At 60.6% G+C, this 57,671-nt stretch carries 55 protein-coding genes (2 of these 55 only partly in view); 52 read left to right on the top strand and 3 right to left on the bottom strand.

The window, feature by feature from the left end; genetic code table 11:
- The 3 genes from BM382_RS23345 to phhA all read right to left on the bottom strand — a co-directional run.
- A protein-coding gene (locus tag BM382_RS23345; RefSeq protein ID WP_072444231.1) for an amino acid aminotransferase crosses the window boundary here: on the bottom strand, positions 1-248 show its start. Its footprint begins 943 nt before the window's first position; only the first 248 of its 1,191 coding nucleotides appear in the window; the start codon lies at positions 246-248; the stop codon falls past the left edge of the window.
- Positions 248-604, bottom strand: a complete 357-nt coding sequence (locus tag BM382_RS23350; protein ID WP_007930096.1) for a 4a-hydroxytetrahydrobiopterin dehydratase — start codon at positions 602-604, stop codon at positions 248-250. The genes BM382_RS23345 and BM382_RS23350 overlap by 1 nt, the downstream gene beginning before the upstream one ends.
- A 70-nt stretch (positions 605-674) precedes the next feature.
- Positions 675-1,466, bottom strand: a complete 792-nt coding sequence (gene phhA, locus BM382_RS23355; RefSeq protein WP_011059947.1) for a phenylalanine 4-monooxygenase — start codon at positions 1,464-1,466, stop codon at positions 675-677.
- A gap of 307 nt (positions 1,467-1,773) precedes the next feature.
- Between phhA and BM382_RS23360 the strand changes: the two genes are divergently transcribed.
- The 52 genes from BM382_RS23360 to BM382_RS23615 form a co-directional block, all read left to right on the top strand.
- Complete coding sequence (locus BM382_RS23360) at positions 1,774-3,342, top strand: sigma-54-dependent phenylalanine hydroxylase transcriptional regulator PhhR (protein ID WP_047284476.1); 1,569 nt, start codon at positions 1,774-1,776, stop codon at positions 3,340-3,342.
- A 205-nt stretch (positions 3,343-3,547) separates the two neighbouring features.
- Positions 3,548-4,288, top strand: a complete 741-nt coding sequence (gene flgF, locus BM382_RS23365) for a flagellar basal-body rod protein FlgF (RefSeq protein WP_015634616.1) — start codon at positions 3,548-3,550, stop codon at positions 4,286-4,288.
- Between the two features lie 45 nt (positions 4,289-4,333).
- Positions 4,334-5,119: a flagellar basal-body rod protein FlgG gene (flgG, locus tag BM382_RS23370; protein WP_011059950.1), complete on the top strand. Its 786-nt coding sequence runs from the start codon at positions 4,334-4,336 to the stop codon at positions 5,117-5,119.
- Positions 5,120-5,180: 61 nt separating this feature from the next.
- Positions 5,181-5,876, top strand: coding sequence for a flagellar basal body L-ring protein FlgH (gene flgH, locus BM382_RS23375; protein WP_011059951.1), 696 nt, complete (start codon positions 5,181-5,183; stop codon positions 5,874-5,876).
- Positions 5,877-5,891: 15 nt separating this feature from the next.
- On the top strand, positions 5,892-7,001 hold the full coding sequence (locus BM382_RS23380) for a flagellar basal body P-ring protein FlgI (RefSeq protein ID WP_011059952.1): 1,110 nt from the start codon (positions 5,892-5,894) through the stop codon (positions 6,999-7,001).
- 10 nt (positions 7,002-7,011) lie between these two features.
- Positions 7,012-8,274 (top strand): flagellar assembly peptidoglycan hydrolase FlgJ, encoded by a 1,263-nt coding sequence (gene flgJ / locus BM382_RS23385; RefSeq protein WP_011059953.1) that lies wholly within the window; start codon positions 7,012-7,014, stop codon positions 8,272-8,274.
- 10 nt (positions 8,275-8,284) lie between these two features.
- Positions 8,285-10,336, top strand: a complete 2,052-nt coding sequence (gene flgK / locus BM382_RS23390) for a flagellar hook-associated protein FlgK (protein ID WP_011059954.1) — start codon at positions 8,285-8,287, stop codon at positions 10,334-10,336.
- Between the two features lie 13 nt (positions 10,337-10,349).
- Complete coding sequence (locus BM382_RS23395; RefSeq protein WP_011059955.1) at positions 10,350-11,918, top strand: flagellar hook-associated protein 3; 1,569 nt, start codon at positions 10,350-10,352, stop codon at positions 11,916-11,918.
- Between the two features lie 121 nt (positions 11,919-12,039).
- On the top strand, positions 12,040-15,609 hold the full coding sequence (locus BM382_RS23400; RefSeq protein WP_072444229.1) for a glycosyltransferase: 3,570 nt from the start codon (positions 12,040-12,042) through the stop codon (positions 15,607-15,609).
- Positions 15,610-16,025: 416 nt separating this feature from the next.
- The gene (locus BM382_RS23405) at positions 16,026-18,962 is read left to right on the top strand and encodes a TIGR00180 family glycosyltransferase (protein ID WP_072444227.1); all 2,937 of its coding nucleotides are present in this window, start codon (positions 16,026-16,028) and stop codon (positions 18,960-18,962) included.
- A gap of 96 nt (positions 18,963-19,058) precedes the next feature.
- Positions 19,059-20,228: a UDP-4-amino-4,6-dideoxy-N-acetyl-beta-L-altrosamine transaminase gene (pseC, locus tag BM382_RS23410; protein WP_011059958.1), complete on the top strand. Its 1,170-nt coding sequence runs from the start codon at positions 19,059-19,061 to the stop codon at positions 20,226-20,228.
- Positions 20,229-20,325: 97 nt separating this feature from the next.
- Positions 20,326-21,033 carry a pseudaminic acid cytidylyltransferase gene (gene pseF / locus BM382_RS23415; protein ID WP_011059959.1) on the top strand — a complete coding sequence of 236 codons (708 nt, stop codon included), beginning with the start codon at positions 20,326-20,328 and terminating at the stop codon, positions 21,031-21,033.
- The gene (pseG, locus tag BM382_RS23420; protein WP_019095433.1) at positions 21,030-22,535 is read left to right on the top strand and encodes a UDP-2,4-diacetamido-2,4,6-trideoxy-beta-L-altropyranose hydrolase; all 1,506 of its coding nucleotides are present in this window, start codon (positions 21,030-21,032) and stop codon (positions 22,533-22,535) included. The genes pseF and pseG overlap by 4 nt, the downstream gene beginning before the upstream one ends.
- On the top strand, positions 22,528-23,580 hold the full coding sequence (gene pseI, locus BM382_RS23425; protein ID WP_072444225.1) for a pseudaminic acid synthase: 1,053 nt from the start codon (positions 22,528-22,530) through the stop codon (positions 23,578-23,580). The genes pseG and pseI overlap by 8 nt, the downstream gene beginning before the upstream one ends.
- Before the next feature lie 231 nt (positions 23,581-23,811).
- A complete protein-coding gene (locus BM382_RS23430; protein WP_011059962.1) occupies positions 23,812-24,738 on the top strand; it encodes a ketoacyl-ACP synthase III in 927 nt (308 codons plus the stop codon).
- Positions 24,739-24,820: 82 nt separating this feature from the next.
- On the top strand, positions 24,821-26,110 hold the full coding sequence (locus tag BM382_RS23435; protein WP_072444223.1) for a motility associated factor glycosyltransferase family protein: 1,290 nt from the start codon (positions 24,821-24,823) through the stop codon (positions 26,108-26,110).
- The gene (locus BM382_RS23440; RefSeq protein ID WP_072444221.1) at positions 26,107-26,376 is read left to right on the top strand and encodes a hypothetical protein; all 270 of its coding nucleotides are present in this window, start codon (positions 26,107-26,109) and stop codon (positions 26,374-26,376) included. The genes BM382_RS23435 and BM382_RS23440 overlap by 4 nt, the downstream gene beginning before the upstream one ends.
- A gap of 236 nt (positions 26,377-26,612) precedes the next feature.
- Positions 26,613-27,464, top strand: a complete 852-nt coding sequence (locus BM382_RS23445; protein WP_011059965.1) for a flagellin domain-containing protein — start codon at positions 26,613-26,615, stop codon at positions 27,462-27,464.
- A gap of 73 nt (positions 27,465-27,537) precedes the next feature.
- Positions 27,538-27,909, top strand: a complete 372-nt coding sequence (locus BM382_RS23450) for a flagellar protein FlaG (protein ID WP_011059966.1) — start codon at positions 27,538-27,540, stop codon at positions 27,907-27,909.
- Between the two features lie 82 nt (positions 27,910-27,991).
- Positions 27,992-29,446: a flagellar filament capping protein FliD gene (gene fliD / locus BM382_RS23455; RefSeq protein WP_011059967.1), complete on the top strand. Its 1,455-nt coding sequence runs from the start codon at positions 27,992-27,994 to the stop codon at positions 29,444-29,446.
- Between the two features lie 128 nt (positions 29,447-29,574).
- Entirely contained in the window at positions 29,575-29,970 is a 396-nt protein-coding gene (gene fliS / locus BM382_RS23460) for a flagellar export chaperone FliS (protein WP_011059968.1), read from the top strand.
- Positions 29,971-29,981: 11 nt separating this feature from the next.
- A complete protein-coding gene (locus BM382_RS23465) occupies positions 29,982-30,278 on the top strand; it encodes a flagellar protein FliT (protein WP_011059969.1) in 297 nt (98 codons plus the stop codon).
- A 171-nt stretch (positions 30,279-30,449) separates the two neighbouring features.
- The gene (locus tag BM382_RS23470) at positions 30,450-31,925 is read left to right on the top strand and encodes a sigma-54 dependent transcriptional regulator (RefSeq protein ID WP_011059970.1); all 1,476 of its coding nucleotides are present in this window, start codon (positions 30,450-30,452) and stop codon (positions 31,923-31,925) included.
- 128 nt (positions 31,926-32,053) lie between these two features.
- Positions 32,054-33,247 carry a sensor histidine kinase gene (locus BM382_RS23475; protein ID WP_161467054.1) on the top strand — a complete coding sequence of 398 codons (1,194 nt, stop codon included), beginning with the start codon at positions 32,054-32,056 and terminating at the stop codon, positions 33,245-33,247.
- Between the two features lie 5 nt (positions 33,248-33,252).
- A complete protein-coding gene (locus tag BM382_RS23480; RefSeq protein ID WP_053156938.1) occupies positions 33,253-34,659 on the top strand; it encodes a sigma-54-dependent transcriptional regulator in 1,407 nt (468 codons plus the stop codon).
- Positions 34,660-34,787: 128 nt separating this feature from the next.
- The gene (gene fliE, locus BM382_RS23485) at positions 34,788-35,114 is read left to right on the top strand and encodes a flagellar hook-basal body complex protein FliE (RefSeq protein ID WP_011059973.1); all 327 of its coding nucleotides are present in this window, start codon (positions 34,788-34,790) and stop codon (positions 35,112-35,114) included.
- Positions 35,115-35,129: 15 nt separating this feature from the next.
- The gene (fliF, locus tag BM382_RS23490; protein ID WP_011059974.1) at positions 35,130-36,917 is read left to right on the top strand and encodes a flagellar basal-body MS-ring/collar protein FliF; all 1,788 of its coding nucleotides are present in this window, start codon (positions 35,130-35,132) and stop codon (positions 36,915-36,917) included.
- The gene (gene fliG / locus BM382_RS23495; protein WP_011059975.1) at positions 36,910-37,929 is read left to right on the top strand and encodes a flagellar motor switch protein FliG; all 1,020 of its coding nucleotides are present in this window, start codon (positions 36,910-36,912) and stop codon (positions 37,927-37,929) included. The genes fliF and fliG overlap by 8 nt, the downstream gene beginning before the upstream one ends.
- A 9-nt stretch (positions 37,930-37,938) precedes the next feature.
- Positions 37,939-38,781 (top strand): flagellar assembly protein FliH, encoded by an 843-nt coding sequence (gene fliH, locus BM382_RS23500; protein ID WP_011059976.1) that lies wholly within the window; start codon positions 37,939-37,941, stop codon positions 38,779-38,781.
- Positions 38,771-40,129 carry a flagellar protein export ATPase FliI gene (fliI, locus tag BM382_RS23505; RefSeq protein WP_011059977.1) on the top strand — a complete coding sequence of 453 codons (1,359 nt, stop codon included), beginning with the start codon at positions 38,771-38,773 and terminating at the stop codon, positions 40,127-40,129. Before fliH ends, fliI begins: the two co-directional genes overlap by 11 nt.
- A 6-nt stretch (positions 40,130-40,135) precedes the next feature.
- Positions 40,136-40,585 (top strand): flagellar export protein FliJ, encoded by a 450-nt coding sequence (gene fliJ / locus BM382_RS23510; RefSeq protein ID WP_011059978.1) that lies wholly within the window; start codon positions 40,136-40,138, stop codon positions 40,583-40,585.
- A gap of 87 nt (positions 40,586-40,672) precedes the next feature.
- The gene (locus tag BM382_RS23515; protein ID WP_011059979.1) at positions 40,673-40,978 is read left to right on the top strand and encodes an STAS domain-containing protein; all 306 of its coding nucleotides are present in this window, start codon (positions 40,673-40,675) and stop codon (positions 40,976-40,978) included.
- Positions 40,979-40,983: 5 nt separating this feature from the next.
- Positions 40,984-42,690, top strand: coding sequence for a fused response regulator/phosphatase (locus BM382_RS23520; RefSeq protein ID WP_041774109.1), 1,707 nt, complete (start codon positions 40,984-40,986; stop codon positions 42,688-42,690).
- Positions 42,691-42,720: 30 nt separating this feature from the next.
- A complete protein-coding gene (locus BM382_RS23525; RefSeq protein ID WP_011059981.1) occupies positions 42,721-43,065 on the top strand; it encodes an Hpt domain-containing protein in 345 nt (114 codons plus the stop codon).
- A gap of 98 nt (positions 43,066-43,163) precedes the next feature.
- A complete protein-coding gene (locus BM382_RS23530) occupies positions 43,164-44,567 on the top strand; it encodes a flagellar hook-length control protein FliK (RefSeq protein ID WP_072444219.1) in 1,404 nt (467 codons plus the stop codon).
- A gap of 190 nt (positions 44,568-44,757) precedes the next feature.
- Positions 44,758-45,258 (top strand): flagellar basal body-associated protein FliL, encoded by a 501-nt coding sequence (fliL, locus tag BM382_RS23535; RefSeq protein WP_011059983.1) that lies wholly within the window; start codon positions 44,758-44,760, stop codon positions 45,256-45,258.
- Positions 45,259-45,267: 9 nt separating this feature from the next.
- Complete coding sequence (fliM, locus tag BM382_RS23540) at positions 45,268-46,236, top strand: flagellar motor switch protein FliM (protein ID WP_011059984.1); 969 nt, start codon at positions 45,268-45,270, stop codon at positions 46,234-46,236.
- A 55-nt stretch (positions 46,237-46,291) separates the two neighbouring features.
- Positions 46,292-46,753 carry a flagellar motor switch protein FliN gene (fliN, locus tag BM382_RS23545; protein ID WP_011059985.1) on the top strand — a complete coding sequence of 154 codons (462 nt, stop codon included), beginning with the start codon at positions 46,292-46,294 and terminating at the stop codon, positions 46,751-46,753.
- Positions 46,754-47,197: a flagellar biosynthetic protein FliO gene (fliO, locus tag BM382_RS23550; protein ID WP_011059986.1), complete on the top strand. Its 444-nt coding sequence runs from the start codon at positions 46,754-46,756 to the stop codon at positions 47,195-47,197. It begins immediately after the preceding gene.
- The gene (gene fliP / locus BM382_RS23555) at positions 47,197-47,946 is read left to right on the top strand and encodes a flagellar type III secretion system pore protein FliP (protein ID WP_011059987.1); all 750 of its coding nucleotides are present in this window, start codon (positions 47,197-47,199) and stop codon (positions 47,944-47,946) included. Before fliO ends, fliP begins: the two co-directional genes overlap by 1 nt.
- Before the next feature lie 24 nt (positions 47,947-47,970).
- Positions 47,971-48,240, top strand: coding sequence for a flagellar biosynthesis protein FliQ (gene fliQ / locus BM382_RS23560; RefSeq protein ID WP_011059988.1), 270 nt, complete (start codon positions 47,971-47,973; stop codon positions 48,238-48,240).
- 4 nt (positions 48,241-48,244) lie between these two features.
- A complete protein-coding gene (gene fliR, locus BM382_RS23565; protein ID WP_011059989.1) occupies positions 48,245-49,027 on the top strand; it encodes a flagellar biosynthetic protein FliR in 783 nt (260 codons plus the stop codon).
- 3 nt (positions 49,028-49,030) lie between these two features.
- Positions 49,031-50,167 carry a flagellar biosynthesis protein FlhB gene (gene flhB, locus BM382_RS23570; protein WP_011059990.1) on the top strand — a complete coding sequence of 379 codons (1,137 nt, stop codon included), beginning with the start codon at positions 49,031-49,033 and terminating at the stop codon, positions 50,165-50,167.
- A gap of 154 nt (positions 50,168-50,321) precedes the next feature.
- Complete coding sequence (locus tag BM382_RS23575) at positions 50,322-51,443, top strand: DegT/DnrJ/EryC1/StrS family aminotransferase (protein WP_011059991.1); 1,122 nt, start codon at positions 50,322-50,324, stop codon at positions 51,441-51,443.
- Positions 51,444-51,525: 82 nt separating this feature from the next.
- Entirely contained in the window at positions 51,526-51,747 is a 222-nt protein-coding gene (locus tag BM382_RS23580) for an acyl carrier protein (RefSeq protein WP_011059992.1), read from the top strand.
- 5 nt (positions 51,748-51,752) lie between these two features.
- Positions 51,753-52,793 carry a ketoacyl-ACP synthase III gene (locus tag BM382_RS23585; RefSeq protein ID WP_011059993.1) on the top strand — a complete coding sequence of 347 codons (1,041 nt, stop codon included), beginning with the start codon at positions 51,753-51,755 and terminating at the stop codon, positions 52,791-52,793.
- Between the two features lie 56 nt (positions 52,794-52,849).
- Complete coding sequence (locus BM382_RS23590) at positions 52,850-53,614, top strand: SDR family NAD(P)-dependent oxidoreductase (protein ID WP_041774561.1); 765 nt, start codon at positions 52,850-52,852, stop codon at positions 53,612-53,614.
- A gap of 16 nt (positions 53,615-53,630) precedes the next feature.
- Positions 53,631-54,269: an acetyltransferase gene (locus BM382_RS23595; RefSeq protein WP_011059995.1), complete on the top strand. Its 639-nt coding sequence runs from the start codon at positions 53,631-53,633 to the stop codon at positions 54,267-54,269.
- A 48-nt stretch (positions 54,270-54,317) separates the two neighbouring features.
- The gene (locus tag BM382_RS23600) at positions 54,318-55,445 is read left to right on the top strand and encodes an aromatic ring-hydroxylating oxygenase subunit alpha (RefSeq protein ID WP_026020248.1); all 1,128 of its coding nucleotides are present in this window, start codon (positions 54,318-54,320) and stop codon (positions 55,443-55,445) included.
- Complete coding sequence (locus tag BM382_RS23605) at positions 55,442-56,062, top strand: LbetaH domain-containing protein (protein WP_011059997.1); 621 nt, start codon at positions 55,442-55,444, stop codon at positions 56,060-56,062. Before BM382_RS23600 ends, BM382_RS23605 begins: the two co-directional genes overlap by 4 nt.
- Before the next feature lie 58 nt (positions 56,063-56,120).
- Positions 56,121-57,356 (top strand): FkbM family methyltransferase, encoded by a 1,236-nt coding sequence (locus tag BM382_RS23610; protein WP_011059998.1) that lies wholly within the window; start codon positions 56,121-56,123, stop codon positions 57,354-57,356.
- A gap of 37 nt (positions 57,357-57,393) precedes the next feature.
- A protein-coding gene (locus BM382_RS23615; protein ID WP_345769785.1) for a glycosyltransferase crosses the window boundary here: on the top strand, positions 57,394-57,671 show its 5' end (the start). 3,304 nt of this gene lie beyond the right edge of the window; the window shows 278 of its 3,582 coding nt (coding positions 1-278); its start codon is at positions 57,394-57,396; its stop codon lies beyond the right edge, outside the window.

A 57,671-nucleotide genomic window follows, 5' to 3' on the forward strand; every position in this document is an offset into this window, starting at 1 on the left:
ACCAGTTCATTGATCACCTTGCCGAAGGCCGCGTCGCCATGGCCGCCGATGTAGATCTTGGTGTCCTGGCTGTCCACCAGGCGCTGTTCGGCCAGCTTCACCGAGCGCGGGATCGGCGTCAGGCCCTGGGAGTCCTTGTAGACCCCCACGCCGAGGTCGAACTTGCGCGGGTTGGGATCGTTGGCGTAGGCCCCCATCAGGCCGAGAATCGGGTCGCCGGGAACCCGGCCGATGGCGTCGAAGTGCATTACTTGCGTCCTTCTGCGGTCTTGGCCACTTCATCGGTGCGGGCTGCCATGATGAAGTCGTTGCGGTGCAGGCCCTTGATCGAGTGGCTCCACCAGGTCACGGTGACCTTGCCCCACTCGGTGAGCAGGCCCGGGTGGTGGCCTTCGGCCTCGGAGATCTCGCCCATGGCGTTGGTGAAAGCCAGGGCAAATTTGAAGTTCTTGAACAGGAAGACTTTTTCCAGCTGCATCACGCCATCGCGAACTTCGATGTTCCAGTCAGGGATCTGCTTGATCAGTACCGGCAGTTCTTCGTCGCTGACTTGAGGAGCATCGGCACGGCAGGCTTCGCAATGGGCTTGGTTCAGAGCGGTCATGGTGGGTTCCCAGGATTCAATTCTTGTTGGAAGTTACTATCTTTCGCAGCGGCTCGCGAGTGCGGGCCGCTCAGGCCGCCTTGGGTTTTGGCGGAAACTTGGGGGCGTGCAGGCCCAGCTGCATGCCTTGGTGGACCAGGGCCATGATGTCTTCGTGGGCCAGGTCGAACAGGCGCTTGAGGTTGGGCAGGGTGAAATAGATCGGCTGCAGGATGTCGATGCGATACGGCGTGCGCATGGCTTCCAGCGGGTCGAAGGCCTGGTGTTCCGGCTCTTCGGACAGGCTGTACACGGTCTCCTTGGGCGAGGACAGGATGCCGCCGCCATAGATGCGCCGCCCGGCCGGGGTGTCCACCAGGCCGAACTCGATGGTCATCCAGTACAGGCGCGCCAGGTACACCCGCTCTTCCTTGGTGGCTTGCAGGCCGAGCTTGCCGTAGGTGTGGGTGAATTCGGCGAACCAGGGGTTGGTCAGCAGCGGGCAGTGGCCAAAGATCTCGTGGAAGATGTCCGGCTCTTGCAGGTAGTCGAGTTCTTCGCGGGTGCGAATGAAGGTCGCCACGGGAAAGCGCTTGCTGGCCAGCAGTTCGAAGAAAGTCTGGAAGGGGATCAGCGCTGGTACCCGGGCCACTTGCCAGCCGGTGGTTTCACCCAGGACCTTGTTGATTTCGCCCAGTTGCGGAATACGGTCGTGGGGCAATCCGAGCTTGTCGATGCCGTCCAGGTACTCCTGGCACGCACGACCCTCGATCACTTTCAACTGGCGTGTGATCAGGGTGTTCCACACCGCGTGCTCTTCGGGTGGATAGTCGATAAAACCTTGCGCGTCGGGCTCGCGGGCCACGTACTGCGTCTGCTTCATGCTGCTCTCCTGCCAGGGGATGCGTTCTTGTTATGTGTGACCCCAGTGATACCCGAGGGTGCGACGCTTTGCAGCAGGTGGCCGGTGCGGGTGGAGGGCTGTTGTGCATCAATTTGTAAAGTAAACGTTACGAATCTGGCGGAGTCTCCACCCTGTGGTGGGTTTTCAGGTTTGAAAAAGCCGTTTGCTGTCACATAATCTTGACGATTATCTGCGCCATCCTGCAGAAAGTTTGTAAAACCCGATGCCATAAGCGTCGGTTTTCGGCGCTTATGCCTTTCACTGTCAGTCCCAGGGCCTTCCTTCTATGCGTATCAAAGTTCACTGCCAGAATCGCATCGGCATCCTGCGCGACATTCTCAACCTGCTGGTGGAGTACGGGATCAACGTGGCCCGCGGCGAGGTGGGGGGCGAGCATGGCAATGCCATCTATCTGCACTGCCCGAACCTGATCAACCTGCAATTCCAGGCGCTGCGCCCCAAGTTCGAGTCCATCGCCGGGGTGTTTGGCGTCAAGCGAGTCGGGTTGATGCCCAGCGAGCGCCGGCACATGGAGCTCAATGCGCTGTTGGGGGCTCTGGAGTTCCCGGTGCTGTCCATCGACATGGGCGGCTCCATCGTGGCGGCGAACCGGGCCGCAGCGCAGTTGCTCGGGGTGCGGGTGGACGAGGTGCCGGGCATTCCCCTGTCGCGCTACGCCGAAGACTTCGACCTGCCGGAACTGGTGCGGGCCAACCAGTCGCGGATCAACGGGTTGCGGGTCAAGGTCAGGGGCGATGTGTTCTTGGCGGACATCGCGCCGCTGCAATCGGAACATGACGACAGCGAAGCCATGGCCGGCGCGGTATTGACCTTGCACCGGGCGGATCGCGTTGGCGAGCGCATCTACAACGTGCGCAAGCAGGAGCTGCGGGGCTTCGACAGCATCTTCCAGAGTTCGAAGGTCATGGCGGCGGTGGTGCGTGAGGCTCGGCGCATGGCGCCGCTGGATGCGCCGCTGCTGATCGAGGGCGAGACCGGGACCGGCAAGGAGCTGCTGGCCCGTGCCTGTCACCTGGCCAGCCCGCGCGGGCAGTCGCCGCTGATGGCCCTGAACTGCGCCGGGTTGCCGGAGTCCATGGCCGAGACCGAGCTGTTCGGCTACGGCCCCGGCGCCTTCGAGGGGGCTCGGGCAGAGGGCAAGCTGGGGCTGCTGGAGCTGACCGCCGGTGGCACCCTGTTTCTCGACGGGGTAGGGGAGATGAGCCCGCGCTTGCAGGTCAAGCTGCTGCGCTTCCTGCAGGATGGCTGCTTCCGCCGGGTCGGCAGCGATGAAGAGGTGTACCTGGATGTGCGGGTGATCTGCGCGACCCAGGTGGATCTTTCCGAGTTGTGCGCCAGGGGCGAGTTCCGTCAGGACCTCTATCACCGGTTGAATGTGCTGTCCCTGCACATTCCGCCATTGCGCGAATGCCTCGACGGCCTGACCCCCCTGGTGGAGCACTTTCTCGACCAGGCCAGCCGGCAGATCGGTTGCCCGTTGCCGCGTCTGGCGCCGGCGGCCATGGAACGCCTCAGTCACTACCACTGGCCGGGCAATGTGCGGCAACTGGAGAACGTGCTGTTTCAGGCGGTTTCCCTGTGCGATGGCGGTACGGTCAAGACCGAGCACATCCGGCTGCCGGACTATGGTGCGCGCCAGCCGCTTGGCGATTTCTCCCTGGAGGGTGGCCTGGAACAGATTGTCGGGCGCTTTGAAAAGGCCGTGCTCGAGAGTCTGTACGCCGAGCACCCCAGCAGCCGTCAGCTGGGCAAGCGGCTGGGGGTTTCCCACACCACCATCGCCAACAAGCTGCGCGAATACGAGGTCGGCAAGAATGCCGGCGACAATCCCTAGGCTTGTATCCGGGCCGTTACTTGCCGGTAGCGGCATAAGACCGCCGTTTTTCCGTCTTCTGTCAGCGCTGTTTTTTCCTCTGTAATCAGGCAAAGCCTTGCCCCGCCTGGGGATCACCACTGCGTGAAAAAGTTGGTGCGCTTATTGCTTATGGCTTCGCAGTACAGCGGTGGGCGGCAAACGTCCGGCAGACAGAGGAAAGACTGTGGACAAGTACCTTTATGTGGCAATGACCGGCGCCAGCCAGAATGCACTGGCGCAAAAGGCTCATGCCAACAATCTGGCGAACATCTCTACCAATGGTTTTCAGCGCGACCTGGAGCAGGCCCGTGCGATGCCGGTATTTGGTGACAGCTTTCCGGCGCGCGCCTTTGCCATGAGCGAGCGCCCGGCAACGGATTTCAGTGCCGGCTCGATGGTGGAGACCGGTCGTGACCTGGACGTGGCCGTCAGCGGCAACGGCTGGATCGCCGTGCAGAGCCCCGACGGCAGCGAAAGCTATGTGCGTACCGGCAGTTTGAATGTCGACGCCCTGGGTGTGCTGCGCGCCGGCAACGGTATGCCGGTGATGGGCAATGGCGGCCCGATCGCCGTGCCACCCGAGCAGAAGATCGAAGTTGGCCAGGACGGCACCATCAGTATCCGTGCCATGGGCGAGGGCCCGCGAGTCATGGCCGAGGTCGACCGCATCAAGCTGGTCAACCCGGACATCAAGAACCTCACCAAAGGCCTGGACGGCTCGATCAAGACCAAGGACGGCCAGCCGGCACCCGCCGATGCCAATGTCCAGGTGGTCTCGGGCTTCCTGGAGTCGAGCAACGTCAACGCCGTTGAAGAGATGACCGCGGTGCTGGCCTTGTCCCGGCAGTTCGAATTGCACGTGAAGATGATGAACAGCGCCAAAGAAGACGACCAGGCCATGGCTCGGGTCTTGCAGATCAGCTAATTACCAGTATCTAGCGCCGTAAAACAGGCGCGAGAGGAGAAATCAATGCTTCCGGCTCTATGGGTTGCCAAAACCGGTCTGTCCGCCCAGGACACCAACCTGACCGTCATTTCCAACAACCTGGCGAACGTCTCGACCACGGGCTTCAAACGTGATCGCGCCGAGTTCCAGGACCTGCTGTACCAGATCAAGCGTCAGCCGGGGGCCCAGTCCACCCAGGACAGCGAGCTGCCAACCGGCCTGCAGGTCGGTACCGGTGTGCGCATTGTCGGCACCCAGAAGAACTTCACCGCCGGCAGCCTGCAGACCACCGAGCAGCCTCTGGACCTGGCCATCAACGGCCGCGGTTTCTTCCAGATCCTGCAGCCCGATGGCACCACGGCCTACACCCGTGACGGTACTTTCCACCTGAACTCCGACGGCCAGATCGTCACCGCCAGCGGTTTTGCCCTGGAGCCTGCGGTTGTCGTGCCCAACGATGCGCAGACCTTCACCGTAGGCCAGGACGGCACCGTGTCCATCACCATTGCCGGCAACCCGGCGTCCCAGGTGATCGGCAACCTGCAAACCGCCGACTTCATCAACCCGGCAGGCCTGCAGGCCCAGGGCAACAACCTGTTCCTGGAAACCGCCGCCAGTGGTGCGCCGCAGATCGGTACCCCGGGCCTCAACGGTTTCGGCACCACGCTGCAGAACACCCTGGAAGCCTCCAACGTCAGCACCGTTGAGGAGATGGTCAACATGATCACCACTCAGCGCGCTTACGAGATGAACTCCAAGGTGATCTCCACCGCGGACCAGATGCTCTCGTTCATTACGCAGAAGCTGTAATCAAGTCTTGAGGTCGCCACGGGTCTGAAGTGGCGCACCGGCAACATCGTGAGGAAGGGTCATGAATCGGTTTATTTGTGTTCTAGCGCTGAGTGGGAGTGCCGTGCTCGCGGGCTGTGTCGCCCCGCCGCCCAAGCCCAATGACCCTTACTACGCGCCGGTGCTGCCGCGTACGCCGCTGCCTTCCGCGTCCAACAACGGTTCGATCTACCAGGCCGGCTTCGAGCAGAACCTTTACAGCGACCGCAAGGCGTTCCGGGTCGGTGACATCATCACCATTACCCTGAACGAGCGGACCAACGCCAGCAAGGGTGCCAACTCGGCGCTGACCAAGACCAGTTCCAACAGCATTGGCCTGACCTCGCTGTTCGGTGCCGTGCCCAACACCAACAACCCGCTGGGCGACGGCGACCTGACCCTGAATGCCGGCTACAGCGGCAATCGCGCCACCAAGGGCGACAGCAAGGCGGCCCAGAGCAATAGCCTGACCGGTTCGATCACCGTGACCGTGGCCGACGTACTGCCCAACGGCATCATCGCGGTGCGTGGCGAGAAGTGGATGACCCTCAACACCGGCGATGAGCTGGTGCGGATTGCAGGCCTGGTACGGGCGGACGACATCGCCACCGACAACACCGTGTCCTCGACCCGGGTCGCGGATGCACGCATCACCTATTCGGGCACCGGCTCGTTTGCCGATGCCAACCAGCCTGGCTGGTTCGACCGTTTCTTCCTCAGCCCGCTGTTCCCTTTCTAGGTGATGAAAAGACTCATGCTCAATTTCAAGCACCTGATGGCGGCGGCGTTGTTGCTGTCCACTTCCCTTGGCGTCCAGGCCGAGCGGTTGAAGGACATCGCCAGCATTTCCGGCGTGCGTTCCAACCAATTGATCGGCTATGGCCTGGTGGTCGGGCTTAACGGTACCGGCGACCAGACTACCCAGACGCCTTTCACCTTGCAGACCTTCAACAACATGCTGTCGCAGTTCGGCATCAAGGTGCCGGCCGGCTCCGGCAACGTGCAGTTGAAGAACGTCGCGGCGGTGTCGGTGAGTGCCGATCTGCCGGCGTTCGCCAAGCCGGGCCAGCAGGTGGATATCACCGTGTCCTCCATTGGTAACTCCAAGAGCCTGCGTGGCGGCACCTTGCTGCTGACGCCGCTCAAGGGTATCGACGGCAACGTCTACGCCATCGCCCAGGGCAACCTGGTGGTGGGTGGTTTCGATGCCGAAGGACGCGACGGTTCGAAGATCACCGTCAACGTACCGTCGGCCGGGCGGATTCCTGGTGGAGCCTCGGTCGAGCGTGCCGTGCCCAGTGGTTTCAACCAGGGCAACAGCCTGACCCTGAACCTCAACCGGTCGGATTTCACCACCGCCAAGCGCATCGTCGACAAGATCAACGACATGCTCGGCCCAGGCGTGGCTCAAGCCATCGACGGTGGCTCGATCCGGGTGACTGCACCCCTGGACCCAAGCCAGCGTGTGGACTACCTGTCGATCCTGGAGAACCTGGAGATCGATCCGGGGCAGGCGGTGGCGAAGGTCATCATCAACTCCCGTACCGGCACCATCGTCATTGGCCAGAACGTCAAGGTCTCGCCGGCGGCGGTGACCCACGGCAGCCTGACCGTGACCATTACCGAAGACCCGATCGTCAGCCAGCCCGGCCCTCTGTCCAATGGCCAGACCGCGGTGGTGCCCCGCTCGCGGGTCAATGCTCAGCAGGAAGCCAAGCCGATGTTCAAGTTCGGCCCGGGCACCACTCTGGATGAGATCGTCCGGGCGGTGAACCAGGTGGGCGCGGCGCCAGGCGACTTGATGGCCATCCTTGAAGCCTTGAAACAGGCCGGCGCCTTGCAGGCCGACCTGATCGTGATTTGAGGTGAGCGCCATGGATATTCGTAAGAGCGGACTGATTGGCAGCGGCGATTCCGGGTCTTACTCCGACCTCAACCGCCTGCAGCAACTGAAGGTCGGCGACAAGGACGGCGAAGCCAACGTGCGCAAAGTGGCGCAGGAGTTCGAGTCGCTGTTTCTCAATGAAATGCTCAAGTCCATGCGCAAGGCCACTGACGTCATAGGCCAGGACAACCCGCTCAATACCCCGGCCGCCAAGCAGTACCAGGACATGTATGACCAGCAGTTGGCGGTGTCCCTGTCTCGCGAGGGTGGCGGTATCGGCCTGGCCAATGTGCTGATGCGCCAGATGATGAAGAACAAGCCGGCTCATCCGAATGCGGCCACCACGACTTTGCCGGCCGCGGCGCCGGTGGCGACTCCGACGCCGATCGCTGCCGGTACCACGGCCCAGGATGGTCCGTTGAGCCGGGTCAACGGCCAGCGCCCGATGTGGGCTTCGCGGGCCCACGATCCTTTGCGCACGAGCGTGGCGCATAACGACATGGTGCTGCTCAACCAGCGGCGTCTGTCCCTGCCCAGCAAGCTCACCGATCGCCTGTTGACCGGCATCGTGCCGTCGGCCGGTGCCGTCGAGGGCGGCGCACAGAACGCCGCGCCGACCCGCAACAGCCCGGCCGCCGATGCCGTGCTGCGGGGCGAGTGGCGGGTCAATCAGGGCTACGCCGCGTCCCAGGGCAAGATGCGGGTCTATGGCCGGGCCATGGCCCAGCCGCCGCTGGCACCGGCCAAGCGTGCCTTCAGTTCCGCCGACGACTTCGTCGCCACCATGCTGCCGATGGCGCAGCAGGCGGCCCAGCGTATCGGGATCGATCCGCGCTACCTGGTGGCCCAGGCCGCCCTGGAAACCGGCTGGGGCAAATCGGTGATGCGCCAGCAGGATGGCAGCAGCAGCCACAACCTGTTCGGCATCAAGGCCGGCAGCAGTTGGCAGGGTGCACAGGCCCGGGCGATCACCAGCGAGTTCCGCAACGGGCAGATGGTCAAGGAGACGGCGGCGTTCCGTTCCTACGATTCCTATCAGGACAGCTTCCACGATCTGGTGACCTTGTTGCAGAGCAACAATCGCTATCAAGAAGTGCTGAAGGTGGCCGATAAACCAGAACAGTTTGTTCGCGAGTTGCAAAAAGCCGGGTATGCAACGGACCCGGATTACGCAAGCAAGATTTCGCAGATAGCCAAGCAGATGAAGAATTACCAGAACTACGCTGCGGCTGGCGTTTCCACGAATTTATAAGGTCTGAATCATGAGTTTGCTCAATATCGGGATGTCGGGGCTGGCCGCCAGCCAAACGTCGTTGATGACCACGGGTAACAACATTGCCAACGCCGACACCGCCGGGTACTCGCGTCAGCAGACCGTGCAGGGCACCAAGGCCTCCAGCCAGAATGGCAACGTCTTCATCGGCACCGGCACCACCCTGGCGGACGTGCGCCGGGTCTATAACAGCTTCCTCGATGCCCAGTTGCGCACCGCCACCTCGCTCAACAGCGATGCCGCGGCGTTCCAGGGGCAGATCAGTCCGATCGACCAATTGCTGTCGGACAGCGGCACCGGCATGACCGGCGCCCTGACCAAGTTCTTCGCCTCGGTGCAGAACCTCAACGCCAAGCCTACCGACGAGGCTTCCCGGCAGTTGCTGCTCAGCGACACCCAGGCCCTGAGCAACCGTTTCAACTCGGTATCCAGCCAGCTCAACCAGCAGAACACCAATATCAACGGCAACCTGGCGAACATGGCGGACCAGGTCAACAAGCTGGCCAACACCGTGGCCCAGCTCAACCAGAAGATTTCCGAGCTGTCGACCAACGGCAACGGCATGCCCAACGATCTGCTCGATGCGCGTAATGAAACCGTGCGCCAGCTTTCGACCTTCATCGGCGTGCAGGTCTCGGAGCGTGGCTCCAGCGTCGACCTGTACCTGGGCAGCGGCCAGCCGCTGGTCATGGGTAACTCGGCCAATACCCTGGAAGTGGTGCAGGGCAAGAACGACCCGAGCCGCTCCGCGCTGCAGTTGAACCGGGGCTCGAGCAGCATCGACATCACCAACCTCACCACCGGTGGCGAGATCGGCGGCCTGCTGCGCTACCGCAGCGAAGTGCTGGATCCGGCGATGAACGAGCTGGGCCGCGTAGCCCTCGTGGTCGCCGACCAGATGAACAGCCTGATGGCTCAAGGCATCGACAAGAACGGTGATTTCGGCGGCAACCTGTTCAACGACATCAACAGTGCCCGGATGATCAGCCAGCGCAGCATTGGCAGTGCCACCAACAGCGCAGGCTCGGGCAACTTCGATGTCACCATCAAGGACACCGGCAAGCTGAGCACCAGCGACTACACCGTGACCTTCAGCAGTGCCACCGACTACAGCGTCAAGCGTTCCGATGGCACCGACATGGGCAGCTTCAGCACCACCACCAGCCCGGCACCGGTGATCGATGGCTTCTCGCTGAAACTCAATGGTACGGTCGGTGCCGGTGACAGCTTCAAGATCACTCCGACCCGCAATGCCGCTACCACCATCCAGACCGAAATGACCGACCCCAAGCGCCTGGCCCTCGCGGCTCCGCTGAAGGCCGAGCTGGCTGCCGGGCTCAAGAGCTCCCTGAGCATTTCCGCGCAGCCTTCCTTGAGCGTGCCGATCGACAACTACGACGCCGCAGCCAAGCTTGAGATGCAGACCGCAATCAAGAATTCGGGCCCGGTCAAAGTGGTGTTCAATGCGCCGGCAGGCGGCAGCCAGAGCTACGACTATTTCGATGCCAAGGGCAACAAGATGGGCAGCGGCTCCATCGTTCCCGGGCAGACCAACACCCTCAACCTGCAGATCAACATGCTGGATGCCAGCGGTGCGCCGATCACCGACGGCGGCACGCCACCGGTGACCAAGACGTTCGGCGTGCAGATGACCGTGGCCGGCGCTCCCGCCGCCGGCGACAGCATGAACATCTCGGTGAACGGCGCCGGCTCTTCGGACAACCGCAACGGCCTGGCGCTGGCCGGTTTGCAGAGCAAGCAGACAGTCGATACAGGTTCTGCCAGCAAAGGCATCACCCTGGTGGATGCCTACGGCAAGCTGATCGAGAACGTCGGCGCCAAGGCCAGTCAGGGCAGCCTCGACAGCGCCGCTACCGGCACCATCCTGGCTAACGCCAAGGGCGCCCGGGACTCGCTGTCCGGGGTCAACCTGGATGATGAGACCGGCAACCTGGTCAAGTTCCAGCAGTACTACACAGCGTCGTCGCAGATCATCAAGGCTGCGCAGGAAACCTTCAGCACGCTGATCAACAGCCTTTAAGGAGTCGTAGCCCATGCGCATTTCCACCTCCCAGTTTTACGAGTCCTCGGCTACCAACTACCAGAAGAACTTTTCCAAAGTGGTCCAGAGCAGCGAAGAGGCCAGCAGCCTGGTTCGCGTCAAGACCGCTGCCGACGATCCGGTAGGTGCCGCGCGCCTGCTGCAGCTGGGCCAACAGGCTTCGTTGCTGGACCAGTACAAGACCAACACCAACTCGATCAAGGCCTCCCTGGGCCAGACCGAATCGGTGATGACCAGCATCAACAACGTGCTGGCCCGCGCCAAGGAACTGGCCTCCGGTGCCGGCAACGCCGGTTACACCGACGCCGACCGCCAGGCCAATGCTTCGGAACTGGGGCAGATCGAAGAGCAGTTGCTGAGCCTGATGAACTCCCAGGACGAAAACGGCAAGTACATCTTCGGTGGCTCCAAGGATGACGTTCCGCCGTTCAGCCGCAACTCCGATGGCACCTACAGCTACAACGGTGACCAGAGCAGCCTGCAACTGCCGGTCGGCGACACCATGATGATGGCCGCCAACAGCACCGGTTGGGACGTGTTCCAGCAGGCACTGAACACCAGCCGCAGCCAGGTCACCATGACCGCGCCAGCCGTGGATGACGGGCGGATTTCCCTGTCCAACGGCCAGGTGGCCAACAACGGTGCCTACAACAGCCAATTCCGCAGCGGCGAGCCTTACACCGTGTCCTTCGTGTCCGGCACCCAGCTGAAGATCGTCGACGGCAGTGGCAACGATGTGACGGCCGAGGCCAGCAAAGGCGGTGTTTTCGGCACTGCGCCGAACCAGACCGTGAGCTTCCGTGGGGTCGACCTGAGCCTGAACGTCAACCTCAAGTCCGGTGACGACGCCAACGCCGTGCTGCCGGGGCATACCTTCACCCTGGGCTCCAAGCCGGACACCTTCAACGTGGCGCGCTCTCCGGGCAACCCGAGCATGACTCAGGTCTCGAACACCAGCATTACCGATCCGGTGGCCTACAACTCCACCTTCCCCAGTGGTTCGGCGATCCTCAAGTTCACCAGCGCTACCAATTTCGATCTGTACGCTGCGCCACTGACCGCTGATAGCAAGCCGGTGTCCTCGGGCGTGGTCGGGCCGGGCAACGTCGCCACCGCGGCGGGCGTGAGCTTCACCCTGACCGGCGCGCCTTCTCCGGCGGCCAACGATCAGTTCAGTGTGTCGGTCAACACCCACGAGACCCAGAACATACTGGATACCGTGAGCCAGCTGAAAAACGCCTTGAACACGCCAACCGCCGGCAACACCCTGGCGACCCAGAAGCAACTGGCCGACCTCGCCTCGGGGATGGCCAACCTGGCCAGTGGCATCGACCAGCTGTCCATCGGTATCAGTTCGGTGGGTGGTCGTGGTTCGGCCCTGGACACCCAGACCGAAATCAACGAAAGCCTGGCAGCTGCCAACACCAAGACCCGCTCGGCCATCAGCGACTCCGATCCGGCCGAAGTGATGACCCGCCTGACCCTGCAACAGACCATGCTGCAAGCCTCGCAGCTGGCCTTCAGCAAGATTGCCCAACTGGGTCTGTTCAACAAGGTCTGAGTGCGTGGCGTTCGGGCTGGCGCCCGGACGCCGCGATCTTCGAGCAGCCAGCCGTCTTTTTTAAGCGGTCTTGCAGCCCTGGCATCACTGGCCAGGGCTCGCCGCTCGAGAGTTTCCCGCCGTGAGCCAAGCCCCTCTAGTCAGCATCGTCATTCCCGCCTTCAACCCACGCTTCTTCAGCCAGGCTCTGGAAAGTGCCTTGGCGCAGACCTATCAGCCACTGGAGATCGTTGTTTGCGACGACAGTCCCGGCGATGAAATCCAGCAGGTTGTACAAGGGCTGAGCGAACCCGCGCACCCGGTGCGTTACTTGCGCAACCCGCAACCTTTGGGGTTGCAGAAAAATCTGTTGCGCTGCGTGAAAGAGGCCCGGGGCGAGCTGATCAAGGTGCTTTGCGACGATGACCGGCTGTTTGCGCCGAGCATCGCCCTGCAGGCGCAAGTGCTGATCGAGCACCCTGAGGTCAATCTGGTGTTCGCACTACGGGTGTTCAACGACGAAGGCAACTCCATTCTTCCGCCGCGGATTGAAAACTGCCGCTTTGCGCCGCTCGACGTGCTGCTCAAAGGCGATGACATGCTGGCGATCTTCGAGGGCACGCGGAAAAACTTCCTCGGCAACTTCAGTGCGGCACTGATGCGTCGAGCCGACGTGCTGGAGGTACTGCCAGCCCTGATCCACAAGGGCGCCGGTTTTGTCGCCTTGCTGGACCTGGCGCTGTTCATCTGCCTGATGCGCCGCGGCAATCTGGCGGCCCTGTCCACCGTGTTGAGTTGCGAGCGCCTGTATCAGGGGCGTTTCAGCCGCACGCCGCAAGTGCTCAAGGCCGTTGCCACCGAATGGGAATGGCTATTGCGGATGCTCTCCGAGCGTTCTGGCGAGTCGGCGCCCGCTGCGGGCTGGGTGCGTTACGTTGAACTGGCGCGAGCCGCCGAGCAGCCACGGCCATGGCGTGAGCTGGGGGTGCTCCATGTGCTCGGCAATCGCAGCGCCGTGGTCAACGGTCGGGTAGGGGGCGAGAGTCAAAGCTACGAGGAGTTCTACCAGCAATGGCTGGCGGCACGCTGCCTGTCGGCGGCGGAACAGCGGTTGCTGCCGCAGCGCATCGAAAGCTGGCCGCGGCGGGTGCGGATCGTGCCGATCGTCATGGACCTGGCAGGTGATGGCGCCGCTCTCGAGCGGACGCTGGGCAGCCTGGCCGGCCAGTTGTACCCAGCCGAAACGATCGTGGTGTTGTCCACCGCTGCCGGTACAGCCGGGGAGGCTGTGCTGCGTCAACCCTTGCGGGCCGACTGGGCCGGGCAACTCAACGAACTGATCCCTCGCCTGGATACCTGTGACTGGTTCTATCTGTTGCAGTCGGGTGACCAACTGCGTGACACGGCATTGCTGGTGCTGGCCGAGCGGATCGCCAACACCCCGGCCATGCTCTGCGCCTACAGTGACGAAGGCGCATTGCTTGATGGTCAGTCAACCGAACCGGTGTTCAAGCCCGACTTCAACCTCGATTTGATGCGTGCCTACCCTTATGTCGGGCGCTCGCTGGCCTTTTCCCGCGAGCGTTTCCTGAGCGAGGGAGGCTTCGATTGCGCACGTGGCGAGCTGGCGCCCCAGGATCTGTTGTGGCGGCTGGTGGAAAATGTGGGCCCGCAAACCATCGAGCATATTGCCGATATCCAGATCGAGTCCGAGTTCCCGTTCGCAAAGTGGCTGTCCCGGCCCCAGGTCATCGAAGCCAGTGAGGGGCTGGTCGCTGCGCACTTGCAGCGCATCGGCGTGCAGTGCCGGATCCGCCATGATGATTTGCCCTTGCTCAATCGCATCGACTATCAGCACGGTGCGCGGCCGCTGGTGTCGATCATCATCACCTGCGGGGATTCGCTGCCGGCCTTGCAGCGTTGCGTCGAAGGCCTGATCGAGCAGACCGCCTACAACCATTACGAGATCCTGCTGGTGGCTGCCGGCAGTCGCGACCCGGACATGGCTGACTGGCTGGCGGCCATGGGGCAGTTGGGGGGCAACATGCTGCGGGTCTTGCCTTATGCCGGCCCCGCCAACCAGGCGGCCTTGACCAACAGCATTGCGGCCCAGGCTCGCGGCGACTACCTGCTGTTGCTCAGCCACGACACACGGATCTGCACCAGCGACTGGCTGGACGAGCTGCTCAACCAGGCCCAGCGTCCGGAGGTGGCTGTCGTGGGGGCGCGCATCCTTGCTACCGATGGCTCCATCCTGCATGCCGGGCAGGTACTGGGCATGTCTGGGCCCGTGGGCTCGCCGTTCATCGGCGAAGCACTGGGTGCCCGTGGTTATATGCAGCGTCTGCAGGTGGTGCAGAACTGGAGTGCGGTCAGCCGCGACTGCCTGATGATCCGCAAGGACGTGTTCGACAGTCTGGGCGGGCTGGATGAACAGAGTTTCGGCGCTGACCTGGGTGAAGCCGACCTGTGCCTGCGCGTCGATCGCGATGGCTACCTGGTGGTCTGGACCCCCCACGCCACCCTGATGCTGGCCCCGGCGTTGGCGCCACCGCAGGCGCCTGAGCAGCAGATGCAGGAGGCTGAACAGGAGCGCTTCTACCGTCAGTGGCTGCCGAAGATCGCTCGCGATCCAGCCTACAATCCGGCCCTGAGCCTGGGGTTCTCCAGTTTCAGCCTGGAACCCAGCCTGCGCAACAACTGGAACCCGTTCTGCTCACGAGCCTTGCCGCTGGTGCTCGGCTTGCCGGTCAACAGCAGCGCGGTCGGGCATTACCGGGTCACCGGGCCACTGCGCGAGCTGGAAGCGGCAGGCAGGGTCATCGCTCGGGTGGCATACGAATCTCCGACCACCGTGGAAATCGAGCGTTTGTCGCCCGATACCATCGTGCTCCAGGGGCGCTACAGCGACGGCGCGGCCAGCGACATTCTGCGAATGAAGAAGTACTCCAGTGCGTTGCGGGTCTTCGAACTCGATGATTACGTGGTCAGCGCGCCAAAGAAAAACAGCCATGCTCGCAACAAGCCGGCGAACATCGAGCAGATGCTGCGCGACGGCATTGCCCTGTGCGATCGGCTGGTGGTCACCACTCAGCCGCTGGCGGATGTCCTGTCGGACATGCACAGCGATATCAGGGTAGTACCCAATATGCTCGCCCCTGAACCCTGGGCGGGGCTGAGCAGCCGTCGCGGTACTTCCAGCAAGCCGCGGGTCGGCTGGGGTGGGGGCACCAGTCACACCGGGGACCTGGAGGTCATTGCCGATGTCGTGCGTGAACTGGCCTCTGAGGTGGAATGGGTGTTCTTCGGCATGTGCCCCGACGCCTTGCGCCCTTATGTGCACGAGTTCCATCCGGCGATCGGCTTGCAGGCTTACCCCCTCAAGCTCGCCAGCTTGAACCTTGACCTGGCTCTGGCACCTCTGGAGTTCCATATTTTCAATGACTGCAAGAGCAACCTGCGGTTGCTGGAGTACGGAGCCTGCGGCTACCCGGTCATTTGCACCGACACTGAGGCCTATCGTGGCTTCCTGCCGTGCACCAGGGTTCGCAGCAACACGACCGAAGAGTGGCTGCAGGCGATCCGCATGCACCTCAGCGACCCTGTTGCCAGCTACCGCATGGGAGATGAATTGCGCGAGGCGGTGCGGCGCGACTTCATGCTGGGCCCCGACAACCTGCAGCACTGGATGTGGGGCTGGTTGGCAGACTGAAGAAGCCGCTGCAAAAAAAAGCCACGCCTGCCAAGCGTGGCTTTTTTGTTTCTTGCGTGGCCTCTCGCAGTGGCGGGGGCTGCGCTCTACGCACCGATGGAACTGGCGCGTTTCCTGCAGCCTTGCTGGCAATTGTCATAAAACGAACGCTGTCGATGATCGGGTGTGTCTTCCGGCGCTCATGGGTGTAGCGCACGCGTGCGGGTAGCTTCCGGCTCGCCTGTTGTGGCCGGTGCCTGGAGTCAGGCGTAGCGTTGGCCAGGTGTTGAGCAGTTCTCAAGCCAATTCTTTGGCGCATCCAGGGGCGCAGTTGCGCTCGCGGGATGGATGAGCCGAGAGGGACATGCCGGGATCGGGTTCGTACAACATTAATGATTTGAGGTTCCAGGCGATCAGCCGGATGAGGGAATGGACAGATGTGGGTTCAAACAAAAGCAAACGAGGATGCAGCCCCGATGAGTGAGCGTTTCACTCTGGTGCTATTGACCCACGAGGCCAAGGCGCTGGCACAGCGAGCGCTGCGCTACTACAGCAGCTTTGCCTGTTCCATCCTGGTTCTGGATTCCTCGGAAAAGGCGGACGAGTCTCTGGCTCGCCAATTCCCGAAGGTGGATTACCGCCACGTGCCACAGTTTTCCCGGCAGGACCAGCAGGGCAAGCTGACTTACGGTGTGGGCCTGGTCGACACGCCCTACCTGGCGATTGCCAGCGACACCGACTTTTTGATCGCCGATGGGATTAGCGCCGCGCTTGCTTTCCTTGATGCCCACCCCGATTACGCGGTCTGCCATGGCTATGGCCTGATGTATTCGGCGCGGGTCCTGGAAACCAGCTATTACCTGCGCGATCGCAAGGGGCCCGAAGACTTCGCCGCCGCGAACGGGCGTGAGCGGATCATGAGTTTCATGGGGCATTACCTGAGCCCCTTCAATGCCGTGACCCGCACCGATGTGCTGCGCCAGTGGTACAGCCAGTTGCCACCTGCGGTGAGCGCCGAGTGGCTGGATATCGGTTACGCCTTCTTCCTGTTGGCCACTGCCAAGGCGCGGATCCTGCCGGTTCCGTTCATTGTTCGTGAGGCCAATAGGGAGGCCCTGGAGCGCACCGCCCGCATTCAGGCGTTGCTGAGCAGCAAGGATGCCGGCTCGTTGGCCCAGCATCAGCAATTTGCCGAGTTTCTTGCGACCCTGCCGCACAACTGCGAAGGCCCGGATGCGCAGCAGATGAAGCAGCTGGCGCTGGACAGCTTTGCCGCCTTGGCCGAGTGCCTTGAAAGTGGCCGTTCGCTCAAGGGGGTGATGATCTTTCGCTCCACCTGGAGCGAGGTCGGCAAGGACCCGGTGCGTGCTTTCGGCTCGGAGCAGTTTGTCGAAATGCCGTTCTACAACCAGCCGATGTTCGATCTGTTGACGCAGATCGAGTTTCTTGTGCATGCGATGCCTGCGGGGCGCCTGCAGCTCAATGAGCTGGAAGGGGTGCTGCTCAAGCAGGAGGAATTGCTGCGGGTGCACTCGAATGACACGGCGCGAACCCTTCGCAGCCGGCTGTGGGAAGCCATGGCGCTGAACCTGTTCAACTTCACCGTGGTCAAGCGCCTTGCCGAGTCGATGCGCGATACCGACGAAGTGGAGGTGTTCCGCGAACTGCAGGAGTGGGCAGCCCGCCTCAAGGCGCTGCCGGCCACCGATAGCAGCGCGTTGTTTGCCAATACCCAGTCCGGGCAGTTGTTCAGCTGGCTGGAAGGCCGTGGCCCGAAACCGGGTCAGTTCAAGTCGATCGCCCATCTGCTGGGAAGGCGCGCCGGTGGGCCGCAGTTTCAGATTCTGCTGCTCGACCTCGACGCCGACATGATCAAGTTGCAAGCCACTTTCGATTCCCTGATGGCCAACCACTGCAAGGCATTCAAGCTGGTGGTGCTGACCACCGGCGATCTGCCGGCGATGACCACGGCACAGGACACTGTGCACTTCGTCAAGGTCAGCCAGGGCAACTATATCGAGCGCCTGAATCAGCTGGTGGCGCAGTCCACAGCGCACTGGGTACTCCTGATGGAGGCGGGTGACCAGCTCACCGCAAGCGGGCTGCTGCGGGCAAGCCTGGAGTTGCTGGGCGCCGAAGGCATCAGGGCCGTGGCGATGGATGAGGTGCAGCGGCAAGCCGATGGCACCTTGCGTCACGTGTTCCGTCCCGGAGTCAATCTGGACCTGCTGCAAAGCGCCCCCAATCTGATGGCGCGCCATTGGCTGCTGCACCGTGAAGTGCTGGTGCAGGCAGGTGGGTTCAATCGCGAGTTTGCTCGGGCCGTCGAGCTGGATCTGGTTCTGCGCCTGATCGAAGACGGCGGTCTGGCCGGCCTGGCTCATCTCGCCGAGCCGCTGCTGATCTGCCAGGCTGCGCCAGCCGGGGAAAATGCCGAGGAGCGCCAGGTACTGAGCCGTCACCTGGCCAATCGTGGGTATCGGGCTCAGGTCAGTTCTGCCCAGCCAGGGACCTACCAGATCGACTATCAACATGCCGATCGGCCGCTGGTTTCGATCATTCTGCCGAGCCAGGACAACTTCGCCGAGCTGCAACGCTGTCTGGTGAGTGTGCTGCAACGTACCCGCTACCAGCGTTACGAGGTGCTGATTGCCGAGAACCACAGCCAGAACGCCGAACTCGATAGCTGGCTGGCCAGCCTGGAACGCCAGGGGGAGCGGATCCGGGTGTTGCGCAGCGGCCAGCGGGTGAGCACTTCGGCACTGCACAATGCAGCCTGCGCTGAAGCCAAGGGGGAGTACCTGTTGCTGCTTTCGGCCGATGCCGAAGTGGTCAATGCCAACTGGATCGACAGCCTGCTCAACCAGGTACAGCGTCCGGAGATCGGGATTGTCGGCGCCAGGCTGGTGAATGAGCGCGGCATGACCACCCAGGCGGGCCTGATCCTCGGCCTCAATGGCCAGTTGGGCGCAGCCTTCGCCGGAGAGGCCAAGGATGCTCCGGGCTACATGAACAGCCTCTGGGTGGAGAAGAACTACTCGGCGGTATCCGGCGTCTGCCTGATGATCGCCAAGGCGTTGTTCGAGGCCGTAGGTGGTTTGGACGAGGAGCATTTCGACCAGGCCTTCGCCGATGTCGACCTGTGCCTGAAGGTGGCCGATGCCGGTTATCTCACCGTCCTGACTCCGCAAGCGCAGGTCATGCATCCCGGCACCCTGGCGCAAGATCCACAGGCCTTGGCAGCCCTGAAAGACAAATGGGCGGCGCGCTTTGCGCAGGATACGGCCTACAACCAGAACCTGGCGTTGACTGGCAAGGGCTTTGCGCTGGGGACCGCGAGCCGGGTGGACTGGCAGCAGTTGCTGTCCAATTGATCACTGCCCCAAGGAGATCCACATGCACAACAGCCTATTGATGCTTCACCGGGTGTCTGAGTGCCTGAGCAGGCCGGTCTGCAATGGACTGCCATCATGACTCCCTATCGGATTCCCTATGGGCGTCAAAGCATCAGTCAGGCCGACATTGATGCTGTGGTGCAAGTGCTTGAGTCTCCCTGGCTGACCCAGGGGCCGACCATTGAGCGCTTTGAGCGTGGGTTGGCCGAGTATTGCCAGGCCGAACATGCAGTGGCTGTGTGTAATGCCACGGCGGCATTGCATATTGCCTGTCTGGCTGCCGGCCTGGGGCAGGGGGACCTGCTGTGGACCAGCCCCAATACCTTCGTCGCCTCGGCCAATTGCGCGCGCTACTGTGGGGCCCGGGTAGACTTCGTCGACATCGATCCGCATACCTGGAACATGGATGCGAACCTGCTGGCGCAGAAGCTTGAAGTGGCAGAGCGCAACGGCACCTTGCCGAAGGTTGTTGTGGTGGTGGCTTTTGCCGGCCAGAGTGCCGATATGCAGGCTATCGCCGAGCTTTCCCGGCGCTACGGTTTTGTCCTGATCGAAGATGCAGCCCATGCGGTGGGGGCTTCCTATCTGGGGCGTCCGGTGGGTTGTGGGGCCCATGCGGCGATGACCATCTTCAGTTTTCATCCAGTGAAGATCATTACCAGCGCCGAAGGCGGAATGGTGCTCACCAATAATCCGGAGTACGCCGAGCGGATGCGGCGTTTGCGCAGCCATGGCATTACCAGTGATCCGGGGTTGATGCAGGTTCCGGATAACGGGCTCTGGTACTACCAGCAATTGGAGCTGGGTTTCAATTATCGAATGACCGATCTGCATGCTGCACTGGGCTTGTCGCAGATGGCGCGGCTCGATGAGTTTGTGGCTCGACGCCGCGAGCTCGCTGCGCGTTACCAGGTGCTGCTGGCGGATCTGCCTGTGACCCTGCCGACTGTGCAGGAGGGCGCCGATTCGGCGTGGCATCTGTATGTGGTGCGGCTGGATCTGAGCCGTATCAGCCTGAGTCAGAAGCAGGTCTTTGATGCGCTGCGCGCAGCGGGCCTTGGGGTAAACCTGCACTACATTCCCGTGCATCTACAGCCTTACTATCAGGAGCAGGGGTTCGCCGAGGGAGACTTCCCCCAAGCCGAGCGCTACTTCCTTGAGGCTCTCAGTCTGCCTCTTTTCCCGGAGCTGACCGACGCGCTGCAAGATGAAGTGGTGGCACATATGCGGCGGATTCTGCTTTGACGGTTTTTGCCATGGCTGGACCTTGCTTCCCTCAGCCTGCATCGTCAGGTCCTGGTTGCTTGAACGAGGCGGGGGCCTATTGCGTGGAGCGCGATGTGTGAGTTGTGTGGCCTTGATCCCTGCCCGAGGTGGCAGCAAGCGAATTGCGAGGAAGAACCTCAAGCCCTTCGATGGCGTGCCGATGCTCGCCCGTTCTATCGATAAGGCGCTGGGTTCGGGGTTGTTCCAGCGCGTGGTGGTCAGCACCGACGATCCCGAGATCGCCGAGCTGGCCATTGCCTGTGGCGCAGAGGTGCCTTTTGTCCGACCGCAGGCTCTGGCGGATGACTTCACCGGCACTGCGGCGGTGATCGTGCATGCCTTGCAAGCGTTGCGGGAGCTGGGGCAGCAATTCGAATATGCCTGTTGCATCTATGCCACCGCCCCCCTGTTGCAACTGCGTTTTTTGCGCCAGGGGCTGGCGTTGCTGGAGCAGCATCAGGACAGGTCGTTTGCCTTTTCGGTGTGCAGTTTTGGTTTTCCGGTGCAACGGGCGCTGACGCTAGACGAGCAGGGCGCTCTGGGCGCGCTGTATCCGGAGTTCAGTCAGGCCCGCTCCCAGGATTTGCCCGTGGCCTATCAGGATGCGGCGCAGTTCTATTGGGGTAGAAGCCAGGCCTGGCTGGAGGGGGAGGCGTTGTTCTCTTCTCGCAGCTTGCCGGTGATCCTGCCGCGTCACCTGGTGCAGGATATCGACACCGACGAGGATTGGCGGCGGGCGCAATACCTGTACGCCGCGCTCAAGGCCGCAGGAGAGCTGGAGTGAGGGTGCTGATCCGGGCTGACGCCTCGCCGGCGATCGGCAGCGGCCACGTGGCCCGCTGCCTGACCCTGGCTCAGGTGTTGCGCCAGCAGGGGGCCGAAGTTGCATTCGCCTGCCGTCGCCTGCCCGGCAATCGCTTGGCGGCCTTGCAAGCTGAAGGTTTTCCGACCTTTGCACTGCCTGAGTTCTATACCGATGAGAATCCTCGGTTGGGTATCGAAGCGCCCTTGCCCTGGCAGGCCGATATCGCGGCACTACAGGAAGCCCTGGTAGATCAGCCGGCCTTCGACTGGGTGCTGGTGGATCACTACGGTCTTGATCATCAGTGGCAAAGCGCCGCTCGCCGATGGGCGCCGCGGATCGCCGCGATCGATGATCTGGCCAACCGCCGGCATGCCGCAGATCTGTTGCTGGACCAGAACTTCAGTGGTTCGGCCGAGGCGTATGCCGGGTTGTACGGCACACAGTGCCGGACCTTGTTCGGGCCGCACTTTGCCTTGCTGCGTGAGGAGTTCCGGCGCCCTCCGATCCTGATTCGGCCGCAGGCCCAGCGGCTGCTGGTGAACTTTGGAGGTTTTGATGCTGCCGGCCAGACCCACAAGGCCATGCTGGCGCTGGCGGACCTGCATGAACTGCAGGTGGATTTTGTTGCTGGCAGTGGCAACCCGGATTGGCAGGCCATGCAGATGCTGGCAGCAGACCGGCCGAACTGGCACTTGCACAGTTATGTGAACGACTTCGCCGGGTTGCTGGCCGAAGCAGACCTGTGCCTGGGGGCCGGGGGCGGTACCAGTTGGGAGCGTGCAGTGCTGGGCGTGCCTACGTTGTGCATCACCGTGGCCGGCAATCAGCAGGCCAATGCCCGGCTGTTGGCTGAAGCGGGTGCCCACTTGTACCTGGGGCCTTGTGAGCAGGTGGAAGTCGGACAACTGCGCGATGCCGTGAAGCTCATGCTGGGCAACCCTGGGCTGCGCCATAGCCTGGCTGCTCGTGCCCGGAAACTGGTCGATGGCCTGGGCTCGCAGCGGGTGGCCGCGGCGCTGTTCGCGGCGGCAGTTCGTCTGCGACCGGCGACCCTTGACGATGCCCGGCTGCTATTTGACGGGCGCAATAGTGATCTGGTCAGGCGCTGGTCGCAGCAGCCCGAGGCCATCGACTGGTGGAACCATGTGCAGTGGCTGGAGGCCTGTCTGAGCGACCCACAGTGTTTGCTGCTGATCGCCGAGTTGCCAGATGGCCCTCTGGGAATGCTGCGTTATGACCGGGAGGGAGGGCAGGCCGAGGTGTCGATCTACCTGTTTGCCGGACGCTTCGGCCTAGGCTGGGGGCAGGTTCTACTGGAGCAGGGGGAGGCCTGCCTGCTGCGCCATTGGCCCGATGTGCAGCGCCTGCGGGCACAGGTCCTGTCGAATAACCAAGTGTCGCTGAGTTTGTTTCGCCGGGCTGGCTATCGCCAAGGCGCCTGCGAATTCACCCGTATGTTGAAGGAACATCTGGATGACTAGTTTCAAGATTGGCTCGCGCTTCGTGGGCGCCGGCCATGGGCCGTTGATCATTGCGGAGATGAGCGGCAACCATAACCAGTCGCTGGATGTGGCCTTGCAGATTGTCGAGGCAGCGGCCAGGGCCGGTGCCCATGCACTGAAGTTGCAGACCTATACCGCCGACACCATGACGCTGGACCTCGCTCAGGGCGAGTTCTTCATCAAGGACCCGGACAGCCTCTGGGCCGGATCATCGCTCTACCAGCTGTACCAACAGGCCCACACACCCTGGGAATGGCATCAGCCGATCTTTGCCCGGGCCAAGGCCCTGGGCATGCTGGCCTTCTCCACGCCATTCGATGAGAGCGCCGTGGATTTCCTGGAAAGCCTCGACGTTCCGGCCTACAAGATCGCCAGTTTTGAAAACACCGACCTGCCGTTGATTCGCCGGGTGGCCGCTACCGGCAAGCCGCTGATCATCTCCACTGGCATGGCCAGCATTGCCGAGCTGGACGAAAGTGTCCGGGCTGCACGACAGGCGGGTTGCCGCGATCTGGTGCTGCTCAAGTGCACCAGCACCTATCCTGCATCACCGACCAACAGCAATCTGCTGACCATTCCTCATCTGCGGGAGTTGTTCGGCTGTGAGGTGGGCTTGTCGGATCACAGCATGGGTGTCGGTGTGTCCGTGGCGGCGGTGGCGCTAGGTGCCACAGTGATCGAGAAACATTTCACCCTGGATCGAGCTGCCGGTGGGGTCGACGCCAGCTTCTCCCTGGAGCCTGCAGAGATGGCCAGCCTGGTGCTGGAAACCGAGCGGGCCTGGCAGGCCATGGGGCAGGTCAGCTATGGCGCCACCCAGGCCGAGAGCAAATCACTGGTTTACCGCCGGTCGCTGTATGTCACCCAAGACATGCAGGCCGGAGAGCTGTTCAGCGCCGACAACGTGCGGGCCATCCGTCCCGGGCTGGGGCTCGCTCCCAAGCACTATGACGCCCTGCTTGGCCGTCGCGCGCGCCAGGCCCTCAAGCGCGGCACCGCGCTGGACTGGGTATTCGTCGAGTAGCCCTTTGTATGGCAGTTTCGGCAAAATAGCGTGACCTGTGAGTCATAACGTGCATCTTCACTGTATTGTATCGCCCGGGAAGATGGCGCCAGCCCTGTGTGACAGGTCCAGTGATAGCCCTTGGTTCTTCCCGATACCGCCGTGTTTCGGCGCAAGTATCTGTGTTTTTTCGGCAGCCCCTGCTCGGTCATCGCGCGGGGGTATTGAGCTGTTTATTATTGGGAAGCCGTAATGATTGGCATAAAAAGCATTGCGAGCTACGTGCCTGTAGCCGGCGTGGACAATTACGCACAAGGTGCAAAATTCGCCAAGGATGAAGAGTTCATCCTGGGCAAGATCGGTTCGGCCTTCCTGCCGCGCAAAGACGCCGGGCAAGAAACCTCCGATCTGTGTGTCGAAGCAGTCAATGCATTGTTTGCCGCTAACCCGGAACTCAAGCGCGAAGCCATCGATGTGTTGATCGTGGTTACCCAGAACGGTGACGAAGAAGGTTTGCCTCACACCGCGGCGATCGTACAGGACAAGCTGGGCCTGCCCACCACCGTCGCGGCCTTTGATATTTCCCTGGGTTGCTCCGGGTACGTCTACGGCATCTATGCCATCAAGGGGTTCATGGAAGCTGCTGGCCTGAAGAATGGCCTGCTGGTCACCGCTGACCCTTACTCGAAGATTGTCGATCCCGAAGATCGCAATACCACCATGCTGTTCGGTGACGCCGCCACGGCCACCTGGCTGGGCGAGGACGCCACTTGGCAGCTGGGCAAGGCCAAGTTCGGTACCGATGGTTCGGGGGCTCCGCACCTGAAGGTCACCGATGGTGTGTTCTTCATGAACGGCCGCCAGGTGTTCAACTTCGCTCTGCTGAAAGTGCCGGCACACCTGCACGAGTTGCTGGATGAGTCGGGGCTGAAGTCTGACGATATCGATGCCTTCTGCATTCACCAGGGCAGCGCGGCGATCGTCGATGCGGTGGCCCGGCGTTTCGAAGGCAACCCCGACAAGTTCATCAAGGACATGGTGGAGACCGGCAATACCGTGTCCTCCAGCATTCCGCTACTGCTGGAAAAGCACATGTTCGATTCCAGTTGGAAGCGCGTTGCCCTCAGTGGCTTCGGCGTTGGTCTGTCCTGGGGATCGGCCATCATCTACCGCTCCTGAGTTTCAGCTCGCAGCGGCACAGATAGCGCTCAAGGTGTAATCTTGAGCGCTATTTTTTTGCACGAGTGATAAGCGAGGCGGCATGAGCGACAGCTTTGAACACAACGCCCGGGTGATTGGCGAGCGCTGGCCGGCGCTGCTGGCACGGGTGCAGGCTGAGGATGCTGCTGTGCTGCAGGCGGATCTGGTGGAAGGCCTTGGCTCGACCCTGAGCATTGGCGGGGTCCAGCTGACCAGTCGCCATGATCGCAGTCGCGAGGCTCAGGTCCAGGCCGCCAGCCTGCCTGAGGCGGCGGTATTGCATCTTTACGGCTGTGGCTTGGGTGACCTGCAAATGGCGTTGCTGCAGCGGCCGGGGCTGGAGCGTCTGTATGTGCACATTCTCAATGGCGCACTGTTCAAGCTGGTGCTGCAACTGCTGGAACAGCAGGCCTGGCTGGCTGATTCACGGGTCGAGTTGTTGTATGCCGGCGACCTGCCGGAGATTGCATTGCCGTTTTTCGCCCTGCCGGCCGAGCTGGTGCTGGCCGATGACTACAACGCGAAGATCCGCGATCGGTTGATCAGCGAGACTCATCTTTCCTTCAATAATCGTTTGTTTACCGCAGATACAGCGGATATCGTCGAGCGCCTGGCTGCCATTGAGCCTTGGGTTGGGATGGATCGCGATATTGCCGAGCTGTTTGATCGCCATCCCGGGAGCGAAGTCTTTGTTATCGCTACGGGGCCGAGCCTGGAGCATCACTATGCGGCATTGCGCGCCGTGTCCGGCCAGGCGCAGCGGCCGCTGCTGATCTGTGTCGACACGGCATACCAGCCGCTGCTCAAAGAGGGCATCCGGGTGGACCTGGTGGTGAGTGTCGACCAGCGAATTTCCACCCGGCACCTGCCTGCTCAAGGCAGTGACTGCACCGCTCTGGTGTATATGCCGCTGGCGGACCCGCAGGTACTCGAGGGCTGGCTCGGGCCGCGGTATGTGGCGTATTCCGCCAGCCCGGTGTTCCAGGCATTGCGCCAGCGCATACCCCGGGCACAGCTGCATGCCGGTGGCAGCGTGATTCATCCGGCCGTGGATCTGGCGGTGAAGATGGGAGGGCGACGGATCACCCTGTTTGGTGCGGACTTCGCGTTCCCCATGAACCGTACCCATGCCGGTTGGCATGACGGCGATCTTGGCCCGCAACTCGGCGCGGCCCGACACTGGGTGCTGGATGGGCATGGGCAGCGAGTCAAGACCCAGCTTAATTTCCGCAGCTACCTGTGCGAACTGGAGCGCTATATCAGCAGTCAGCCTGAGGTGGCGTTTTTCAATACCAGTCGTGATGGCGCGATGATCCTCGGTACCACCTTTCACCCGGATTTTGCTCAATGAATCAGCTAGAGCCTATGGTTTCCCGAGCCAGAGAAGTCGCCGATCTGTTTCGTCTGGGGCGTGATGTCGAGGCGGTGGGTGTCATGGTTGAGCTGTTCGATCCCATCCAGTCGTTGGTGGATGGAGCTGCGCTGCCTGTCCAGCAGGATTGGGCGCAATTGCTGACCCTGATGCTGGCATGCCAGGAAGGGCAGGACTGGTTGGGATTGGCCGACTATCTGGAGTACGAGCTGCTGGACTGGTTGCAGGCCGAGTTTGGTGGATGAGCGGTGCGGCAGGCTGGGCGAGTGTTTTTGGTGGGTATTTTCTGGCGTCAGTTTTTCGTTCGGTGTCGGCTTAACCCCTTGTTTTCCAAGGGATGGCCGGGTGATGGCAAATATTTTTGAAAAAGCCCTAAAGCAACTTGCATTACCGACGATAACTATTACGAAGGTTCTCTAGGCCATTACCCGGCGGTTGCCAGGGCCGGAAGCCGCAGTACCCAACCAACGAGGAATTCGTCATGGCTTTAACAGTAAACACTAACGTCACGTCGTTGAACGTTCAGAAAAACCTGAACCGCGCTTCCGACGCTCTGTCGACTTCGATGACTCGCCTGTCTTCCGGCCTGAAGATCAACAGCGCAAAAGACGACGCCGCCGGCCTGCAGATCGCTACCCGCATGACTTCGCAGATCCGTGGTCAGACCATGGCGATCAAAAACGCCAACGACGGTATCTCCATCGCCCAGACCGCTGAAGGCGCGATGCAAGAATCCACCAACATCCTGCAGCGTATGCGTGAACTGGCTGTTCAGTCGCGAAACGACTCCAACGGTACCCAAGACCGCGTTGCTCTGAACAAAGAATTTGCTCAGATGTCGGACGAGCTGACTCGTATCGCCAAGTCGACCAACCTGAACGGCAAGAACCTGATCGACGGTTCCGCTGGCACCATGACCTTCCAGGTTGGTTCCAACACCGGTTCCACCAACCAGATCACCATCACCCTGGACAGCGGCTTCGACGCTGCCACCCTGGGCGTTGACTCCGGCACCATCAACATCACCGGTAACGACAGCACCACTGCCGAGACCAACACCAAGGCCGCGATGGACGCCATCGACAAGGCTCTGGCTACCATCAACTCCAGCCGTGCGGACCTCGGTGCTGCCCAGAACCGTCTGACCAGCACCATCTCCAACCTGCAGAACATCAACGAAAACGCCAGTGCTGCACTGGGTCGCGTACAAGATACCGACTTCGCTGCTGAAACTGCCCAGCTGACCAAGCAGCAGACTCTGCAACAAGCTTCGACCGCAGTTCTGGCCCAGGCCAACCAACTGCCATCCGCTGTACTGAAACTGCTTCAGTAATAGCTGGCTAAGCTTTGGCGGGGGAGTGCGCTGGTCGTGCTCTCTCGCTTTTTTACTTTAAGAGGTGATGGACATGGATATGAGCGTGAAGCTGAACTTGTCTTATCCAGCGGCCAAGCCGGTGACGCCTGTCGCTGACAAGCCCGTGGAGAAGCCTCGAGAGGTCGTTCCTGCAGTTGCCAAAACCGCATCTCAGGACAGTAAGAAAGAAGCTCGGACCGAGCAGGAAAAGTTGAAAATGGCCGTTCAGGAAATTGAAAAGTTCGTCCAGTCGGTCAAGCGCAATCTAGAGTTCTCGATCGACGAGCCTTCCGGAAAGGTCGTGGTCAAAGTCATTGCCAGTGATTCGGGTGAAGTGGTTCGCCAGATCCCCAATGAAGAAGTGCTGAAACTGGCCAATAGCTTGAATGATGCGAGTAGTCTGTTGTTCAGTGCCAAGGCCTGACAGCTGGCATGAAAATTGTTGCTGGTTACGTTTGAGCGCTGTAGTGGTCAAAAGACTGGCGGCACACTGAAGGGAGAGACACATGGCAAGTCCAATTCTACCGGGTACCGGCTTGGGTTCCGGCCTCGACACCGGTGCTATCGTCAAGGCGTTGGTAGCTGCTGACAAGGCGGCCAAGCAAGGTCAGATCGATCGCGCGACCACCACCAATAGCGCCAGCATTTCTGGTATCGGGACATTGCAGTCGTTGTTGTCGACCTTCCAGAGCACGCTGTCGGTTGCTGGGCTGGGAAGCTCTGTGAATCCCGCCTTTGCCGGTTTCGCTGCGACCTCCAGCGACAGCAAGACCGTAGACGCCACCGCAGACAACTATGCGGTTGCCGGCAAATACTCGGTTACCGTCAAAAATCTTGCAACTTCGTCAAAAGTGGCCAGTGCGGCTTTTAGCGGAGGAAATACCAGTGCCATTCCGAGTGGTACGTTAAACATCACTCAAAATGGCATTAACTACCCGTTGACCGTCGGCGCCAATGCGACGCTGCAATCGGTGCGTGACTCGATCAACGCTGATTCGAAGATGAACATGGCCGGGCTCAGCGCGAACATCGTGACCGACTCATTCGGTTCGCGACTGGTGATCGGCTCCGAAAAGACCGGTGCAGGCACCGACATTTCTGTCAGCGGTATTGCCGGTTTGGAGATCGATGGCACTCAGCCGATGTCGAGTGATACCAATCCGGCTTCCGCCGCCTCATCCGGCAATATCGGTGGGTTGGCCAAGGACGCGGTTTTCAGCGTCGACGGCATGCAACTGACCAGCAAGACCAATACAGTCACGCAGGCCATTTCCGGTCTTAAGCTCAATCTGGTTGCGCCAACTACCACGCCGATCACCGTGACAGTTGCCACAAACACTGAGGGTCTTAAAACCTCGATCCAGAAGTTTGTCGATGCCTATAACGCCGTGGCCAACGGCATTACTACGCTGACCAAGCCTTCCCTGGATGACAGTGGCAACCCGACCATCCCGGCACAGCTCACTGGTGACTCGCTGCCTCGTTCGATTCTGGCGGCTATTCGTGCACCACTGTCCGAAACGGGCGCCGGCGACAAGTTGACAGTGCTTGCGCAGTTGGGGATCACCACCAACCAGAAGACCGGTGCACTGGATTTCGACGACAAGAAATTCACGGCTGCAATGACCGACAAGAAGCTCGGTGGTGAAGTGCAGAAGCTGTTTACCGGTGATGGTACCAACCCGGGTCTGCTGGAACGCATGACTAACGCGATCAAGCCGTTTACCCAGGGCGTGGGTAGCATGACCGAGGGGATCCTGACCACTCGTACCAAGACCCTGGATATCACCAAGAAAAAGCTCAGTGATCAACAGGATGCCCTGGATCGCCGGGTGGCTACCCTGACAGCGGTACTGACCAAGAAGTACAACGACATGGACACCCTGGTGGGCAAGCTGAAGGCCACCGCCAGTAACATCACGTCGATGTTTGAAGCCTTGACCGCACAGCAAAAAGGCTGATATTCACTCAGCGCCAAAAGCCCGGCAGCGTTTTTCAGCGCTCCGGGCTTTTGTATTTGGCCTAAAGTTTTTTGACGTTGCGTCGATATATTGCTTATACGAACCCTTGAGTTTTGAAGAGGTATTACATGAATCCGATGTTAGCCCTTCGGCAGTACCAGAAGATCGGTGCGCAGGCGCAGACCTCCGAAGCCAGTCCCCACCGTCTGGTGCAGATGCTGATGGAAGGCGGCCTGGATCGTATCGCTCAGGCCAAGGGGGCGATCGAGCGCAAGGATATCGCCAACAAAGGCATATTCATCAGCAAGGCCATCGGCATCATTGGTGGTCTGCGTGAAGGCCTGGACCTGGAAAACTCCCTGGATACCCTGGGGGATCTGGACAGTCTGTATACCTACATGATGAAGCGCCTGGCTGAAGCCAATATCAAGACCGATCCGAAGATTCTCGATGAGGTCGCCGATCTGCTGCGTACGGTCAAGGATGGCTGGGATGCCATTGCCGCACCGGGTCCGCAGTTTTAAGGAGGAACACCATGAGTGCTGTCCTGCAACGCATTGAAGAAACCCGTGAGGCGCTGGTCGGCGCCCTGGCCGAACGCAACTGGCAAGCCATTGGCGAGCTGGACCTGGCGTGCCGTTCATGCATGGAGGACGTGCTCAGCGAGGCTGAGGTCGACGAGGCGGCACTGCGCGACAATCTGGAGGAGTTGTTGGGGGTCTACCGGCAACTGCTTGAGGTGGCAACAGGGGAGCGCCAGGCGATAGTCGACGAGATGTCGCAGATCCAGCAAGCACAGAACGCGGCAAAGGTTTACCATTTGTTCGGTTGATGTTGAGTTAATCCCGAACACTGCGCGCCATAAATTTGACTGTGCACGCTTTTTTGACTTAACTAGTGGCTGTTTTCAGATTTCAGGCGTCTATAAGGCAGAAAATGCCTACAAGCGCGTCTAGCTTGCCCCTTATCTGGGCATTGAGTTGACTAGGGAAGTTGCTATTGCATGTGGCGTGAAACCAAAATTCTGCTGATCGATGACGATAGCGTGCGCCGCCGCGACCTGGCGGTGATTTTAAATTTTCTTGGCGAAGAAAATTTACCCTGCGGTAGCCATGACTGGCAGCAGGCTGTCGGCTCTTTGTCGTCAAGTCGCGAAGTAATTTGCGTCCTCATCGGGACCGTAAATGCTCCTGGTGCACTTCTGGGCCTGTTAAAGACACTCTCAACCTGGGATGAGTTCCTTCCGGTGCTGTTGATGGGCGAAAATTCTTCCATTGATCTGCCTGAAGACCAGCGTCGTCGTGTGCTTTCCACCCTGGAAATGCCTCCCAGCTACAGCAAATTGCTGGACTCCCTGCACCGAGCCCAGGTCTATCGTGAAATGTACGATCAGGCCCGTGAGCGCGGTCGTCACCGTGAACCCAATCTTTTCCGCAGCCTGGTGGGCACCAGTCGCGCCATCCAGCATGTGCGGCAGATGATGCAGCAGGTGGCGGATACCGACGCCAGCGTGCTGATCCTTGGCGAGTCGGGAACAGGCAAGGAAGTGGTAGCGCGCAACCTGCACTATCACTCCAAGCGGCGCGACGCGCCTTTCGTGCCGGTCAATTGCGGCGCCATTCCGGCAGAGCTGCTGGAAAGTGAGCTGTTTGGCCATGAAAAGGGCGCGTTCACCGGTGCTATCACCAGTCGTGCCGGGCGTTTCGAGCTGGCTAATGGCGGCACCCTGTTCCTCGACGAAATCGGCGATATGCCACTGCCGATGCAGGTCAAGTTGTTGCGGGTGCTGCAGGAGCGCACGTTCGAGCGCGTGGGCAGCAACAAGACCCAGGGTGTTGATGTGCGAATCATCGCTGCCACCCATAAGAACCTGGAAAGCATGATCGAGGTAGGCAGCTTCCGTGAGGATCTGTACTACCGCCTCAACGTGTTCCCCATTGAAATGGCGCCGCTGCGTGAGCGAGTGGAAGACATTCCGCTGCTGATGAATGAGCTGATTTCGCGAATGGAGCACGAGAAGCGCGGTTCTATCCGCTTCAACTCTGCCGCCATCATGTCGCTGTGCCGGCATGGCTGGCCGGGTAACGTTCGTGAGTTGGCCAACCTGGTGGAGCGCATGGCGATCATGCATCCCTATGGTGTGATTGGCGTCGTCGAGTTGCCGAAGAAGTTCCGCTATGTGGATGACGAAGACGAGCAGTTGGTGGACAGCCTGCGCAGCGATCTGGAAGAGCGCGTAGCGATCAACGGTCACGCGCCAGACTTCGCCGCCACGGCCATGCTGCCGCCGGAAGGCCTGGACCTGAAGGACTACCTCGGCAGCCTGGAGCAAGGGCTGATCCAGCAGGCGCTGGACGACGCCAATGGCATCGTGGCGCGGGCCGCAGAGCGTTTGCGCATCCGTCGCACCACCCTGGTGGAGAAGATGCGCAAGTACGGTATGAGCCGTCGTGAAGGTGATGAACAGGCGGATGATTGACGCCGGTTTTTCAAGTCTTTGAAAACTGGGTGGTTTTTTTTAGGCACGGGTATTGCTAAGTCTCTTGCAACGTTCCGTTTAACTGACGGTCAGCCACGCGAGAGTGCACGATGCCCCAAGCCGCCCAGATGTCTCCTGCCCCTGATGCACAGGGGCAATCGTCGTCCGTAGAGCAGGCAAGCCGGCTAGGTCTTGAGCAGGCCTTCGCCTTGTTCAACCAGATGTCGAGCCAACTTACTGACTCCTACAGCATGCTTGAGGCCCGGGTGACCGAGCTCAAGGGCGAGTTGGCGGTGGTCAGCGCCCAGCGCATGCAGGAGCTGGCGGAAAAGGAGCGTCTGGCCAATCGTCTGCAGAACCTGCTGGACCTGTTGCCGGGCGGGGTCATCGTGATTGATGGTCATGGCATCGTCACCGAGGCCAACCCGGCAGCCTGCGAGCTGCTGGGGCTGCCGCTGGAAGGGCAGTTGTGGCGCAACATCATCGCCCGCAGCTTTGCCCCTCGCGAAGATGATGGCCATGAAATTTCCCTGCGTGACGGTCGACGCCTGTCGATTGCCACGCGCTCGCTGGATGCCGAGCCCGGGCAGTTGGTGCTGCTCAATGACTTGACTGAAACCCGTCATCTACAGGACCAGTTGGCCCGTCATGAGCGTCTGTCCTCCCTGGGCAAGATGGTTGCCTCCCTGGCTCACCAGATCCGCACGCCGCTGTCGGCGGCCCTGCTGTACGCCAGCCATCTCACTGAGCAGGAACTGCCGGTAGCTACCCATCAGCGCTTTGCCGGGCGGCTCAAGGAGCGTTTGCACGAGCTGGAACATCAAGTGCGCGACATGCTGGTGTTCGCCCGTGGCGAATTGCCCCTGACCGATCGCCTGACGCCCAAGTCGCTGTTGCAGTCGTTGCAGGCCGCGGCCCTGACCCATGTGCAGGACGTTGCCGTGCGCTGGCAGTGCGATAGCCACCACGGTGAGTTGCTGTGCAATCGCGACACGCTGGTGGGCGCCTTGCTCAATCTGATCGAGAACGCGGTGCAGGCCAGTGCCGGCGCGGCGCGACTCAAGGTGCACCTGTACAGCCGCGGCGACACCTTGCGGCTGTGCATCAGTGACAGTGGCAGTGGTATCGACGCTGCGGTCCTGGAGCGCCTGGGAGAGCCGTTCTTCACCACCAAGGCCAATGGAACCGGGCTGGGCCTGACGGTGGTCAAGGCGGTAGCCCGTGCTCATCAGGGAGAATTGTCGCTGCGCTCGCGTCCTGGGCGCGGTACTTGTGCGCTGGTGACACTGCCTCTGTTCTCCAGCGTGCATGGAGTGGAGTGAAGGTAATGGCAATCAAGGTTCTACTGGTTGAAGACGACCGCGCATTGCGCGAGGCCCTGGCGGATACCCTGCTGCTGGCCGGTCATGACTACAAGGCTGTCGGCAGTGCTGAGGAAGCATTGGAGGCTGTGGCCGCGGAGCCCTTCAGCCTGGTGGTCAGCGACGTCAACATGCCGGGCATGGACGGTCATCAATTGCTTGGCCTGCTGCGAGCCCGCCAGCCACAACTGCCGGTGTTGCTGATGACTGCCCATGGCGCCGTCGAGCGTGCCGTGGACGCCATGCGCCAGGGGGCGGCCGATTATCTGGTCAAGCCTTTCGAGCCGCGGGCCCTGCTGGACCTGGTGGCGCGCCATGCCTTGGGCGGCCTGGGTGTTGGCGAGGATGAGGGGCCTGTGGCCTTCGAACCAGCCAGCGCTCAGTTGCTGGAGCTGGCGGCGCGGGTGGCCCGCAGTGACTCCACGGTGCTGATTTCCGGTGAATCCGGCACTGGCAAGGAGGTGCTGGCGCGCTATATCCATCAGCATTCCCATCGAGTCAATCAGCCGTTTATCGCCATCAACTGCGCGGCCATCCCGGACAACATGCTCGAAGCCACTTTGTTCGGGCACGAAAAGGGCTCTTTCACAGGGGCCATCGCTGCCCAGCCCGGCAAGTTCGAGCAGGCCGATGGCGGCACCATCCTGCTGGACGAGATTTCCGAAATGCCTCTGGGCTTGCAGGCCAAGCTGCTGCGGGTCTTGCAGGAGCGCGAAGTGGAGCGGGTTGGTGCGCGCAAGCCGATCACCCTGGATATCCGCGTGGTCGCCACCACCAACCGCGATCTGGCGGGGGAGGTAGCGGCCGGCCGTTTCCGTGAGGACTTGTATTACCGTTTGTCGGTATTTCCTCTGGCCTGGAAGCCGTTGCGCGAGCGTACCGCCGATATCCTGCCGCTGGCCGAGCGCCTGCTGGCCAAGCACGTCAATAAAATGAAGCACGCGGCGGCCAGGCTATCGGCCAAGGCCCAGGAGTGCCTGCTGGCCTATCCATGGCCAGGCAACGTTAGAGAACTGGACAACGCATTGCAGCGCGCATTGATCCTGCAGCAGGGGGGCTTGATCCAGCCGGAAGATTTCTGTCTTGCCGGCCCTGTGGCTTGTGCTCCGCTGCCGGCGCTGGCGCCCGTGGTGCAGATGGCAGCGCGTGGCACGGCTGCCGAGGTGGAGGTGCCGGCTCAAGAATCCGGTGGCCTGGGCGATGACCTGCGGCGCCGGGAGTTTCAGATGATCATCGATACCCTGCGCTCCGAGCGCGGGCGACGCAAGGAGGCCGCGGAACGCCTGGGTATCAGCCCGCGGACCTTGCGCTACAAGTTGGCGCAGATGCGCGATGCTGGAATGGACGTCGAGGCCTATCTGTTCGCGACCTGATCTGTGAGAGGCAAGCCCGGGATGGGCTTTTGTCGATAAGGGCCATGGAGCTGGCACCCTTGTTGCTAACACCTCACTAACCGCTGAGTGAGCGTCAAAAAATTGCGGGTCGTCAGAGAGAGTAGACCATGAGCCAAGGTGTTGAATTTAATCGGTTGATGCTGGATATGCGTGCCATGCAGATGGACGCAATGTCGCAGCCTAAATCCGCCGCGGTGGCAGAAGTCAGCGGCAGCAGCTTTGCTGACATGCTTGGCCAGGCCGTGAACAAGGTCAATGACACTCAGCAGGCGTCCAATCAGCTGTCCAGTGCCTTTGAAATTGGCAAGAGCGGTGTCGACCTGACGGACGTGATGATTTCCTCGCAAAAGGCCAGCGTGTCTTTTCAAGCTTTGACCCAGGTTCGCAACAAGCTGGTTCAAGCGTATCAAGACATCATGCAGATGCCGGTTTAAGGACGAGATTGAGTCATGGCAGAAGCAGTCGCCGATAACGTACCGGCCAAGGCCGCCCCGATCGACGGTAAACCGCCGCTGTTCGGTTTGTCCTTCCTGGAAAACCTGTCCCAGATGACCATGCTGCGTCAGGTCGGCCTGTTGGTGGGCCTGGCCGCCAGCGTGGCGATTGGTTTTGCCGTGGTGCTGTGGTCCCAGCAACCCGATTACCGGCCGCTGTACGGCAGCCTGGCGGGTATGGACGCCAAGCAGGTCATGGATACCCTGGCCTCTGCCGACATTCCTTACACCGTAGAGCCCAATTCCGGCGCCTTGCTGGTCAAGGCCGATGACCTGTCCCGAGCCCGCCTGAAGCTGGCCGCGGCTGGCGTAGCGCCGGGTGACGGCAACGTCGGCTTCGAGATCCTCGATAAAGAGCAGGGCCTGGGTACCAGTCAGTTCATGGAAGCGACCCGTTACCGTCGCGGCCTGGAGGGCGAGCTGGCTCGCACCATCTCCAGCCTGAACAACGTCAAGGGTGCCCGGGTGCACCTGGCGATTCCCAAAAGCTCGGTGTTCGTGCGTGATGAACGCAAGCCCAGCGCCTCGGTCCTGGTAGAACTCTACTCCGGCCGTTCCCTGGAGCCCGGCCAGGTCATGGCCATCGTCAACCTGGTGGCGACCAGTGTTCCCGAGCTGAACAAGTCCCAGGTCACCGTGGTCGATCAGAAGGGCAACCTGTTGTCCGACCAGGCGGAAAACTCCGCACTGACCATGGCTGGCAAGCAGTTCGACTACAGCCGCCGCCTGGAAGGCATGCTGACCCAGCGGGTGCACAACATCCTGCAACCGGTGCTGGGCAACGATCGCTACAAGGCTGAAGTCTCGGCGGACGTCGACTTCAGTGCCGTGGAATCCACCTCCGAACAGTTCAACCCCGACCAGCCGGCCCTGCGCAGCGAGCAGTCGGTGAATGAGCAGCGCTCCAGCAGCAACGGCCCGCAAGGCGTGCCGGGTGCTCTGAGCAACCAGCCGCCGGCGCCGGCCTCTGCGCCACAAACCACCGGTGGCGCCACTGCCGCCGCCGGCATGGTGCAACCGGGCCAGCCACTGCTGGACGCCAACGGCCAACAGATCATGGACCCGGCCACCGGCCAGCCGATGCTGGCGCCGTACCCGTCGGACAAGCGTCAACAATCCACCAAGAACTTCGAGCTCGATCGCTCCATCAGCCATACCAAGCAGCAGCAGGGTCGCCTGAATCGTCTGTCGGTAGCGGTAGTGGTGGACGACCAGGTCAAGGTCAACCCGGCCAATGGCGAAACCAGCCGAGCGCCGTGGAGCGCCGACGAATTGGCGCGTTTCACCCGTCTGGTGCAGGACGCCGTGGGCTTCGATGCCAGCCGTGGCGACAGCGTCAGCGTGATCAACGTGCCGTTCTCCGCCGAACGCGGGGAAGTGATCGCCGATATTCCGTTCTACTCGCAGCCCTGGTTCTGGGACATCGTCAAGCAAGTGCTCGGCGTGCTGTTCATCCTGGTGCTGGTGTTCGGCGTGTTGCGTCCGGTGCTCAACAACATCACTGGCGGCGGCAAGAACAAAGAACTGGCAGGCCTGGGCAGTGACGTCGAATTGGGCGGCATGGGCGGCCTGGACGGTGAGTTGGGCAACGACCGCGTGAGCCTCGGCGGCCCGCAGAGCATTCTGCTGCCGAGCCCGAGCGAGGGTTATGACGCTCAGTTGAACGCAATCAAGAGTCTGGTGGCTGAAGACCCGGGTCGAGTGGCTCAGGTCGTGAAAGAGTGGATTAACGCAGATGAGTGATAACCGAGCCGCTACCGCCAAACTGACCCGGGTCGACAAAGCCGCGATCCTGCTGCTGTCCCTGGGTTCTACCGATGCTGCGCAAGTGTTGCGCCACATGGGCCCCAAAGAGGTCCAGCGGGTGGGCGTGGCCATGGCGCAGATGGGTAACGTGCACCGTGAGCAGGTCGAACAGGTGATGAGCGAGTTCGTCGATATTGTCGGCGACCAGACCAGCCTCGGCGTCGGCTCCGATGACTACGTGCGCAAGATGCTCACCCAGGCCCTGGGCGAAGACAAGGCCAACGGCCTGATCGACCGCATTCTGCTGGGTGGCAACACCAGCGGCCTGGACAGCCTGAAGTGGATGGAGCCGCGGGCCGTTGCCGACGTGATCCGCTACGAGCACCCGCAGATCCAGGCCATCGTGGTGGCCTACCTCGATCCTGACCAGGCCGGCGAAGTGCTCGGCAACTTCGACCACAAGGCGCGCCTGGACATCATCTTGCGGGTTTCCTCGCTCAACACCGTGCAACCCGCGGCGCTCAAGGAACTCAACCAGATTCTCGAGAAGCAGTTCTCCGGCAACTCCAACGCATCGCGGACCACCCTGGGTGGTATCAAGCGTGCAGCCGACATCATGAACTTCCTCGACAGCTCGATCGAAGGCCAACTGATGGATTCGATCCGCGAAGTGGACGAAGACCTGTCGGGCCAGATCGAAGACCTGATGTTCGTCTTCAACAACCTCGCCGATGTCGACGATCGCGGCATCCAGGCGCTGCTGCGCGAAGTCTCTTCCGACGTGCTGGTGCTGGCTCTCAAGGGCTCGGACGAAGGGGTCAAGGAAAAGATCTTCAAGAACATGTCCAAGCGTGCGGCGGAACTGCTGCGCGACGACCTGGAAGCCAAGGGCCCGGTTCGCGTCAGCGATGTGGAAACCGCGCAGAAGGAAATCCTCACCATTGCCCGCCGTATGGCCGAAGCCGGAGAAATCGTTCTCGGCGGGAAGGGCGGCGAAGAAATGATCTAAGGTCGCTTTATGTCGTCCAGCAGTGATGAGTCCCAAAGCGAGCTGATTCGCGCCCGGGACGTCGAGGGTTTTGACGTCTGGGCGCTGCCCAGTTTCGATCCCGAGCCGCCCGAGCCTGAGCCCGAGCCGGAAGAGGTGCAGGAGGAGATCGAGGAAGTGCCGCTGGAGGAAGTCCAGCCGCTGACCCTTGAAGAGCTCGAGAGCATCCGCCAGGAAGCCTATAACGAAGGGTTCGCCACTGGCGAGAAAGAGGGCTTTCACAGCACCACCCTCAAAGTGCGCCAGGAAGCCGAAGTGGCACTGAGCGCCAAGTTGCAGGCGCTCGAGCAACTGATGGCCAACCTGTTCGAGCCCATTGCCGAGCAGGACACCCAGATTGAAAAGACCCTGGTGGAGCTGGTGCGGCATATCACCCGCCAGGTGATCCAGCGCGAGCTGGCGATGGACTCCACGCAGATCGAACATGTCATGCGCGAAGCGCTCAAGCTGCTGCCCCTAGGCGTCGGTAATGTGCGCCTGTACGTCAATCCGCAGGATTTCGAGCAGGTCAAAAGCCTGCGCGAGCGCCATGAGGAAAGCTGGCGCATCGTCGAGGACGAAGCGCTGCTGCCCGGCGGTTGCCGGGTCGAGACCGAGTACAGCCGTATCGACGCCAGCATGGAAACCCGGATCGCCCAGGCCATGGACCAGCTGTCCGACCAGTTGCACGAACAATCGCTGCATCCGGCAGCGGCGGACCTTGGTCTGGACCTGGGGCCGTTGACGCCGTCGGCGCCGCAGAGCGACATCGCCGACCCCGCTATGGACCCTGACGCCGCACACGAGCCAGCGGACCCTAGCAATGCGCCTTGAACGCACCAGCTTCGGCAAGCGCCTGGGGGGCTATGCCCAGGCCGTCAGCCTGCCGGGCCAGCCAATCCTTGAGGGCCGCTTGCTGCGCATGGTCGGCCTGACACTGGAAGCCGAAGGCTTGCGCGCGGCCATGGGCACCCGGTGCATGGTGATCAACGATGACAGCTACCACCCGGTCAAGGTCGAAGCCGAGGTCATGGGGTTCTCCGGGAGCAAGGTATTCCTGATGCCGGTGGGCAGCGTGGCCGGGATCGCTCCGGGCGCGCGCGTGGTGCCCCTGGCCGACACCGGCCGTTTGCCCATGGGCATGAGCATGCTCGGGCGTGTGCTGGACGGCGCCGGCAGGGCGCTGGACGGCAAGGGCGCGATGCGTGCCGAAGACTGGGTGCCGATGGACGGCCCCACCATCAACCCGCTCAAGCGCGACCCCATCAGCCAGCCGCTGGATGTGGGTATTCGCAGCATCAACGGTTTATTGACGGTAGGTCGCGGTCAGCGTCTCGGCCTGTTCGCCGGTACCGGCGTGGGCAAGAGTGTGCTGCTGGGCATGATGACCCGCTTCACCGAGGCCGACATCATTGTGGTCGGGCTGATCGGCGAGCGGGGACGTGAGGTCAAGGAGTTCATCGAGCACATCCTGGGTGAGGAAGGCCTCAAGCGTTCGGTGGTGGTGGCCTCGCCAGCGGATGATGCTCCGCTGATGCGTCTGCGGGCGGCGATGTACTGCACGCGGATCGCCGAATATTTTCGCGACAAGGGCAAGAACGTCCTGTTGCTGATGGATTCCCTGACACGTTTCGCCCAGGCCCAGCGGGAAATCGCCCTGGCCATCGGCGAGCCGCCGGCCACCAAGGGTTATCCGCCTTCGGTGTTCGCCAAGCTGCCCAAACTGGTGGAGCGTGCCGGCAATGCCGAGGCCGGCGGCGGTTCGATCACCGCCTTCTACACGGTCTTGTCCGAAGGCGACGACCAGCAGGACCCGATCGCCGACTCGGCGCGGGGCGTGCTCGACGGGCATATCGTGCTGTCCAGGCGCCTGGCGGAAGAGGGGCACTACCCGGCCATCGACATCGAGGCTTCCATCAGTCGGGTCATGCCGGCGGTGATCAGCCCTGACAACATGGCGCGGGCGCAGTACTTCAAACAGCTGTGGTCGCGTTACCAGCAGGCCCGGGACCTGATCAGCGTCGGTGCCTATGTGGCCGGCGGCGACCGGGATACCGATACGGCCATTTCCCTGCATCCGGCCATGGTTGCGTACCTGCGCCAGGGGCTCAATGACAACATCAGCCTGGGCCATAGCCAGACCCACCTGGAAATGCTTTTCGCTCCGGCAGCGGGCGGGTAACCGGCCATGGCTGATAGCCGTGCCGCGCGCCTGGCGCCGGTGGTGGACATGGCAGAGAGTGCCGAGCGCACGGCCGCCCAGCGCCTGGAGTACTTTCACGGCCAGGTGCGTGTGGCCGAGAGCAAGCTGGGGGACCTGGAGCGTTTTCGTGGCGACTACCAGGAACAGTGGGTCGAGCGCGGCAAGTTGGGGGTCAGTGGCCACTGGCTGATGAACTACCAGTACTTTCTCAGCCAGCTGGATACCGCCGTCGGTCAGCAGCGACAGAGCCTGGCCTGGCACCAGAACAACCTCGATCGCGCCCGGGAGGCCTGGCAGCAGGCCTATGCCCGGGTCGAGGGGCTGCGCAAGCTGGTGCAGCGCTATATCGACGAGGCGCGGGCGCTTGAGGACAAGCGTGAGCAGAAGTTGCTGGATGAACTTTCCCAACGTTTGCCTCGTCAGAGCCCATACTGATGGTGCTCATTTGCCCCGTGCGGGTTGTCCCCCCGGCGAGTGGGTGCTAAACCTTTTAGACGTCGTCAATGACAAGGAAGCAGTCACATGTCGGTCGTTACAGAAATATCCCCGGACGGGCAAAAACTCACGATCTCCATCAGAGGCCGTTTCGATTTCGGACGCCACCAGGAGTTTCGCGAATCCTACGAGCGACTCAACCGGACACCGGAGTCCATCGTGGTGGACCTCAAGGAAGCCACCTATCTCGACAGTTCGGCCCTGGGCATGCTGCTGTTGCTGCGTGACCACGCCGGCGGCGACAACGCCGATGTCCGGGTAATCAACAGCAACTCGGATGTGCGCAAGATCCTCGCCATCTCCAACTTCGACAAGCTTTTCGACATCAGTTGACCGGTATGCGGTCGATGCTCGAGCCCCTGTGTGTGCTGATCGCCGAAGATGGCGCAGCGGACCGCATGCTGCTGTCCAGCATCATCCGGCGCCAGGGGCATCAGGTGCTGGCGGCAAGCAACGGCGCCGAGGCGGTGCAGCTGTTTCAGCAACAGCGCCCGCACATCGTGCTGATGGATGCATTGATGCCGGTGATGGACGGTTTCGAGGCTGCCCGGCAGATCAAGGCCCTGGCTGGCGAGACCCTGGTGCCGATCATCTTTCTCACCTCCTTGAGCGGTGGCGAGGCCCTGGCCCGCTGCCTGGAAGCGGGTGGCGACGACTTTCTGGCCAAGCCTTACAACCCGGTGGTGCTGGGTGCCAAGATCAACGCCATGGACCGCCTGCGCCGTCTGCAAGAGACCGTGCTGCACCAGCGTGACCAGATCACTCGCCACCACGACTACCTGCTCAACGAGCAGCGGGTGGCCAAGGCGGTGTTCGACAAGGTCGCCCATGCCGGCTGCCTGGATGCGCCGAATATCCGTTACCTGCAATCGCCCTATGCCCTGTTCAATGGCGACCTGTTGTTGGCGGCCTACACCCCGGCCGGAGACATGCACGTACTGCTGGGGGATTTCACCGGCCATGGGCTGCCTGCGGCGGTAGGCGCCATGCCGCTGGCGGAGGTGTTCTACGGCATGACCGCCAAGGGCTACGGCCTGCCGGAAACCCTGCGGGAGATGAATGCCAAGCTCAAGCGCATCCTGCCCGTGGACATGTTCTGCTGTGCCACCCTGCTGTGCCTGAGTTCCCAGCGGCGGGCGGTGGAGGTGTGGAACGGCGGCATGCCCGAAGGGTATCTGTATCGGCACGCCAGCGGCGCACGCACGCCGCTGGTGGCTCGCCACTTGCCCCTGGGTGTGTTGAGCGCCGAGTCCTTCGAGGACAGTACCGAAGTGTTTTCCATGGCGCCGGGAGACAGGGTGTTCCTGTTGTCGGATGGGGTGATCGATACCTGTAACACCGAGGAGCAACTGTTTGGCGTCGAGCGATTGCACCAGGTGTTTGCCGCCAATCGCCAGGAAGATCAGCTGTTCGAGGAGATTCGGCAGGCCCTGGAGCGCTTTGGCGGCAGTGCCCGGGATGATGTGAGCATGGTCGAGGTGGGGTTGCCGGAGTTTCCCCGGTTGGCGCCGCCGGCTCTGGTGTACTCCGACAGTGGCCAGTCCTGCCCGCTGGACTGGTCGGTGAGTTTCGAGTTTCGGGCTGCCACCCTCAAGCGTTTCAATCCCTTGCCCTATCTGCTGCAACTGTTGCTTGAGGTGCATGGCCTGCGCTCCCAGAGCGGGGCGCTGTACAGCGTTTTGGCAGAGCTCTACTCCAATGCCCTGGAACATGGCGTGCTCAAGCTCGACTCGCGGCTCAAGCGCGATGCCGAGGGGTTCACCCGCTATTACCGCGAACGCTCGACCCGGCTTGCGCAGTTGCAGGAGGGCTTTGTCCGGGTGCATCTGCAAGTGCAGCCCCTGGAAGCGGGAGGGCGCCTGGTGGTGCGCGTCGAGGACAGTGGCGAGGGCTTCGATGTGGCTGCGGTCCTGGCGCGGCCCAATGATATGGAGCGTCTGTCGGGGCGTGGCGTCAGTCTGATCCGGCAGATGAGCCAGCAGGCCGTGTGGGCGGATGATGGGCGCAGTGTCTGCGTGGAGTTTTCTTGGGAGGCTCTGGCATAATTCCCGGGTTCTTGATCAAGGAGTGAACAAGTGGCTGAGATTCATCTGGACCACACGGTGCTCAATGCTTTGCAAGAGGTCATGGAGGATGAATATCCCGTCCTGCTGGATACCTTCGTCTGCGATTCCGAGGAGCGTGTGCGGTTGCTGCATAAGTCCGAGGATACGATTTTGCTGGTAGCCACCGCCCACAGCCTCAAGGGCAGCAGCAGCAACATGGGCGCGACCCGCCTGGCCGAACTCTGTCATCAGCTGGAACTGCGGGCCGGGCAGTCGGCCGCGGATGGCATTCGACAATTGGTGGGGGAGATCGACGGCGAGTTCGCGATCGTTCGACGCTTGTGCGAGCAGGAGCTGCAGCGCTTTCATTGTTGAGAAACAGCTTTTTATCTGCGGATTGATAAAACTGGCCCGGCCTTTGCAGTAAAGTCTTCCAACTGTACCTATGATCCCCGTGCAGCGGAGACTGTCCCATGGCTGTTACCCCTAATTCGCTTCTTCAGGCCACTGCCCAGGCCAGCGCTAAGTCCAAGACTCAAGCGGCACCTGTCAGCCCCCTGGCGAGCATTGCCGAGCCTGGGGACAAGGCTTCCAGCTTCGCGCAGCTCTACGCCAAGGAATCCCAGAACCAGCCGCAGGCCAAGCCTCCAAGCTTTGCCGACAACTCGCCCAAGTCGGTGCGCGACAAGGGAGCTGACAGTAGCCCGAAGAAGGATGTCAGCAAGGACTCTTCTGCCGCGCCGCAGCCAGCCGTTGCCGATAGCGGCAAATCCTTGCCTGCCGACAAGCCGGCCAGCAGCGACAGCAGCGACAGCAAAACAGCGCCCACTGATGCTGCCAAGCCGGCTGATACCGCACAAACCGACACCCCGCCCCCCAGCGATCCGATGCTGGATCCAAGCCTGGTACAGATCGCGCCGCCACAGCCTGTGGTGCCGGCTGAACCGGCCCCGGCGACACCTGCGCCGCCTCCGGTCGAGGCGGCTCCCGTCGCCCCTGCGCCGGCCATCGTTGCCGCAGTGGTGGCGCCACCCGTCGAGCCGGCCAAGCCTGAATTCGATCCCGAGGCTGATCCTCTGGATGCCTTGCCTGCGGTGCGCCTGGCCATGGAGCAGGGCGGCCATGTGTCGGCGTCCAGCCAGAGCCAGCCGAAGGCCGCGCCAGGCAATGCCGGCAATGAAGGGCAGCTGGCCTCGGTGCAGAACTTCGCCAATGGCATGGCCGGCATGCTCGAGCAGCAGGCGGGCAAGAGCGGCACCGAGCAGGGCGGCGAAAAGGCCTTTAGCGGGTTGATCGCCGATGGCTTGAAGGACCTCAAGGGGGCTTCCAGTGATACCCGGGTGGATGATTTCGCCAATCGCCTGGCGGCCTTGACCCAGGCCGCGACGCCCAAGACGGCCAACGCGGTGCCGGTCAACCAGCCGCTGGCCATGCACCAGAATGGCTGGACCGAAGAGGTGGTCAACCGGGTGATGTACCTGTCCAGCACCAGCCTCAAGTCGGCAGACATCCAGTTGCAGCCGGCCGAGCTGGGGCGCCTGGACATTCGCGTGCACATGATTCCGGACCAGCAGACCCAGGTCACCTTCATGAGTGCCCATGCTGGCGTTCGCGAAGCCCTGGAAGGGCAGATGCACCGCATGCGCGACATGTTCAACCAGCAGGGCCTGGGGCAGGTGGACGTCAACGTCTCCGATCAGTCCCGTGGCTGGCAGGGCCAGGAGCAGGCGCAGCAGGAGCAGAATCGCCGCAGCGGTTCCAGCACCAGCGGCGGGCGCCTGGACAATGGCGATGATGAGTCGTCCCAGGCCGTGGCAGAAGTTCAGGCTCCGGTACAGACCGTGATCGGCAGCAGCGCCGTCGACTACTACGCCTGACCTGTGGCGGGGGTCGCTACCGGCCCCTGCACTGATCCTCGCGGTGTAACTGCAACAGCTTGCACCCCAGGTTTCCCTTCGCAGCATTGCCCTTCGCTGTTGATCCCCGCCTTTCTGACAAATCTGGCATAACACTTGCTCTTGCCTTGCCGTGCGACTGTGAACCCCCGATTAGTGACGGATTATTGGCATGGCGAAGAGCGAAGCAGCAGAAAAACCCACCGCAGGGAAAAGCAAACTCAAGCTTATCCTCTTGATTGTCCTGGCGTTGTTGCTGGCCATCGGCCTGTCGGTCGGCGCCACCTGGTACTTCATGCACAGTGCTCAGAGCAAGCCGGCCCCGGCTGCAGAGACCGCCAGCAACGTCAAGCCTGCGGCGATCTACGAGCCCATGGCCCCAGCCTTTGTTGCCAACTTCACGCAGAACGGCCGGCAGCGCTACATGCAGGTGAGCATTACCCTGCTGGCGCGCAATCAGGCCGACCTGGATGCGCTGAAAGTGCACATGCCGGTGATCCGCAACAACCTGGTCATGCTCTTCTCCGGGCAGAGTTTCGACACCCTGGCTACTCCGGTCGGCCAGGAAATGCTCCGTCAGAAGGCCACCGCCAGCGTTCAGGAAGTGGCGCAGAAAGAGGTGGGCAAAGTGGTGGTCGAGCAGTTGCTCTTTACTAACTTCGTACTGCAGTAGGAACACGACATGGCCGTGCAGGACCTGCTGTCCCAGGATGAGATCGATGCGCTGTTGCATGGCGTCGACGACGGTCTGGTGCAGACCGAACACGCTGCCGAGCCCGGCAGTGTCAAAAGCTACGACCTGACCAGCCAGGATCGCATCGTCCGTGGACGCATGCCGACCCTGGAAATGATCAACGAGCGTTTCGCCCGCTATACCCGTATCAGCATGTTCAACATGCTGCGCCGTTCGGCTGACGTGGCAGTGGGTGGCGTGCAGGTAATGAAGTTCGGCGAGTATGTGCACTCGCTGTACGTACCCACCAGTCTGAACCTGGTGAAGATCAAGCCGCTGCGCGGCACCGCGCTGTTCATTCTTGACGCCAAGCTGGTGTTCAAGCTGGTGGACAACTTCTTCGGCGGCGATGGCCGCCACGCGAAGATCGAAGGGCGCGAATTCACCCCGACCGAACTGCGGGTGGTGCGCATGGTGCTGGAGCAGGCCTTCGTCGATCTCAAGGAAGCATGGCAGGCGATCATGCCGGTCAACTTCGAGTACATAAACTCGGAAGTGAACCCGGCCATGGCCAACATCGTCGGTCCCAGCGAAGCCATTGTGGTGTCGACCTTCCACATTGAGCTCGATGGCGGTGGCGGCGACCTGCACGTGACCATGCCGTATTCGATGATCGAGCCGATCCGCGAAATGCTCGACGCCGGCTTCCAGTCCGACCTGGACGACCAGGACGAACGCTGGAGCAAGGCTCTGCGCGAGGACGTGCTGGATGTGGCCGTGCCGCTGAGTGCCACTGTCGCCCGTCGTCAGTTGCGCCTGCGGGACATCCTGCACATGCAGCCTGGCGATGTAATCCCGGTGGAACTGCCCGAAGACATGATCATGCGTGCCAATGGCGTGCCGTCGTTCAAGGTCAAGCTGGGTTCCCACAAGGGCAACCTGGCGCTGCAAGTGATCGAGCCGATCGAGCGCCGTTGAGCGGCGCTCCAACCTGTTTGCTGTTCAATGAATTTTTGCCCGTCGAGGACCCATGATGGCTGACGAAATTAACTCCCAGGACGACCAGGCGCTGGCCGACGAGTGGGCTGCTGCGCTGGAAGAAACCGGTGATGCCGGTCAGGCGGATATCGATGCCCTGCTGGCGGCGGACGCCGGCGCTGCGTCAAGTTCCGGGCGCTTGCAGATGGAAGAGTTCGGCAGCGTGCCGAAGAACCATGAGCCGGTCACCCTGGACGGCCCTAACCTGGACGTGATTCTGGATATCCCGGTATCGATCTCCATGGAAGTGGGCAGCACCGATATCAACATTCGCAACCTGCTGCAGCTCAACCAGGGCTCGGTGATCGAGCTCGATCGCCTGGCCGGCGAGCCGCTGGACGTGCTGGTCAACGGCACCCTGATCGCCCATGGCGAGGTGGTTGTGGTCAACGAAAAGTTCGGCATTCGCCTGACTGACGTGATCAGCCCCAGCGAACGCATCAAGAAGCTGCGCTAAGTGAACAAGCTGCTTGGCATTGCATTCGCGCTGCCCCTGAGCGCCCTGGCCGCGGAGCCGGCGGCCACCGCCGCGGTGGCTGCGGCTGCGCCCGTGACCGGCAGTGTCAGCGGCCAGTTGACCCAGTTGGTACTGGGCCTGCTGCTGGTGATCGGCGTGATCTTCTTCCTGGCCTGGCTGTTGCGCCGGGTGCAGCAGGCCGGTCCTGCCGGCAAGGGGCAGGTGATCGAACTGATCGGCTCCCGGGCTCTGGGCCCGCGCGATCGCCTGGTGCTGGTGCAGGTTGGCAACGAGCAGATCCTGCTGGGCCTGACCCCGGGCACCATCACCCCGTTGCATGTACTCAAGGAGCCGGTGCAGGTGCCCAGTGCCGAGCAGGCGACGCCCGAGTTCGCCCAGCGCCTGATGGAGCTGTTGGGCAAGGATCAGAAGGATAAGAAGTAATGCCGTTGCGCATCATCTTGACGTTGGCACTGATGCTGGCGGCGCCGCTGGCGTTGGCGGCGGACCCGTTGTCGATCCCGGCGATCACCCTTGGCACCAATGCCAGCGGCCAGCAGGAGTACTCGGTCAGCCTGCAGATCCTGCTGATCATGACGGCGCTGAGCTTCATTCCAGCGTTCGTCATGCTGATGACCAGCTTCACCCGGATCATCATCGTCTTCTCGATCCTGCGTCAGGCCCTGGGCCTGCAGCAGACCCCGTCGAACCAGATCCTCACCGGCATGGCGCTGTTTCTTACCATGTTCATCATGGCGCCGGTGTTCGACCGGGTGAACCAGGACGCCTTGCAGCCTTACCTGGCGGAAAAACTCACCGCCCAGGACGCCGTGGCCAAGGCTCAGGTGCCGATCAAGGACTTCATGCTGGCGCAGACCCGCAGCAGCGACCTGGAGCTGTTCATGCGCCTGTCTAAGCGCACCGACATCGCCAGCCCTGACCAGGCGCCGCTGACCATCCTGGTCCCGGCCTTCGTCACCTCCGAGCTCAAGACTGCGTTCCAGATCGGCTTCATGATCTTCATTCCGTTCCTGATCATCGACCTGGTGGTGGCCAGTGTGCTGATGGCCATGGGCATGATGATGCTCTCGCCCCTGATCATTTCCCTGCCGTTCAAGATCATGCTGTTCGTCCTCGTGGACGGTTGGGCGTTGATCATCGGTACCCTGGCGGGCAGTTTCGGTGGTGTTTAAAACCTTGTTTGCGGGTGATCGACAATGACTCCGGAAGTCGCGGTAGACCTGTTTCGCGAAGCGCTCTGGCTGACCACCATGATGGTGGCGGTGCTGGTGGTGCCCAGCTTGTTGGTGGGCCTGATGGTGGCCATGTTCCAGGCTGCCACCCAGATCAACGAACAGACCCTGAGCTTCCTGCCGCGCCTGCTGGTGATGCTGGTGACCCTGATTGTCGCCGGGCCCTGGCTGGTGCAAACCTTCATGGAATACATCCGTCAGTTGTACGGCAGTATTCCGCAGTTGATCGGCTGAGCCCATGTCCCTGCTGGCGTTGACCGACACCCAGATCAGTACCTGGGTGGCGAGCTTCATGTTGCCGCTGTTCCGGGTCACCTCGCTGCTGATGGTGATGCCGGTCTTCGGGACCACCCTGGTGCCGCGGCGGGTACGCTTGTACTTTGCCCTGGCAATCACCGTGGTGATAGCGCCGGGGCTGCCGCCCATGCCCGAAGTGCACGCCCTGGATCTCAGTGGCCTGTTGCTGGTCGCCGAACAGATCCTGATCGGCGCGGTACTGGGGTTTTCCCTGCAGCTGTTCTTCCAGGCTTTCGTGGTTGCCGGACAGATCGTGGCGATCCAGATGGGCATGGGGTTCGCTTCCATGGTCGACCCCACCAACGGTGTGTCGGTGGCGGTGATCGGGCAGTTCTTCACCATGCTGGTGACCCTGTTGTTCCTGGCCATGAACGGCCACCTGGTGGTGTTCGAGGTGCTTACGGAGAGCTTTACCACCCTGCCGGTGGGTGGCGGCCTGATGGTCAACCATTACTGGGAGCTGGCAGGCAAGCTCGGTTGGGTGCTGGGGGCGGCGCTGCTGCTGGTATTGCCGGCGATCACCGCGCTGCTGGTGGTGAACATCGCCTTTGGCGTCATGACTCGCGCGGCGCCGCAATTGAACATCTTTTCCATCGGCTTTCCCCTGACCCTGGTGCTGGGCATGGGCATCGTCTGGATCAGCCTGGCCGACATTCTCAATCAGTATCAACCGCTGGCCTCCGAGGCCCTGCAGTTCTTGCGCGAACTGGCGAGGGCACGCTGAACCATGGCAGAGAGCGAGAGCGGTCAGGACAAGACAGAAGAGCCCACGGAGAAACGCAAAAAGGACTCCCGGGAAAAGGGCGAGATTGCCCGCTCCAAGGAGCTCAATACCCTGGCCATCATGCTGGCGGGGGCGGGCGGTCTGCTGGTCTATGGTGGTGGCCTGGCCCTGGATCTGCTGGAAATCATGCGCCTGAACTTCTCCCTGCCCCGTGAGGTATTGCTCAGCCCCGGGGCCATGGGCCTGTACCTGCTGCATTCGGGCAAGATCGCCATCCTGGCAGTGCAGCCGGTACTGCTGACCCTGCTGCTGGCGGCGGTCATCGGCCCCATTTCCCTGGGCGGCTGGTTGTTCGCCGGCAAGAGCCTGGCGCCCAAGTTCAGCCGGATGAACCCGGCCAACGGCCTCAAGCGGATGTTTTCCCCCACGGCGTTGATCGAGCTGCTCAAGGCCCTGGCCAAGTTTGCCCTGGTGCTGTTCGTGGCGCTCTCGGTGCTCTCGGCAGATATCGACGACCTCTTGCGTATCGCCCATGAGCCCCTGGAGAAGGCGATCATCCACAGCATCCAAGTGGTGGGCTGGAGCACCTTGTGGATGGCCTGCGGGCTGATCCTGATTGCTGCAGTGGATGTGCCGGTGCAGCTGTACCAGGCCCACAAGAAGTTGCTGATGACCAAGCAGGAGGTGCGCGACGAGCACAAGGACCAGGAGGGGCGGCCTGAGGTCAAGCAGCGGATTCGCCAGTTGCAGCGCGAGATGTCCCAGCGGCGGATGATGGCGGCGATCCCGGAGGCCGATGTGGTCATCACCAACCCGACCCACTACGCCGTGGCGCTCAAATACGATGCCGAGAAGGGCGGGGCGCCGGTGCTGCTGGCCAAGGGCAGCGACTTCCTGGCCTTGCAGATTCGCGAGATCGCCGTGGCCCACGAGGTCATGCTGCTGGAGTCGCCGGCCCTGGCGCGTTCGATTTTCTATTCCACCGAGCTTGAGGAAGAGATTCCTGCCGGGCTTTACCTGGCGGTGGCCCAGGTACTGGCCTACGTCTATCAGATCCGCCAGCACCGCGCGGGCAAGGGCAAGCGCCCGGATCCGCTCAAGGACCTGCCGATTCCGCCGGATCTGCGGCGCGACTCCTGAGGCGAGCGCCGCCAGATTGTTGGCTGGATTATTGCTTGTGGGTAGCCAGTGTATGGAAATGGTTACTTTTTTGACTAGGCAGAATCAATCTGAAAAAAGCGGGTGGATTGACTTTGTTCTTTGGGATGTTCGAACTGCTCAGAACTGATAAGTCATGGAAAAAATAATTACAGTTACCAGTCCGCTACTGCCGCCGTTAGAGGAATTTGTTCCTTATCTGGAGCAGATCTGGAAAAACAAGCGCCTGACCAATTGCGGTCCCTTCCATCAAGAACTTGAGCAAGCACTGGCTCGTTACTTGGGGGTCGGGCATTTGTCGTTGTTTGCCAATGGAACATTGGCCCTGATTACCGCTTTACAAGCACTGCATGTGAAGGGTGAAGTGATTACCACGCCTTATTCTTTTGTCGCTACGGCCCATGCCTTGGTGTGGAATCGCTTGACCCCGGTGTTTGTCGATATCGATCCACAGACCTTCAACATCGACCCTAAAAAGATAGAACAGGCCATTACGCCACAGACGACCGCCATCATGCCGGTGCACTGCTATGGCAATCCCTGTGATGTAGAGGCGATTCAGGCCATCGCCGATAAACATGGATTGAAAGTAATTTTTGACGGCGCCCACGCGTTTGGCGTGGAAGATGCCGGTGGCAGTGTACTGCGCCATGGCGACCTCAGTGTCCTGAGTCTGCATGCAACCAAGGTTTTCAATACCTTCGAGGGCGGTGCGATCATCAGCCCGGATGCACAGACAAAGTTGCATATCGATCAATTGAGGAATTTTGGTTTTGTGGATGAGGTCACGGTGGTGACCTGTGGCATCAACGGCAAGATGAGTGAAGTGAATGCTGCGTTCGGGCTCTTGCAGCTGCAGCATATCGACGCGGCCCTGGAACAGCGTAGAGCTATCGATTGTTTCTATCGCTCTGAATTGCGAACCATCAAAGGTATTAACCTGGACCCGGTACCGGCCGCTCTTGTCTCGAACTATGCCTACTTTCCGATTGCCATTGAGCCCGAATATGCGCTGAGCCGCGATCAGCTCTATGGGTTGTTGCAGGAGCACAATATATTCGCGCGCCGTTATTTCTATCCCCTGATTACCCAGATGTCGGTGTATGAAGGTATGGAGGGACTTCATCGCCATGCTTTGCCAGTGGCCGAAGCATTGGCTGAAAAGGTTATCTGTCTGCCCATTTATCCAGGGTTGGAGCCAGAGGACCTGCAACGGATCGTTGCTGTCATTCGCTCAGGAAACTCGGCGAATATATAACGTACTGGAGAGGGACTTTCGCCAAGAAGGCGAGTGTTTTGCGGAATTTTAAACCGCAGATTCTGATTATTAAGAGGCTGTTATGAGCAAAGAAGCATTTATCGAAAACTTTCTGTCTGCCACCGATTTTCAGGAGCCAGTTGAAGTCACCATGGAGACGGAGTTGCGCAATTTGCCAGAGTGGGATTCGCTCGCCGCATTGGGTGTGATTGTCATGTTCGATATGGAATACAAGAAAGTGATTACCGGTGATGACCTCGAAAAGGCTGTCACCATTGGTGATCTTTACAACTTGGTAGGATAAGTCTCATGCCACTCGTTACGTTGAATTCTGTGCGCTTTGCCGGTATGGCAACTTGCGTTCCTAAACGAGTTGTTTCCAATCTGACTGATTGCAAGCCGCAGATTCGTCCAGAACGCGAAAGACTGGTACGCAATATCGGTATCGAGCTGCGAAGGCTGACGCAAGAGTGGCAGTGTTTTTCCGACCTGGCCTTCGATGCAGCCTCCAAGCTGATTGAAAGCCTGGAGTGGAAGCTCGAGGAAATCGACGCGCTGATCGTGGTTACCCAGTCCCCGGACTACCTGGCGCCTGCCACTGCGATCATTCTTCAGGATCGTCTGGGGTTGCCCCATACCACCCTGGCGTTCGACGTCAACCTCGGGTGTTCCGGCTATCCGTTCGGCCTGCATCTGCTCGGATCGCTGATCAGCGCCGGAGGTATCAAGAAAGGCTTGGTGCTGGTTGGGGACAGCGGTGCCCAGCTCAATGACCCGATCTTTTCGGATGCCGGCACCGCTACGGCGATGGAGTTCTGTGCGGATGCGCCGCCCATGTACTTCGACCTGAATAGCGATGGTAGCGGCCACAAAGCGATCATCCTCCCGGTCGGGGGGCATCGTGAGCCGGTAGGCATACAGCATCTGGTGCCTTTCCGTGAGAATGAAAATGATCACTGGCATCGAGCGATCGACTTGCAGCTCGACGGTACTGCGGTGCTGAGCTTTTCCACTCAGCGGGTTCCGCCGGCAGTAGAGAAGTTGCTTGAATATGCCAATGCCTCGAAAGACGAAGTCGATTACTTCATCTTTCACCAGGCCAACCGGATGATTAACGAAACCATCCGTAAGAAGTTGGCGCTTCCTGTCGAGAAAGTCCCTTCGACTCTGCGTGATTTTGGCAATACCAGCGGTGCTTCGCTGCCAGTCACCATGACTGCGCGAATTAACAAGCAGCTTGAGGAAGGATCTAAGCGTCTAGTGCTGTCAGGGTTTGGTATTGGTTTGTCATGGGGAACCTGCCTGGTGGATATCCAGGGGGCGAAGTTTCCTGATTTGATTGAATCCTGATGAGGCTGGGAGGTGTTCCTCCCAATGGCCGCACATATTCTTCGGAGGGCAGCACAGTGAATGCTGACAACAGTTTTAATCCATTCAGCCTCAAGGGTAAGCGAGTCTTGGTTACCGGTGCCAGCTCGGGGCTGGGGCAGGCTATAGCGCTGAGTTTCGCGCGCATGGGGGCCGAGGTCATTGCAACGGCACGTGATCGTGAGCGTCTGACCAAGACTTTTGAAGAGTTGCAGAGCATTTCGGATCTGCCTCATCAGATGATCTTGGCTGACCTGACGATTGCAGAGGAGCGCAACGCTGTTGTTGCAGCCCTTGGTTCGGAAATTCATGGGTTGGTGCACAGTGCCGGCATTTCTCGCCTGTGTCCGACGCGCATGATGACTGACACTCATCTTCAGGAAGTGCACGCCATTAACTTTGAAGCTCCTATGCTACTTACCCAAGGGGTTTTGAAGCGCAATCTTGTAGCAGATGATGGGTCCATTCTATTTCTTTCATCTATCGCTGCCCATATCGGTGTTGCAGGTGTGGGGGCTTATTCCGCGAGCAAGGCTGCTTTGATTGCTGCGTCGCGTTGTCTTGCTATGGAGTTAGTCAAGCGTCGGATTCGAGTTAATTGCCTTTCTCCTTCACTGGTGGAAACACCGATCTTGGCGGAAACCGCCAAGGTGACCTCTCTTGATCAACTGCTTGAAGATTATCCTCTAGGGTTTGGTCGGCCAGATGATATTGCTAATGCGGCGATTTTCATGATTTCCGGTGCTAGCCGTTGGATAACAGGAACAACACTGGTCATGGATGGTGGTTTGACCATCAGTTAAATCAACAGGAGCTGCTATGAAGCAGGTCGTCATATTGGGAGCAGGTGGGCTTGGGCGTCAGGTTCTTGCCCAACTGGAGGCTGATGTCGCCTGTGGTGTTGATTGGGTTCTCGGTGGTTTTTTGGATGAGCGGGGAAAAGAAGTTGTCTCCGAAGCTCTTAATTGCCCTTGGTTAGGTACTCCCGAAGGTTTTCAGCCTGGATCTGATCACCTATTTTTGGCCGCAATTGGAGATCCATCGAGCAGGCAAAAGCAGGTACAACTGCTTCGTGAAAAAGGTGCCCAGTTTATTGGTTTTGGTAAACCTCAACTTTTAGGCGTGAGAACCACTTGGGGTGCAACATTTTTTTCGTATGAAGTAAGTTGTGGTGTGGACAGCAGGATCGGGAGTTACTGCTTTATCGATCAAGACAGCATGATCGGTCACGACGTGGTGATTGGTGATTATGTGCATATCGCGCCCCGTTGCTTGTTGGCCGGCTATGTCAAGGTGGGTAATGGCGTCGTAATCAACTCTGGGGCCATGCTATCCCGTGGGGTGACTGTAGGCGATGGGGCGGTTATCGGCATGGGCGCAGTGGTGTTCAAGGATGTTCCTGCCGGTGCGACGGTGGTGGGTAACCCCGCTCGAGTCATTTTCACCAAGCAGAATTGAAGGCTAGGTATTCATCTGGCTGCTCGGTCATTTTTGTGGATATGTTTTATGTCGCGTCATGCTTTGGATGCAAGCCATTACACCTCCGCGGAAACTCTTTCCCACGAGCGTGCCAACTTATTTGGCAAGTTGTGGACTTTTGTCGGTTTCACCTCGATGGTGCGCGAGCGCAATCAGTTTTTTACCCGCAAGGTAGCGGGTGTGCCGATCTTGGTTCAGAGAACCGAAGCCGGTATCCGGGCCTTTATCAATGAGTGCCCCCATCGGCTATCGCCTATCCAGATTGAAAATGCTGGCAAGCGTCCGATGGTTTGTCCTTACCATGCCTGGTCTTTTGGTTCTGAGGGTGAGCTGCGGGGCATACCCAATCATGGGCTTTACCAGTTCAGTGCTGCGGAACGAGAGAAAGTCTGCCTGAAAAAGCTTCATCTGGAGGAGGTTGGCCAGTTGTTGTTTGTCAACTTTTCGGAAGAGCCACTTGCGCTGAACAAGCAATTTACTGATGAGTTTATCCAGCAGTTAAAAGATGTCTCCTCTCACCTAGATTCGCAGATTATCTACAGTTGTCATCAGGTCCGTTATAACTGGAAGCTGAATATGGAAAACGTGAAGGATTATAATCACGTTCCTTTTATTCATCCTCAAACCTTCATGCCGGCCATGAGTCAAATGGTCAGGGAAATCCCTTCTGTTGGAGGTGGGGCTGAAGTCGTTAGGTTAATTGCCACTTCTGAATCTCCTGAACTTGACTCGTTGAGTTATAGTAACAAATCAATGATCAAACCCTACGAGAACTGGTTTGCGCCGTTGTGCGAAAAATATGGCAGTGAACATGCCTACTACAACTGGTTCATTTATCCCAATGTCAACTTCTGTAGTGTCAAGGGTGATCACTTTCTACTTCAGCAGTACGATCCCGTATCCCCTGGGGTTACCGATTATCACCTGTGGATGATGACCGCCACACGCAAGGATGTCCGCACCGACTTTACTGCGTTGCTGGCAACTTTGATTCGTGGCGAGCGCAAGGTCATAGCCGAGGACACGGTTGTGCTCGAGCGTTTGCAGGATGGGTTCGGTGAGCACTCTCGGCGCTTCATGCACGGCGAGTATGAGGCGCATATCGTTCAACAGCATCTCTGGTATAGAACTCATGTTTTGGGAGAGCGCCCATGACTCGCCATATCGTGCTGGGGGAGGGCTGGGCCTTCGAGCATGCCTGCCAGATGGCCACTGAGCTGGGCTTGCCCCATGTGCAGCACCGCCTGCTTTCGGCTGATCGTTACAACTTTCAGCTGGATGAATTCATCGATCGGTATCCGGCGCAAGACTTCGAAGTGTTTGTGGCGCTGGATGAGCGTGCGGTCAACTACTCGCGACACAAGCTGATTGCCCAGGTTCGGTTGGCGGGGTATCGCCTGTTCAATCTGGTTTCGCCTCGATCCATTGTTGAAGAAAGCGCCGTTCTGCAAGGCAATGCCTATGTGGGTGCGGGCTGCAACCTGGCCTCCGGTGCGGTAGTGGGGCTGGGCTCCTGGCTTGATCGCCAGGTAACTCTGGACTGCTCCGTGCAGTTAGGGGCCTGTGTGACCTTGCAGGCGGGTGTGACCCTGGGGCGCGGCGTGGAAATCGGCAGGGGCACCACGCTCTCCGCTGGCAGCTTTGCGCTGGCGGGCACGAAAGTCGGTCGCCATTGCGAGTGGTTGTTGGGCGGGAAGTTGCCGGAAGTCCTTGCTGACAAGTCCTTTTATGATGCCCTGATGCCAGATGGCGCCAGAATCCTGAAAAACTGAATGTTAATTATCTTGCCGATTCGCTCAGGCAATTGGGCGGGCCGTTTCTGGAGTGGGTATGCCGAGTAATTATGCTGGTGTTAAAGGGCTGGAAGTGGCTGGTAACTACGAAAACCTGGTCACCATCTTTCAGCGGGCGGTCTCTGCGTATCAACATGATCCGCGCTTCTGTATTGCGCCTGAGGCCTGTCATGTCTACGACGCAAATGGGCGTGAAACAAAAGTCGTGCTGTTGGGAACGACCCAGTTCTCTCAACTCTTTATCAATGAAGCTGCCGGCAGAGTGCGGATTGTTGCCGTGGTCGACGACTTCAAGGCCGGCAAGATGGAAAGCTTTCATGGCGTTCCGGTGATCAGTTCGGATGCCTTCCTGAAGTTGGCCCGGGATACTGCGCTGATCAGTGTCAATGGCTGTCGGTATGATCACTCCCGGCGTTATTTCAAAAGCCTGGCGCTGCGCAACAACATCCCCATGCTCAACTTTGAGCAGGGCTTGCGGCTGCTTTCCATCAACCCGGCGAGCGACCATCGGATTGATGACTGGGGCAGCTACATTGTTGCTCACGCCCAGGAGTTGATTGCTCTCGGGCGGCGTCTGGACGATGACTATTCACGCTTCACCCTGTTCAGCGTTTTGCTCGGCCATTTGACGTGCGACCCCGAGTGGATACTCAACGCTGCCAAGCCCTACTTGACCCTGTATTTCCGTTCCGGCTTGTGGCTGCCTGACCAGAATGAGCGCTTCGCTGACTGTGGCGCCTCGATTGCCGAGTCCGCCAAGGCCTTTCTCGATGCGACCGACGGCCGCTTCCAGAAGATCTGGATGATCGAGCCGGACGAGGTCAATCGGGCCACCATTCAATCCTTCATCAGCGGTTACAACGGTACTCTCGCGCCTGCCCAGTCAGGTGCCATCGAGTTGCTGGGTTGTGCGTTGAGCAACGAAGACGGGCAGATGCCGTTCTTGCATGAGGGCGGGCACGGCGGTCACCTGTTATCTGCCGCTACTGCCCAGGCCATCTGCCGGGATGTCGATGTGCGCCGTCTGGATTCATTGCTTGATGACAGCCCGACGCTGATCAAGATGGACATCGAAGGGGCGGAATTGCAGGCCTTGCAAGGGGCCCGTGAGCACATCAGTCGTGGGCGCCCGAAAATGGCCATTTCGGCTTATCACCGGTCTGGCGATTTGCTGGATATCACCCGTTTTGTCGAAAGTGTGCGTGGCGACTACAAGATCGGCCTGCGCCACCACACCGAAGAGCGCTGGGATACCTGCCTGTACTTCTATTGATCTGCGTTCTGGCGCGCTGCATTGGCGCGCCATTTGATTGGGCCTGTGCCACTCGAGCGAAGGTGGCGGGCTATCGGCATTAACTAGCAAGAAGGTTTATATGAGCGCAAAGCCACTGGTCAGTGTGGTCATTCCTGCTTACAAGGCAACTTACTTTGAAGCGGCGCTGGCCAGTGTCTGTGCGCAGAGCTACGAGCATCTGGAGGTGGTGGTATGCGATGACTCGCGTACCGGGACCATCCGTGAGTGCACGGCTCGTTACCAGGAGTCCTGCTCTTTTCCGATTCGCTATGAGTTCAATGAGTCTTTGCGCGG

The sequence above is a fragment of the Pseudomonas sp. NFPP25 genome (genome assembly GCF_900116505.1).
Taxonomy (GTDB): Bacteria; Pseudomonadota; Gammaproteobacteria; order Pseudomonadales; family Pseudomonadaceae; genus Aquipseudomonas; species Aquipseudomonas protegens.

Coding starts and splice junctions, on each gene's coding strand:
- BM382_RS23350 (WP_007930096.1), bottom strand. CDS start 604: ATGACCGCTCTGAACCAAGCCCATTGCGAAGCCTGCCGTGCCGATGCT.
- phhA (WP_011059947.1), bottom strand. CDS start 1,466: ATGAAGCAGACGCAGTACGTGGCCCGCGAGCCCGACGCGCAAGGTTTT.
- BM382_RS23360 (WP_047284476.1), top strand. CDS start 1,774: ATGCGTATCAAAGTTCACTGCCAGAATCGCATCGGCATCCTGCGCGAC.
- flgG (WP_011059950.1), top strand. CDS start 4,334: ATGCTTCCGGCTCTATGGGTTGCCAAAACCGGTCTGTCCGCCCAGGAC.
- flgH (WP_011059951.1), top strand. CDS start 5,181: ATGAATCGGTTTATTTGTGTTCTAGCGCTGAGTGGGAGTGCCGTGCTC.
- BM382_RS23380 (WP_011059952.1), top strand. CDS start 5,892: ATGCTCAATTTCAAGCACCTGATGGCGGCGGCGTTGTTGCTGTCCACT.
- flgJ (WP_011059953.1), top strand. CDS start 7,012: ATGGATATTCGTAAGAGCGGACTGATTGGCAGCGGCGATTCCGGGTCT.
- flgK (WP_011059954.1), top strand. CDS start 8,285: ATGAGTTTGCTCAATATCGGGATGTCGGGGCTGGCCGCCAGCCAAACG.
- BM382_RS23395 (WP_011059955.1), top strand. CDS start 10,350: ATGCGCATTTCCACCTCCCAGTTTTACGAGTCCTCGGCTACCAACTAC.
- BM382_RS23405 (WP_072444227.1), top strand. CDS start 16,026: ATGTGGGTTCAAACAAAAGCAAACGAGGATGCAGCCCCGATGAGTGAG.
- pseC (WP_011059958.1), top strand. CDS start 19,059: ATGACTCCCTATCGGATTCCCTATGGGCGTCAAAGCATCAGTCAGGCC.
- pseI (WP_072444225.1), top strand. CDS start 22,528: ATGACTAGTTTCAAGATTGGCTCGCGCTTCGTGGGCGCCGGCCATGGG.
- BM382_RS23430 (WP_011059962.1), top strand. CDS start 23,812: ATGATTGGCATAAAAAGCATTGCGAGCTACGTGCCTGTAGCCGGCGTG.
- BM382_RS23435 (WP_072444223.1), top strand. CDS start 24,821: ATGAGCGACAGCTTTGAACACAACGCCCGGGTGATTGGCGAGCGCTGG.
- BM382_RS23440 (WP_072444221.1), top strand. CDS start 26,107: ATGAATCAGCTAGAGCCTATGGTTTCCCGAGCCAGAGAAGTCGCCGAT.
- BM382_RS23445 (WP_011059965.1), top strand. CDS start 26,613: ATGGCTTTAACAGTAAACACTAACGTCACGTCGTTGAACGTTCAGAAA.
- BM382_RS23450 (WP_011059966.1), top strand. CDS start 27,538: ATGGATATGAGCGTGAAGCTGAACTTGTCTTATCCAGCGGCCAAGCCG.
- fliD (WP_011059967.1), top strand. CDS start 27,992: ATGGCAAGTCCAATTCTACCGGGTACCGGCTTGGGTTCCGGCCTCGAC.
- fliS (WP_011059968.1), top strand. CDS start 29,575: ATGAATCCGATGTTAGCCCTTCGGCAGTACCAGAAGATCGGTGCGCAG.
- BM382_RS23465 (WP_011059969.1), top strand. CDS start 29,982: ATGAGTGCTGTCCTGCAACGCATTGAAGAAACCCGTGAGGCGCTGGTC.
- BM382_RS23470 (WP_011059970.1), top strand. CDS start 30,450: ATGTGGCGTGAAACCAAAATTCTGCTGATCGATGACGATAGCGTGCGC.
- BM382_RS23475 (WP_161467054.1), top strand. CDS start 32,054: ATGTCTCCTGCCCCTGATGCACAGGGGCAATCGTCGTCCGTAGAGCAG.
- BM382_RS23480 (WP_053156938.1), top strand. CDS start 33,253: ATGGCAATCAAGGTTCTACTGGTTGAAGACGACCGCGCATTGCGCGAG.
- fliE (WP_011059973.1), top strand. CDS start 34,788: ATGAGCCAAGGTGTTGAATTTAATCGGTTGATGCTGGATATGCGTGCC.
- fliF (WP_011059974.1), top strand. CDS start 35,130: ATGGCAGAAGCAGTCGCCGATAACGTACCGGCCAAGGCCGCCCCGATC.
- fliG (WP_011059975.1), top strand. CDS start 36,910: ATGAGTGATAACCGAGCCGCTACCGCCAAACTGACCCGGGTCGACAAA.
- fliH (WP_011059976.1), top strand. CDS start 37,939: ATGTCGTCCAGCAGTGATGAGTCCCAAAGCGAGCTGATTCGCGCCCGG.
- fliI (WP_011059977.1), top strand. CDS start 38,771: ATGCGCCTTGAACGCACCAGCTTCGGCAAGCGCCTGGGGGGCTATGCC.
- fliJ (WP_011059978.1), top strand. CDS start 40,136: ATGGCTGATAGCCGTGCCGCGCGCCTGGCGCCGGTGGTGGACATGGCA.
- BM382_RS23515 (WP_011059979.1), top strand. CDS start 40,673: ATGTCGGTCGTTACAGAAATATCCCCGGACGGGCAAAAACTCACGATC.
- BM382_RS23520 (WP_041774109.1), top strand. CDS start 40,984: ATGCGGTCGATGCTCGAGCCCCTGTGTGTGCTGATCGCCGAAGATGGC.
- BM382_RS23530 (WP_072444219.1), top strand. CDS start 43,164: ATGGCTGTTACCCCTAATTCGCTTCTTCAGGCCACTGCCCAGGCCAGC.
- fliL (WP_011059983.1), top strand. CDS start 44,758: ATGGCGAAGAGCGAAGCAGCAGAAAAACCCACCGCAGGGAAAAGCAAA.
- fliM (WP_011059984.1), top strand. CDS start 45,268: ATGGCCGTGCAGGACCTGCTGTCCCAGGATGAGATCGATGCGCTGTTG.
- fliN (WP_011059985.1), top strand. CDS start 46,292: ATGGCTGACGAAATTAACTCCCAGGACGACCAGGCGCTGGCCGACGAG.
- fliP (WP_011059987.1), top strand. CDS start 47,197: ATGCCGTTGCGCATCATCTTGACGTTGGCACTGATGCTGGCGGCGCCG.
- fliQ (WP_011059988.1), top strand. CDS start 47,971: ATGACTCCGGAAGTCGCGGTAGACCTGTTTCGCGAAGCGCTCTGGCTG.
- fliR (WP_011059989.1), top strand. CDS start 48,245: ATGTCCCTGCTGGCGTTGACCGACACCCAGATCAGTACCTGGGTGGCG.
- flhB (WP_011059990.1), top strand. CDS start 49,031: ATGGCAGAGAGCGAGAGCGGTCAGGACAAGACAGAAGAGCCCACGGAG.
- BM382_RS23575 (WP_011059991.1), top strand. CDS start 50,322: ATGGAAAAAATAATTACAGTTACCAGTCCGCTACTGCCGCCGTTAGAG.
- BM382_RS23580 (WP_011059992.1), top strand. CDS start 51,526: ATGAGCAAAGAAGCATTTATCGAAAACTTTCTGTCTGCCACCGATTTT.
- BM382_RS23585 (WP_011059993.1), top strand. CDS start 51,753: ATGCCACTCGTTACGTTGAATTCTGTGCGCTTTGCCGGTATGGCAACT.
- BM382_RS23595 (WP_011059995.1), top strand. CDS start 53,631: ATGAAGCAGGTCGTCATATTGGGAGCAGGTGGGCTTGGGCGTCAGGTT.
- BM382_RS23600 (WP_026020248.1), top strand. CDS start 54,318: ATGTCGCGTCATGCTTTGGATGCAAGCCATTACACCTCCGCGGAAACT.
- BM382_RS23605 (WP_011059997.1), top strand. CDS start 55,442: ATGACTCGCCATATCGTGCTGGGGGAGGGCTGGGCCTTCGAGCATGCC.
- BM382_RS23610 (WP_011059998.1), top strand. CDS start 56,121: ATGCCGAGTAATTATGCTGGTGTTAAAGGGCTGGAAGTGGCTGGTAAC.